The sequence below is a fragment of the Collinsella sp. TF09-1AT genome (assembly GCF_003436895.1).
Classification (GTDB): domain Bacteria; phylum Actinomycetota; class Coriobacteriia; order Coriobacteriales; family Coriobacteriaceae; genus Collinsella.
In genome coordinates this window covers 103,227-147,215 of sequence record NZ_QSRC01000007.1, presented here as the reverse complement: position 1 = coordinate 147,215, position 43,989 = coordinate 103,227, and the positions used below count along the sequence as shown (strand labels likewise).

Here is a 43,989-nt window from a genome sequence, read left to right as displayed (position 1 = left end):
CTATTTGCTCAATGTGTTCGGCTGAGATCGGAAATCAACCGGTACAAAGCAGGTAGCTGTGCAAACTGGCCGTGCACCCGCCTGCGGCGCTCGGCCTGCGAGATTAAGGATACGATATGGGAAAGAAACTCGATAAGAAGGCCAAGCCCGCAGCGGGCAAGACGCCTAAAGGCATGAAGGTCGACAAGGCCGTCAAAAAGTTCCGCAAACTCGAAGGCAAGCTGTGGACTCGCGAGTACCTGCTCAAGATTGCCGAGTTCGATGGAGCGACGATTGCTCCCGCCAACGGCGCTGCCGCCCGTGCCGACGCCATGGGTACGCTTGCCGGCGAGCATCACAAGCTGCTGACCAGCGAGAAATCCGTTGAGCTCGTACGCTCGTTAGCGCGCGAGACGGTTGCAGGCGGACATGTAGACGACCCGCAGCTGCTCGACGAGATCCGCGTGCTCGGCCGCGACCAGCGCGAAGCGAGCGTTGTCCCTACCGAGGAGGCCGAGGCCTGGACCAGGCTCACCTGCGAGGCCGACGCCGTGTGGCACAAGGCCAAGACGGCCAATGACTGGGCGAGCTTTGAGCCCTATGTGGACAAGATTGTGGGCCAGCTCAAGCATCAGGCCGAGCTTATGGACCCCAAGCGCGACCCATACGACGTTTGGCTCGACCAGTACGAGCGCGGCCTTTCCGCCAAGAGCTTCGATGCGTTTTGTGACGAGGTCAAGGCCACGGTCGTGCCGCTCGTGCACGCCATCGGCGAGCGCGGCCAGCAGCCGGCCGCCGACTTTTTGCACGCCCACGTGCCCGAGGCTGCCCAGCGTGCCATGAGCTTCGACCTGATGAAGCTTGTCGGCCTGAATCTGGACGACACCACGCTTGCCTTTACCGAGCACCCGTTTAGCGAGGGTTTTGCCGTGGGTGACGCGCGCATCGCGACGCACATCTACGAGGACGATTGTATCTCCAATGTCTACAGCATCATCCACGAGGCGGGACACGCCATGTACGAGCTGGGCATGAACCCCGCCTATGCGCGCACGTGCCTGGAGGGCGGCACCTCTATGGGCATCCACGAGAGCCAAAGCCGATTCTTCGAGAACACCGTGGGCCGCAGCCGCGCCTTTATGGGGCCGCTGCTCGAGGTACTGCGCCGCCACGCGCCCGAGGTCTATGGCAGCGTGGACGAAGACACGCTCTACCGCGCCGTGAACATCGCGCAGCCGTCGCTGGTCCGCACCGAGGCCGACGAGCTCACCTATCCGCTGCATATTATGGTGCGCTACGAGATCGAGCGCATGCTGTTTGCCGGCGAGGCCACGGCCAAGGACATCCCCGCGCTTTGGAACCGCTTCATGGATGAGTACTTGGGCATTCCCGTTCCCGACGACACGCGCGGCTGCCTACAGGATACGCACTGGAGCGGCGGCTCGTTTGGCTACTTCCCCACCTATGCGCTGGGCAGCGCCTACGACGCCATGTTTGTGCCGGCCATGTGCCGCGACGGCGTCGACCTTACCGGTGCCTGCGCGAGCGGCGATCTGGCGCCCGTCCGTGCCTGGCTGGGCGAGCACATTTGGCAGTGGGGCCGCGCCAAGGACGCGCCGGAGCTCATCAAGGGCGCCTGTGGCATGGACTTTGACGCCCGTTACTACTGCAGCTACCTCCAAGACAAGTTCACCACGCTGTACCAGCTGTAAGGCATAACCGACACGCCAACGCAAAGGGGAGCGCCGCGGAATCAATTCGCAGCGCCCCCCTTCACTTAGTCATTGGGGACGCTCTTTAATGACTAGTCGTTTGGGACACTCTTCGCCAGCCAACAACCCGGCACTTGGGGACGTTCCTAAACTGCCGGCAGATAAGGAACGTCCCCAAGTGCCGGCAGAAAGGGAACGTCCCCAAGTGCTGGGTGACTGCCCCGGAGAGGCTGTGGTCAAAAAAGGCAAAAATGAGTACTGTTGTCAAGTTGATAGCATTTATTTCGGGCTAAAACAGGGTCGCGGATGAGATTTAATCTCATCCGCGACCCTGTTTATTGGACATATGAGGAGCAATGTCTGTCGATATAACGCTCAGGCAATGCCGAAACGGCCTTTTGAGGCAAAATTTGCTGTTACTTATTTAGTGACAGTACTCATTTTTGCTTTTTTGGCCACATCATTTTATAACCCCCTGTCAGACAGCCCAAAAGGCGCCCTATAGAGCCTCGAGTGCGTTGGCGATGCGCTTCATGGCGGCATCGGCGGATGCCTGGTCGGGGGCTTCGGCCAATATGCGAATCACCGACTCGGTTCCGCTCTTGCGCACGAGCACGCGTCCCTCGCCCGCCAGCGATGCCTCGGCCTCGGCGATGGCGGCCTGCACACCCATGTTGCCCAGCGCGGCGTCCTTGTCCGCCACGTGCACGGCCACCTGCGCCTGCGGCAGCAGCTTGCACGGAGCCGTGAGCTGCGAGAGGGTCTCGCGCTCGGCACGAATCACTTCCATCACGCGCAGCGAGGTCATAATGCCGTCGCCCGTGCGCTCGATATCGCCAAAGATCGTATGGCCCGTCTGCTCGCCGCCCAGGCTGTAGCCGCCCTCGCGCATCTTGGCATACACGTGACGGTCGCCCACGCCGCTGGTCACGGCACTTAGGCCGGCAAGCTCCAGCGACTTGACCAGGCCAAAATTGCTGGCAATCGTCGGCACCACGGTACCGCCCGAAAGGCGACCGTGCTTGTTCAGATACACGCCACACACGTACAGGATCTGGTCGCCGTCTACCACGCGACCGCGCTCGTCCACGGCCAAGCAGCGATCGGCATCGCCGTCATAGGCAAAGCCCACGTCCAGGCCCTGCTCCACCACATGACGCTGCAGGCGCTCTATATGCGTGGAGCCGCAGTCGACGTTGATGTTAAAGCCATCGGGCGCGGCGTTGATCACGCGCACGTCGGCACCGAGCGCGTCAAACACCGGCTTGGCCACCGAGGAAGCCGAGCCGTTGGCGCAGTCGATACCGATCTTGACGCCCTGCAACGAAAAGTTCGCGCTGGCGATGAGCGAAGCAATGTAGCGGTTGCGGCCCTGCATGTAGTCCACCGTGGCGCCGATGTGGTTGCCCGTGGCCAGCGGTACCTCCCTCTTACCATCGATGTAGTCCTCGATGAGCTCCAGTACGTCCTCGTCCATCTTAAAACCGTCGCTATTGACGAGCTTAATGCCGTTATCGCAAAACGGGTTGTGGCTCGCGCTGATCATGATGCCGCAATCGAAGCAGCCTTCCACGGTCTGATGCGCTACGCCCGGCGTGGGGATCACGTGCAGCATATAGGCGTCCGCACCGCTCGCGACCAGGCCGCTCACCAGCGCCGCCTCGAACATATAGCTCGAGCGACGAGTGTCCTTGCCCACGATCACGCGCGCCTTGCGCTCGCGGTTGGCGCCGTAATACCAGCCCACAAAACGGCCAATCTTATAAGCGTGCTCTACCGTCAGCCCAACGTTGGCCTCACCGCGAAAGCCATCGGTGCCAAAGTACTTCATGCGCTCTCCTTACAAAATAGGGGCGGACAGATTGCCTGTCCGCCCCAAAATGGTACTCGATTATCTGCGCTACCAGAAAAACCCTACGCCGACGCGCTGTCGCGAGCCGCCTGGCATGTAGGAGTCTGACGCAGCGCAAGCGGCTTGTCCCCCGCCTCGGCCGACGTGGTCAGCGTATACGTGATCGTTGTCGTCTCGCCAGCATGCAGGTCGACGGTGCCCGAATAGAAGGGGATTCCATGCCACGTAGCGGCACCAAGACCAAACTGGGTGCCCTCGACGGTCAGATCAGTAATGTTGCCGCCCGTCGGGGCAAACAACGAGACATGCAGACGCTCGTCGTCGCGCGCGGCATCGGGCGCGCTCGCCGCAACGTAGTCGGGCAGCTTACCGGCCTCCTCCTGCGTCATGATGTTCGTCAGGGTAACGGTGATGCGATACGAGCATGTGCCGTCGCCGTTCTTGACGCCCTGGCCAATCTGCGTGTCGGCGTTCAGATACCAGTCGAGCTTGGAGAAGCTCAGGTTGTTAAAGTAAACGCCGGCAACGGGATCGGCACTCGGATCATCCGGATCGGGCAGTGAGGCGTCGATGTTCATCTCCTTGATAGCGTTCTGCTCGTCATCGTTTTTCATCCACGCGATCAGGCGGCCCTCTTCGGCACCGCGCTCGAATGCACCGACAAGCTTTGTAACGTCGACATCACCGATGCCACCGAGAATCTTGTCGAAGGCGGCGCTGGCAACAGCCGCAAAGATGCCATCCGATTCCTCGACCGGATAGTTCCAATACACATCGTGCATGAGAACCTTCGCCGCGTTGGTACCGTCGACGACCGTACCATCGGGCAGCGAGACATTACCGACAAGGCCCAGCAGGTACTGCAAGAACACCGGGTCAATACCCACGACACCGTCAACGTCCTGGCCATATTGAGATTTCCACAGGGCTGCGACACGTTGCGAGTTGCGGGGCCAATCAGGCGAATAGGTATTGCCCGAGTTGTACAGGTTACTGTGGTTGCCGAACAGCGCCTCATCCTCTTCGTCGACGCTCTCGACTGCCTCATCCTCGCTGAGTCCAATGCGGGGAACAAAGTCACCGATCGACATCTGGCCATCGGTAACTGAAATCAAACCTTGCGAACCGCCAAAGCCGCCGCAGGCACGAATCTCGACGTTGTTCATGGCGTACACAAGGTAGTTGCGCGTCTGGCCGTTGGCGCCGAGCATCTGGGGAAGGACGGGGGCGACCTTCTCCGCCGCGTCAACCGCGCCGTTGAGGGTGGCAAAGCCGTCCTTGGCCTTATCGACCAACTCGGTCACCTGGGAAATATGAGTATCGCCAATGCCCTGGATCTTCTCGTTGACGCTCTTGAACACCTTCGAGCTATCGGAGAGCGAATCGGCGACCGCCTGCAGTGCGGACACGTTGATGGTCCCATCCTGGAACAGCTTGCCGGGCGTGGCCTGCGAAAGGTTATCGGCCATGGGAACCAGCGCGTTGCTCGAGACATCGGACAGGGCGTCGATCATGGTGCGGGCCGCATTGATATCGCTGCCATACACCGGGATAAACGAAGCCGCCGTCCACAGCGGGCTCGAGGTCTCCGCCTTCATGCTGTCGCAGAGCTCATCGATCTTCTTCGCGTCGTCAGGCAGCGTCGAAAAATCGCCCGACGTGACCTTGTCCTTAAGGCCACCGACGATCTCGACAGCCTCCTTCGCTTCGCTCTTTACGGTCTTTGCCGAGTTAAGCAGCATAAAGCCGCTTGCGCCAAGCGCAACGAGAAGCACCGCGACTACAGAGGCAATAATGGCGCCAGTGTGACGCTTTTTGCGCTCGCCCTTGCGATGGCGATGACGGACCAGACCGTCAGAGGTCGAACTCGACGAAGCGTCGCCACCGTAGTTCAAGCCAAAATCGTAATAATCTTCCTTGGAACCCGAGCCCGCAAACTCGACACCGCTATCATCCAGGCGGGCGAACGTGCCAGTCTCGGAGGCGCCGGTGTAAATCGTGCCAAGGTTACCCGTAAGCCCCACGCCACCGGAAGAGGGAGTATTGTTGGCGGCCCTGCCGGCATTAACGTTGCCGTCGGTATTCGCGGCGTTGACAGCACCTGCGTTGTTCGCAGGTGCCGAAGGAGCCCCGCTCGGCTGCGACGTGGAGGTTGCACCGCCCGCAAAGACATTCCCTCTTGCACGGCCGGTCTTTTTTGCCTTTTGAGACTGCTCGTACAGAGCGGTAAACATCGCCGTCTCGCCCGGGGACACGCGCTTACCAGAACCGCCCTGTCCAGCGCCGCCCGGCGTGCCGGCCTTACCAGCCCCGTTCGGACGCGGCGGAACTGCAGGACGGCCGCTATCGCTGCCCTTAAAGTGATTACCAGCCATAAAGAAATCCTCGCAATTGAGTCGCAATGAAAAAGTCCATAACGTTGCTAGTTTATGGCATTTTGGGCATCGACAGCTAAACTCCAGACACGGACATCAATTGGCGAAAATGTGGCACAACACCTTTTCTGTCTTGGCGGCGGCGCCAGCTACACCGTGAGGAACATCATCACGATGATCATGGCAAAGCCGATAAGGTCGGTCGGCAAAAACACCGTGCCCAGCATAACGGCGCTGGTGATGGTCGCCGAAACCGGCTCCACAGTTCCGATGAGGCTCGCACGTACCGAGCCGATGTCCTTAACGCCCTGCATATAGAGCATGTAAGCAAAAAACGAGCCGATAACCACGAACACCGCGAGCGCCTCGACGCCGGCAGCGTCGAGCGCCGGCATATGCGCCCAAGGCTGCACGAAGACACACGAGACCACGCCCGCCGTGAGCATTGCCGAGCCCGTGACGATGGGGCTGCCGTATTCGGGCAGGATCTTGGCGGGAATCACCGCCATGCATGTAGCGCTGACCGCACACATGAGACCCGCGATCAGGCCGAGCGGCGAGATATTCAGGCTGGTGGGGTCGCCACCGGTGGCGATTAAAAAGGTGCCACCCAGAGCCAGACCGATGCCGATGACTTCGCGAGTACGCGGCATGCGGCGATCGGTCACGCAGGTGTAGCCCATGATGATAACGAGCTGCAGGCACTGGAGCACCGTCGCGGTTCCGGCGTTCGTCAGACGCACGGCCGAAAGATAGCAAAACTGATTGAACAGCAGGCCAAAGGCGGTAAAGAGCAGCAGCTGCTTGCGATCGGCGGCTGTGGTCCAGAGCTTAATCAGGCGCTCGCGGTCGCGCGTAACAACCACGGCCATAAAGAGTAGACCGGCGAGAATCTGACGCACGCTCATAAGCCACAAGGTATCGACGTGGTAGGTATCGAACAGAAAGCTCGCGCTGGTGCCCGAGAAGCCCCAAAACGAACCGCCCACCAGCGTAGCCAAGACGCCCATGATCAACTTGCGCGTCGAAGCGCTGTTCAGGCGGTCGCGCCATGCACGGCGGGTGTTGCGGCTGAGCTCGTCGGTGCCCTCGGGCACATCAATGTTCGATATATCGGTCATCGGCACCGAAGCTCCTGCGCCTTCGACCTGCTCGACGCACTCTTTGCTCATTCCACTCCCCCGAAACAGCCTGGAAACAATTCGGCTTACCTTACCACGGCGAAGGCACCAGCCGGAGGCTTGTCCGCTTATCGGTAGGACAATTCCGCAGGCGTCTTTCCATAGCTCGGTACCGCAATGGCCTTGCATTATGCGACAGTCAAATCGCGGCAGCAGGCTCTTTTGAAATGGATATGACAAAGCCCCCGAATTCCACAATGCAAGGGTTGATTTCCGATCTCAGCCGAACACATTGAGCAAATAGGCCGTTCCCGCACCTAGCCGAACGCCCCCGTGGCCCCTCCTGGGGCCCGGGGGCGCCGTTTTCCCAGTTGAAGGAACGGTGGAGATGTGTTTCGATGGGTCCGGTGGCCATGCTCCGCCCGCCGCCCGGCGCCTCTTCCCAGACTCAGCCGAACGGTCGGTCAGTCTATTCCGTTTTCCCTTAGGCTAGGACAGCGGGGCATCGCCCCTTTCCGCGCGCGCCCGCGCGATGAGCCCCGGCGTCAGGTCGAGCTCGCCGACGGGCACGTCCTCCACGCCGTACGCATCCAGCAGCGCCTCCGCGTCGGCGCCGAGCATCGCCCGGAAGGCGCGGGCGGGCGTCGCGAAGCCGAGCGCGCCGCGGGGCTCGGAGTTCACGTGCGACATCGCCAGCGACAGGTCCGCCGAGGCCAGCCGGTCGAACCTGAGGCCGCGGCCCTTGGGGGCTGCTCGAAGCAAAAACGAACGATCCCACGGACCTCGCGCGCGCCGTCGAGCTCATCGAGATCGGCGGGGGCATCGACGCGTGTCGTGATCTCGCACTCAAGCTCGCGCAAGAGGCGCAAGACACCAGCCGTGCGCTCGCCGAGAACGGCGTCATTTCGCACAACGCCGCTGACCTGCTCTGCTCCATGGCCGATTTCTTCATCAATCGGAGCGTATAGCGGAGTCGCAAGCGCGTAAACCCTCGAAACCTCCCCCAGCAGTGCATTTTGCTCGCGTTTCCGCAAGATTTCGATTTCAGAATGCACATGTTGGGGAGGTTTTGGATTGCTGTGGCGACCGGCGGTCCGATGTAGCCGCAAAAGGCCCATCAGCCGCCGTACATCCTCGCCGGCCGCCTCAGCTCGCCTTGGCACGCAGGCGACGATACAGCAAGCCGCCCAACGCCACGCACAGCAGTGACACGACAACGACGACACCAACCACCAGCCAGTTTCCGCTGCCCGCAGCGGATGCCGCGGCCGTCGAAGTCACAATGGAGGGAATGCGCCCAAACGTTGCGATGAGCACCACGAGGGCGAAGCGCATCTTGGTGAGGCCGGCGAAATACGTCAAGAAGTCCTTCGGGGTTCCCGGGATCAAGAAAATCACCAGCATGACCAGCTCGAGTCGCTTCGCATTATTGAGCCACGAAAACCGGTCGAGAAGGCTGCGGTCGAAGAAGAGGCCAACCAGGCTCCAGCCCCATCGACGCGTCGCCCAATAAATCGCCGACGTCGCCAGCCCCGAGGCGACGAGACACAGCGCCGTCCCCTCCCAGAAGCCAAACGCGTAACCACTCGCCAGCTCCACAGGCTCGCCGGGCAAAAAGGCCAAGAAGATCTGAGTGACGTTGATTCCAAGCATGACGAGACGACTTATCACGCTGTGGTCGGCGACGAACGACCGAACCGCCTGAGGGTCTGCAAGCCATGCCAAGATCCCCGGAAGGTATTCCCAGCATGCAGTCGCGAGGATCGCGACCGAGGCTGCAAGCGCCAAAAGCACGCGACGGCGCAGGATTCGACGGCGGGCATCGAGACCATCGTCCTCTGCGACGGCCTCGGCCGACATTGCCGCAGCGGTCGCGAATGAGGGGGCGTTTGCGGTCCGCGCGCCGGCAGAAGAGGCGTCGTCCAGCGCGTCATGAGCGCCCGCGACTCGATTGCGAAGCTCGCTCAAGGCGCTTACGTCAAGACGGCGAGCGGCGCCCCCGCAAGAAACCTGACCGGAATACCCTTCGGCTTCGGGCTGCATCCTCATCATCGCGTTACCTCCTTGTGTACCTGACAAGGACAGTTTCGCAACTTGGTGTCTATGTTTTGTCTACCAGCAATGACAATTCAGTAAGCCTTACGTTAAGGTAAGCCATTCTTAAGGTAATAGCAGGTAACTGGTTCGCCGACGGCTCGATGAGCCCAGCGACGCCCGCGCAGCGCGCGCCCTCGTCACAACTCCCCCGTTTCGTCCCCATCGCCGCCCGTGCTAAACGTCGCCGTCACACGTGCCCCGCCGGTCGAACCATTCCCTAACTCAAGCGCTCCCCCGTGTAAACCGCACAAAATGCTCGACACATTCAAGCCCAGCCCAAAATGCTCGGCAGATTTGTTCTCGCTAAAGAACGGATCGCACCCGCGCCGCAGGGCTTCGGGCGTAAAGCCCGGACCATCATCGGCAACGCTCAGAGCCAACCTGCCCTCGCGAACAGAAATCTCAACCTCGATGACGCCCTTCGCATGGCCGCACGCATTGCTCAAGAGGTTGTCGAGAACCTCTTCGACCAGGGGTAGATCGATGTGGGTCATGTCGGCGCGGGCGCCATCTTCACCCTCGTCGATTGCAACCCTCAACGCGAGCCCTTCCCCGCGCGCCGCAACAACCTCGTTCGCATGCGACTCGAGCTCATCCACAAGGGACCGCGGCGTCAGCGGCTTGCGGTCTACAGGTCGATCTTCGAGCTTGCTCAGCCCTCCCATCTCCGTTGCGTACCGCTCCAAACGCACCACCTGGGCCGACAGGGCATCCAACGAACCAACATCGAGCTCATCGCCGCGACGCAGGCGCATCTGCGCCATCTCGACCGTCCCCTTGAGCACCGTGATCGGCGTTCGGAGGTCGTGCGCAAACGCCGCATTGAGCTGACGCCGCCCTTCGGCGGTGCGCCACAGCTCGCGCTGGGCATCGAGCAGCGACGCCCTCATATTCTCCAGCGTCTCGGACAGGCGACCAAGTTCTTTGCCCCGCACGCGCTCGATCGAGAAATCCAAATCCTGACCGGCGATGCGCCCCGCGGCGCTCGCCAGCTCCCCCAAGGGCCCGGCGATGTGAACGCGGTAGAAGTGCTTGAACGTGAGCCAACCCAGGCCGCCGTACGCCAAAACGGGCACAAGCCCCGTCGCAAGCGTGAGGACCCAAGGCATCGGACCATCGGGAGGCGGTGAAGCCGCATAATAGGCAGTGTTCGAGACGAGCCCTTCGCCAAACGTCTCCTCAAGATCGGCTCCCGTCATGTTTTCAAACAGCTCCACGCTCTGCGCGCGGCCCGCGCGGCTCAACGCGTCATAGCGGGCGAGGTTCTCCGCTGGAATCGTGCTGTTCACCTCGAGAATCTCCTCCTGCGGATAGCCCTCGTTGTAATTGAGCCCCCAGTCGTAGAGCTGCACCTGGCCGCTACGAACCATGTCGACGGTCGCGTACAGCGTGCTGATGGTGCGCCCGCCCTCCGGCACGTAATCGCTACCGGTCCCCCAATCGCCCGTCGCAATGAAGACCGCGTACGGCCCATCGCCTGGCAAGTTGAGCTCGGATGCGGGAAGCAGCTGCTGAGAGGTGGGGTCGTAGATGTATGGGCCCGAATCGATCACGCCGTGCTCGGTCAAACCGTTGTCGAGCGTCACCTCGAGTTCGTAATATCCATTATTCCAAGCCGCGAGTACCTCAATGGCGCTCAGCGCAAGCACCGTGGCGACAACAAGATAGGCGACCAGATACGCCGTGAAGATCACGCCCAACGGCCGCAGGCTCCACCAGGTACGCAGGCGCTCTTTTCGCGGCAGACGTTTCAGCTGTTCGCGCTCAAGCTCGCGGGCCGCGCGTCGCTCGGCGCGGCGAGCTGCGCGGCGGTCGCGCCTGCGGACAGAACCGCCATTGTCCCGACAACCGTCCTCGCAAGCGACAACTCGGCCGTCTTCGTGAGGCGCATGGCGCCCACGTGGGCCCTTACCAAAACCTGTCACTTTGCCACCCACTTGTAGCCCACGCCCCATACCGTTGCGATCGGGTCGTCCGCGATCCCCGCCGACATAAACTTGTTGCGAATGCGGCGAATGTGCTCGCGCACCTGCGACGGGTCACCCGCGGCGTCCCATCCCCACACGCGCTCGTAAATCACATCGCGGTCAAACACCTGGCCAGGGCGCTTGCTCAACAGGGCGATGATGTCGAACTCGAGCTTGGTCAAGTCGACGGTCACCGCGTTCGAATCGCCCCCGGCGGACGAATCCCGATTACCACCCGCACCGTGAACCTCAACGATGCGTTGAGCGTAATCGATGGTCATCTCGCCAAAAAAGCGGACGGCGCCGTCGCTTTGCCGATCGCGAGTCCTTCCCTCGCGCGCCATGTGCGCCGCCACGCGACGACCCAGGACCTCGAGAGAAAAAGGCTTGAGCACGTAGTCGTCGGCACCCGCCGCAAAACCATCAAGCTGGTCCATATCCTCAACGCGCGCCGTTAGAAAGATGATCGGGCAGCTCACATGCTTCCGCACGCGGCGGCAGACCTCGAAGCCGTCCATCCCCGGCATGTTTACATCGAGCAGCATGATATCGGGGGTGGGGCCAGAAGAAGCCGCCGCCAGGGCCGACGGCCCGTCATGGGCAACCGAAACCTCGTAACCCTCCATGCGGAAAAACTCCGCGAGCATATTTGCGATATCAGCCTCATCATCTACGACCAGCATGTTCATTGTCGGCCCCCATACTACTCAAACAACGGCACACGCCTCGTGCAATCGTGCGCAAGACGGCGAAGCCAGCACATACTTCCCTGAAACCTTGCCACAAATCTGTCTACGCTTTGTCGATAATTTGACCGCAAACGGTCACCTGCAGGCGGCGAGCGGCTTTTTCTCACCAGACCACAATGCAAGCGATTTTTAAAAATGTTCTTGCCACCGAGTTCAGGCTCCGTTATATTATCCCTTGCGCACTTGCGCACCCTTGATAGGGCGTTTAGCTCAGGGGGAGAGCGCTTCCCTGACACGGAAGAGGTCAGAAGTTCAAATCTTCTAACGCCCACCAAATGTTCACAGCTCAGAGGCTATGTCTCTGGGCTGTTTTGTTTTATGTCGCCAAATCCGCTGGCAGCTCCAACCATCATCGCAACGTAGCATCAATTCACCTGACGAATGGCTGCCAAATAAATTCAATACCCCAACATCAACAATAGCCAGGCACAAAACTGCGCCGCAAACTGCTCCAACCGCTCAAACAACCACCCTGCCCATGCACAAAACCGCGTCAGCAACCCAAGTGCCTATCCCGGCTGACTCCGCAGTCAATCAAAACCGCCCCAATAGCCACCGAGGCCGAGACCAACGCGTCTCGAACCCATCCGAACCGCAACTTCTCAGCAAAACGCCGCGATGTCTGCGCTCTGCGGTATCCTTGAGCCACTTGCACCTGCAGCACCAAGGAGCCGCCATGCGCACCGAGCTCGATGTTCCCTTTTCGCACAAAGAAGAAGCCAAGGCGCTGGGCGCCAAATGGGACCGAACCAAGAAGATCTGGTATGTACCTAGCGGCGTCAACCCCGAACCCTTTGCCGAGTGGCTGCCCGGTGTTGACCGATCCGACCTCTCGGCGCCGTATATATATCTAGTACTGGGCAAGCGCGAGTGCTGGAAGTGTCACAAAGAGACCTCGGTCGCGGCCTTCGGCATTCCCTATCGAACCGATAACGACGAGAGCATCGCCATCGCGCACGCGCCCAACAAAGCCGGGCACATTGCCATCGACACGGCCAACGCCAACGCACTCGCCATCGTGCCCGCTCTTGGCTGCGCACCGGGCGAGATCCGCGACTACCTTCATAAGCGCTGCGGCTACAAGCCCGTGGGCGCGCGAGCCTCCAAAGCCCCGTCACTCGGCAACACGTGCACCAGTTGCGATGCGCTGCAAGGCAGCCGCTATCTGTTCGAGGAGCCCTCATCCCCGTTTGCCCTCACTGCCATCAACAAGCTGCCGGCACTGGAGTTTGTGCGCGTCGAAGTTGCCGGCGTCTTTGGCGTCCCGGCCGCGCGTACCGACTTTGACCAGGCGCTCTTTACCTGGGCACGCGACCATCACGCCGAGTTCCACAAGCAGCTCGGTGAGGGGATTTATTTGTAGGGACGGAGAGGCCTTCACAGCCAGCTCCTCCGCATCACCTATCCCTCGTCGCCGGCGTCGTACACGATATCGAGGCCACAAACAGGGCATTTCTCCGGGTACACCGGCATATGAACGCCTGTCCGTTTTCTCACTTCGTCGCTGAGTCTGTCGCGCGCATCGATGAACCGAATGTCGAGACACGGTATTTGCGAGCCGCAACAAGGACAGGCGACGACAAACGACCCGCAATCAACTTCTACGCTCGGAAACATATTGTTGTCGATAAGGGCACGCGGCAGTTTTCCGTACTTCCCCATCACGACATCGCCTCGCCAGCTCACGCTCGCTCCCTTCCCGTAATTGAAACCAGGAAGAGCATGCACCAGCAAGTGCGCGCGAAATTGCATCGCCACGCGATCCGATCAAACAACACGATCTTAAAAGACCACCAAAGCCAAATACGCTAATACGGCAGAATCCCCGCCTTTTCACGCTTCTTTTCCGAGCGATCGAACTCAATGCGATGGGCCTCAAGAAACGCCGTATTGGGTCGCCACTGACGCTCATTCGGCTGCCTTAGCGTCGCACCTGCAAAGGAAGCGTAGTCGGTCTTATCCAGCAGGTACGATCCGCACAGCCGATATTCACCGCAAACAGGCTCAAACGAAATCAGATGAGCATCAAATAGGGAATGTAAGTCGCGCCGAAGCAGAATGCCATTGCTGGCAACTTGCGATTTAGGGCCCGAGTAATTCTCGATATGTGCAGCCTCCAGAGCTTCGCTGACGCCGCAGTCCGACACCGCGCAACGGCCGTCATAGGCGGCAACGAGCTGCTTGCGGAACCATTGTTGCCCCAGTCGCTCGCGCCTTAACGCATAGCGAACTTTTTCGTCATCGGTCGCATCCCGTCCGGCAAACTCAATGTCGACTGGCATGTGCTTCAGATAGCTCATGTCGGACGCAAAACGAGGGTCAGGCCCGCCTTTATGAACGGGACCATGCAGAACAAACCAGCCGTTTTCGGGCTCGAACCGTTCAACAAACGCAAGGCCAAGCACCTTATAGCCCACCTCAGTTGCAAATATGACTCCAACTGGAACGCCACATTCCATGCAGTTGAGCATTTTCCGGTTATAGTCTTGGTCTCGAGAACCAACGGTGCCCGGCGCTTGAACCGAATACTTAATGACCCACGTGCCGTCATCCAAATAGAGCGGAGGAACATCGGTATAGAAGCTCTTTTTAGAGTTATGGACCGAAAGCGCAAAGATCTTATTGGGATCTTGCTTCACCCGATCCTGGCCCGGCCAGAAGATCCCTGAATCCCGCGTTACGGGAAAGAAGTCCGAGCCAATTCTCAAACGATACTGATACTGAGGGCTATCTTCCTTGGTGTGGTGCGGAAGGCTGGTCCAAACGCCGCCGCGCTGTTCCTCACCCAGAAACCACTCCCATGCCTCAACGTATTCGGAAGGCACGAGACTGCAGGCGCGGTCATAGCTTGGTCCATCCATCAACGGAACAGCAAGGTCAATGTCGTTCATCGCCAGCACCTACAACCATACGAACGCGAATCATGCCCCTCAATAATATGGCCGAGAGTCAATTATTACGAGGTCTCATTCCGCGATCGGCACGTCGTTGATGCTCTCGGTTTGCCGCTGGCGCGCTTGTACCCCGCTGTCCCACTTCCCTGTATACTGATGTAGCACGTGTTTCATCCGGGCTTGTTGGACCGGGTCGTTCATGGGAGGGCCTTATAGCTGCTTCGAATCCGCCTAAGGGGAGCGTTTCTTCTTCGTCCATCAAGCCGGTTACACGCAAGGCCGTGCGCTGCCAGCGCGAGGTCGCCTGGCTTGTCACGCAGGCAGCAGGCAGACTCGTGGCGAGCACGGAGGACGTCAATGCTCCCACACCGAGCTTTGTGCTGGCAGCGGCGCTGGATCGAGTACGCCAGCTGGAACTCGTCGCACAAGAAGACGGCAGCCATCTTGGCTACCAGGACGCTATGGCGCCCGACCTGTTGACCTTTTGTCGCATGACCAAATTGCCCGCCGCACCCAATGCGCTTTCGGACGCAGGCTACATGTTTACGCTTTCGGGCGCGGACCTTATCCGCGACATCTATGCATACTGCAGCGAGCTCGCCGAGCGCAGCGTCTTTGGCACGGCTGAAGTCAAACCGGGATATGTCATCAAGCTGGTTCTTAGGCTGTTCTTGATGGACGGGTTCGGGGCCATGCCGGCGTAAGCCGAGTCTTTAGCATCACCGTCGACTGGGCAACAACCGCTTTACCTTAATGGACGCCAATCGAGAGTCGATTATTGGGTCGCCTCGTCCACTAACGCATCTATCCCACGCGCTCCGACAGTCGATACTTGCGGTTGCGGCTCGTCGCCGGCGCCGTGGGCTCAAGCTCGCCTTGAGCAATGAGCGCGTTGACGCGCGACCTAACCTGGGAAATTGTGAGCCCTGTGTGCTCTGCCAGCTCGCGCGTCCCCAGCTCGCCGTAGTGTTTGAGTGCCGTCACAATTAAGCCCCCGCCATGATCGACCGGCTCGATCTTTGAACGGTAAAGTACGACCTTGAACCGATCGAATCCCGGGCAGAACAGGGGCTCGGCCAGACCATGCGCGCGCATGGCATCGATCATCATCGGGATGCCCGAGCCATTGCCCTCAGCCGGCGAACCTGCGCCATCCGGCAGCGGGACAATCGACATGAGCTTCACAAGCGTCGCGTTACGGCATCGGGAGCTGCCGTCAAACAAGTTCTCGCGAGTCTTTCCCCCGTAAAGGCCGCCAGGATTCGTCACCTCGACACGATCATCAAAGACGTCGACGGCAATCGATTGTCCACAGAACCGATCCCCGTATTCTCGATGGATTACGGCGTTGGCGATTGCCTCGCGCAGAACCTCCTCGGGAATCTCAAGCGAGTCGACACGCGAGACGCCTTGGACGGTCGAGGTTCGCCGCAAATTCTTGGCGACGGCTGCGACGGCATCCGAGATCATCTCGCCCAACGTTCCCTCACAGATTGTGCGGTCCATGAACCTCAGCGACCCCGCCATGCCCTTCTGAGTTCCCGCATGGACAGCCACATCAATGAAGAGCTTGGGATAGAACTGCTGAGGGTAAACGCCCGCGGCAAGGAGGCCGGCCTTGGTAACATTGCCCTGGAAGTCGAGGAGATTCAGGCGCTCCATCTTTGTCTTCTTGTCCGTCGCACCGCGCATCGCTCGAGGCGTCAACGAATAGGCACGCTCTATCGTGCGATCGACCAGCGACTCGTCGAGATCGCCCACACTCGTGCCGGGCACCGTATCGCGATCGCTAGGACTCGTCCGTTCGTATGACGACAGCGCCAAAACCTCGGTCGACGAAAGCGGCACGTCTTTGTCATCGACGCGCTTGTAGCTGCCGCCCTGGGCGCCCCGCTCTATGACATAGCAAGGCTTGCTCGACGGGTCGAGCTCCTCAATCGTGATGACCAGAACCACGGTGCCCTGGAGCTCCACGCGCTCAATGGTGTATTTGGGCGGATTGGCCAGCTTTCCGCGACCGCCGGCATCGCCCATGCCCGCCACGAATTGGTTGAGCACTTTCTCGGTCTCAAAGTTTGCAACTGGGACAAAACCCGCGCGCTCGCTCACTCCGAGTACGATGATGCCGCCGGCGGTGTTTGCGAAAGCGCTGACCGTTTCCCATACGTCGCGGGAAAGCGTCGTGGCGCTCTCCTTGACCTCGACGTTAAGATCGTCCGAGCCCATGCGCCTTAAAGACTCGAGCAGACCGACCAGCTCGTTTTCGTTCATCTGCACGTCCTTTCGCTCGATCCTGCGGGTGTACCCCAGACGGACACTTCTCATCTCTCGGTTATCTCTCATAAGTATCTCTCATCTTTCTGTTATCTCTCATATTAAAGATGAGTGAGAGATGAGAGATAGGATGTCTGCTAGTTGCTTCATTTAAACATGTTTTTGCTGGTAGAACAATCGATATTGAAACAATATCACGATTGATTTTTCTCTATTCTGTTCAGTTATCTCTCATAATTATCTCTCGTCTTTCTGTTATCTCTCGTATTAGAGATGAGTGAGAGACGAGAGATACGTGAGTGATACGTGAGCGTGGATTTTTGGACGGTCGGAAAATGAACGTGGATATTTGGACGGTTTTTGGGCTTTTGCGACATATTCCGTCCAAATATCCACTCTCGTTCGATAGGTGTCCGAAAATCCTCGCTCGTCCGTCCAAATATCCACTCTCGTTTGGCGAGTGTCCAATTTTCCACGCTCGCGCGTCCGGATTTCCTCGCTTCTGCGGCAGGCGAACCGCGGATGGTCGACGATCAGCCGGCATCGTCTCCAGTTCGCCGCAGAGCCGCGGCCCCATATGGGTATACTCTCGGGGATTCGACTCGATTCGCCCCCGCTGGGGCGTCAAAGGAGACTGCATATGCCCACCACCTCAACCGACCCTCGCGCCGCTGCCGCCGCGCTGCTGGTGCCCGGCACCACCTGCCACGGCTTTGCCGTCGAGCGCTGCGAGACCGTGCCCGAGCTCGACTCGGACGCTTACGTGCTGCGCCACACCGCCTCGGGCGCTCGCCTGCTGTACCTGGCGTGCGACGACGAAAACAAGGCCTTTGCCATCGGCTTTAAGACGCCGCCGGCCGATTCCACCGGCGTGTTCCATATTCTTGAGCACTCGGTGCTGTGCGGATCGGCCAAGTTCCCCGTCAAGGAGCCGTTTGTCGACCTGATCAAGAGCTCCATGCAGACGTTCCTCAACGCCATGACCTACCCCGACAAGACCATCTACCCCGTTGCCACCACCAACGAGCAGGACCTGTACAACCTGATGGACGTGTACCTGGACGCGGTGTTCAACCCGGCTATCTATACCAAGCCCACCATTTTTGAGCAGGAGGGCTGGCACTACGAGCTGGACCTGCCGGAGGGCGTCGAGGGCGAGGACGGCGACAGCTCCGCCAGCCTACGCGAGGGTACGCTGCGCTATAACGGCGTGGTGTTCAACGAGATGAAGGGCGCACTGTCCGACCCCATGAGCGTGCTGGACGACGCCGTCAACGCCGCGCTCTACCCCGACACCGCCTATGCGCACGAGAGCGGCGGCGACCCGCGCGCGATTCCGGCGCTCACCTACGAGCAGTTCCTGGACACGCACGCACGCCACTACAACCCTTCCAACTCCTACATCACGCTCTATGGCGACCTGGACGTGGACCGCGCGCTGGCCTTTTTGGACGAGCGCTACTTGTCGCAGTCGAGCGCCGCGAGCCGTCGCATGGACGCAGCCGTCGCCGCCGGCGAAGACCCGTCCACGCTGGCGCCCAATCCGCTGGGCGTGCAGGCACCCGTGGCCTGCGAGTACAAGCGCGTCGAGATGGCCACCACGCCCGAGAACGCCCTGGTGGGCTTGGGCTTTGTGCTGGGCAGCGCGCTCGATCGCAAGCGCACGATCGCTGCGGATATCTTGTTCGAGGCGCTGCTGGGCTCCAACGAGGCGCCGGTTAAGAAGGCCATCCTGGCCGCCGGCCTGGGCGGCAACGTGGTGAGCTACACCGCGGCCGAGAGTCTGCAGCCCTACGAGCTCATCATGCTGCAAAACGCGCAGCCCGGTGTGGCGCGCGAGCTGCGCCGCGTGTTCCAAGACGCCTGCCGCGACCTGTGCGAGCATGGCGTTCCGCGCGAGCGCCTGGAAGCCATCATCAGCAGCAACGAGTACGACCTGCGCCAGCGTGATTACGGCATCGCCGACGGCGTGGCCATTGCATGCGACGCGCTGAGCACCTGGCTCTACGATGACAACGCCGCGACGCTGGCGCTCAAGTACGGTCCGGTGTACGAGGAGCTGCGCGGCGAGCTGGACGGTAGCTACTTTGAGGACCTGCTGCGCGAGCTGGTGCTGGAAAACGACCACATGGCGCTCGTCGAGCTGGTGCCGGTGGACGCCGGCTCCGGTTCGGAGGGCGCCGAGGGCGCTGAGCTGGCAGCCAAGCGCGATGCCATGACCGATACCGAGCTGGCCGACGTGGTCGAGCGCACGGCCGCGCTGCGTGCCGCGCAGGAGGCCGAGGACACGCCCGAAGCCAAGGCCACGCTGCCGCGCCTGCGCGTGTCCGACATTGGCGAGGCACGCCCCGAGCCGCCGCTGGTCGTGGACACAACCGCGCCCATCCCCTGCCTGCGCCACGACATCCCCACCAACCGCCTGGCCTACGCCATGCAATATTTCGATCTGGGTTGCGTCGCGTTTGAGGACCTGCCCTACGTGACCCTGCTCTGCCGCCTGCTCAAGCAGCTGCCCACGAGCGAGCACTCGGCCGAGGAGCTCGATAATCTCATCGCCGGCAAGCTGGGCTTTTTGAGCTTTACGACCGAGGTCATGACGCAGCCCGACGTGGACGGCGTGCGCCCCTACCTGCTGGTAAGCGCCGGCGCCCTGTCCGAGAAGATCGATGCGCTGGCAAACCTGCCGCGCGAGGTGTGGTCGAGCACGCTGCTGCTCGATGCCGACGCCGATCGCGTGCGCGACGTGCTCACGCAGATTCGCATTGGGCTTGAGCAGGGCTTTATCAACAACGGCCACTCGGCAGCACTCGGTCGCGCGATGAGTTACAGCTCGCCTTCGGCCGTGGTGCGCGAACAGCTCTCGGGCGTGGACTTCTACCTGTTCTTGCGTGATCTGCTCGAACACTTTGACGAGCGCTTGGATAGCCTGCGCGCCAAGTTTGCCGAGCTGGCGGGCCGCATCTTTGTGGCCGATGGCTGCCTGGCGAGCTTTACCGGCAGCGATGAAGACTTTAACGCGTACTGGGCCGCCGCGGGCGACCTGGGGTTGAGCGCGGACGCTGGCGGCGGCGCTGCCGGCCGCGACGCGCTCGTGGTGCCGGTGCCGCGCGACCGCCACGAGGCCTTTGTCATCCCCAGCGACATCTGCTTTGCGGCAAGCGCATGCGACCCGCGCCGTCTGGGCATCGACGTGACGGGCGCCTGGGCGGTTGCCGCCAACGCGCTCTCCTACGATTACCTGTGGAACGAGATCCGCGTAAAGGGCGGCGCGTACGGCTGCGGATTCCGCGCGGCCGGCGAGCGCCAGGCGGCGTTCTACACCTACCGCGACCCGGCAATCGATCCCTCGATTGAGCGCGTGGCGCGCGCGGGCGAATGGCTCGGCAGCTTTGAACCCGACGAAGCCGCCTTTGAGGGCTTTATCGTGAGCTGCGTGAGCGGCATGGACGCGCCGGTGAAGCCCTACGCGCTCACCAAGCGCCGCAACACGACTTACCTGGCCGGCCTCGATCCCAACGCGCGCGAGAAGCGCCGCGCCCAGATGCTCGCCGCCACGCCCGGTGAACTGCGCTCGCTCGGCGCCGATGTGACGCGCATCGCAGCCGAGTCGCCGACCTGCGTCTTTGGCGGCCGAGACGTCATCGCCAAGAGCAACGCCGACTTTAACGTCGTCGACCTGATGGGCTAACGCACGGCAAAGGTAGATTTTTGGGACATGTCTAAAAATCTACCTTTTTTCTGCGGTTTGAGCGGGGCGGCGCAGCCCACCGCGGCGGTTTGTCTCAATCTGTAACATCTAGGTCCAATTTTGCCGAGTTACTGTTACAGATTGAGACGAACCGCCGCAGACGCCCACTCCACAGCACAGACCACCACAAAGGTGCCTGTCTCCTTCCTCAGTTGTGATTCGAACACTTGTTCTATACGCACACATGTTCTATAGTAGAGGTGCTTGCATCAAACTGAAATTGCAACTAGAATATAGTTGCAGAATGTGAGGCGGGATGACTCGATCCGATAAACTCATCGCCCAGCTGCTTAGCTGTCCTTCAACGTATAGATTCGCTGACTTTCTTAAAGTTATGGCTTCATATGGCTTTGAAATGGACAGCAAAGGCAAGACATCCGGATCGCGCGTTCGCTTCTACAGGCCATCAGATGGCAGGATGTTCGTAATGCACACGCCTCATCCATCTGACGAATTGACAGCGGGGACCATTCGAAACATCGTTCGCTTTCTGCAAGATGTCGGAGGTAGTCATGAGTAACGTTTTGGCATACAAGGGTTATTTCGCCCCGGTCGAGTTCGATGCCGAACAGCATGTGCTAACAGGTATGGTCGCCGGCATTAGGGACGCAATCGTATTTGAAGGCTCCACGGCTGAAGAAGTGGAGCAATGCTTCCACGACGCCGTCGACGATTACCTTGAGTTTTGCGCCGAGAAGGGCAAGGAACCCGAGCGGGCTTTTAAGGGCTCGTTCAACGTAAGAACGGGCTCTGAGCTCCACAAGCAAGCAGCGCTGGCGGCGGCAAAGAAGGGTGAGTCACTCAATAAGTTTGTGACTGAAGCGATCGCTGCGGCGTTATAGCATTAACGCATAGGCCCAAACAACCACAAAGGGCGCAGTTCGCAGGCTTATTTGCGGTGACTTTACTGCCCATATCGCGTTTGCCCAGATAAAACCTGTCAAAATTAACCTTTCCCTTTTTTGGTAGGTTTGGGAGATGAGGCTGGAATGGATAAGGCTGAGTTGCGGCGGGCGGTGATTGCTCGGCGCGATGCTCTTGATCTGGATGTTCGGGCAGCGAAGTCTGCTGTTGTATGCGCGCGGCTTGTTGAGCTGCTGGATCGCTTGGGTGCCGCGGCACCGCGCACCGTTGCCGTCTATGCCGCCATGGGTTCCGAGGTCGACCCAGCCGCGTTTGCCGCCGCGGCCGCCAAACGCGGCTGGCGCGCGGCCTATCCGTGCATGCTCTCGGCAACAGACGCCATGGCTTATGGCCAGCGCATGTGCATGCGGGCAGTCTCTGCTTGCAATGCGTCCGAGACCCCGTTTATCGCCCACCCTACGCGGGCCTTCGCAGCCACGGACGTCGACAACATCCGCTTCCCCATCGTGCCTGCCGAAGCTCTCGACATGGTCGTCGTGCCGCTCGTAGCCTTCGACCGCACCGGTGCGCGCCTGGGATACGGCGGCGGCTGCTACGACCGCTACCTACCCACGGTCTCGCCCGCATGCCAAATCATCGGCATCGCCTTTGACGAGCAGCGCGTCGACCACGTTCCCACCGACGCCCACGACCTGCCACTGCCCAACATCGTCAACGCCTAAATGCCAGCGTACTTCCCGACAGCCTAGTGCTCCTCGCCGGCGCGGGCCAGGTCGTAGGGCGTGGTCTGGTAGACGTAGTAGTTGAGCCAGTTGGTGTAAAACAGCTGAGCCTGGCTGCGCCAGACGTTGCGCGGCTCGGCGGTGGGGTCGTCGCCCGGGAAGTAATGTGCCGGCACCTCGGGATCAAGCCCGCGCTTCACGTCGCGCTCGTACTCCAGGCGCAGCGTGTCGGTATCGTACTCGGGGTGGCCAAATACAAAGAAGCGGCGACTGTCGGTCGACTTGACGATGTACAGGCCCACCTCGTCGGACACGGCAACGACCTCGAGCTGCGGCTCGGCTTCCACGTCCTCGCGGCGCACATCGGTATTGCGCGAATGCACGGCATAGAAACGGTCGTCAAAGCCGCGGACCAGCGGACTCTGCGGCTTCACCAGATAATGCTCAAAGACGCCGCTCGCCTTTGCCGGCAGATCGTGCTTCTGGATACCGTAATGATGGTAGAGCCCCGCCTGTGCGCCCCAGCAAATGTGCAGCGTAGAGTGCACGTGCGTGGTAGACCAATCCATGATCTGGCAGAGCTCGGGCCAGTAGTCGACCTCTTCGAACGGCATCTGCTCCACCGGCGCGCCCGTGATGATCAGGCCGTCGTAGTGGATATCGCGGATGTCGTCGAACGTGCGGTAGAACATCTCCAGGTGGCCGGCGCTCACGTGCGTGGCCTCGTGCGTCTTGGTGCGCAACAGGTCCACCTCCACCTGCAGCGGCGTGTTGGAGAGCTTGCGCATGATCTGCGTCTCGGTGGCGATCTTGGTGGGCATGAGGTTAAGGATGAGCACGCGCAGCGGACGGATGTCCTGGTGCAGCGCGCGGTACTCGGTCATGACAAAGATGTTCTCACTCTCGAGCTGCGCGGCGGCAGGGAGGGCGTCGGGAATGCGAATGGGCATGGAAGCTCCTAACGAGTCAGTTGCAGCTATGGTACAACGAGCGACCCCATCCGCGCGAGCACATCGCCCAGCGGTAGATTTTCGGGTAGGTCCCAAAAATCTACCCTCCAACGCCGCAAAAGTAGAAATTAAGGCATGTCCCAAAAATCTACGGCACTTTAGTCTAGCAAAGTGACGCCAGGACGCTACAATGGTTCGACGCGAAAAACTCGGCCGGAAGGATACGTATATGTACCAGACGCGTAAGATCGGTGTGGTCGGCCAGGGCCACGTAGGAGCACACGTTGCCAACAGCCTGCTTATGCAGGGCATTGCCGACGAGCTGTACCTGTGCGATATCAACGAGGCCAAGGTGACGTCCGAGGTCCAGGACCTGCGCGACTCCCTTTCGTTTGTCCCGTACAACACCAAGATCGTCAACTGCTACGACCACTACGAGGAGCTGGCCTGCTGCGACGTCATCGTCAATGCCGCCGGCAAGGTCGCGCTGGCCGCTGGCAGCCGCGACGGCGAGCTGTTCTTTACCACCGACGCCGCGCGCACCTTTGCCAAGCGCATCGTCGACGCCGGCTTTGACGGCATCTTCGTGAGCATCTCCAACCCCTGCGACGTCGTGTGCACCGAGCTGTGGCACCTGACCGGCTACGATCCCAAGAAGATCATCGGCTCGGGCTGCGGTCTGGACTCCGCCCGCCTGCGCACCGAGATCTCCAAGAAGATCGGCGTGAGCCCCAAGTCCATCGACGCCTACATGATCGGCGAGCACGGCTTTAGCCAGCTTGCCGCCTTTAAAGCCGCGACCATCGCCGGCAAGAGCCTCAACGAACTTCAGGCCGAGAACCCCGACAAGTACGCCTTCGACCACATGGAGGTCGAGGAGCTCGCGCGCAAGGGCGGCTATGTGACCTACGCCGGCAAACAGTGCACCGAGTACGCCGTCGCCAACTCCGCCGCGCGCGTCTGCGCCGCCGTGCTGCACAACGAGCACGCCGTGCTTTCGGCCTCTACGCTCATGACCGGCCAGTATGGCGAGGAGGGCATCTTTACCTCCCTGCCGTGCGTAATCGGTGCCGAGGGCGTCGAGGAGGTCTACACGCTCGACCTTTCCGAGCACGAGCTCGAAGGCTTCCACAAGAGCTGCCAGCACATCCGTGACAACATTGCCCAGCTCGACTGGTGGGATGCCGAGGCCTACGACGCCAAGTAGGTCGTCGATTGACGCAATACTTTGCACACACAGATGCAATGCAGAGCGGGCCGCGCCGGAAACCCACCGACGCGGCCCGCTTTTTACGCACGCTGTTCGCTTGCGAATCGAAGGTGAATACTTTTCCCGGTACCTAGTACTGCTCGACACCCATATAGCGACGAACCTCGGGGCTGTGGTCGAACACCTTGCCGCGGGCGGCGCGCAGCTCGCAGCTCATCGCGTAGAAGAAGATCGGCTCCAGGAACGAACGCACGCTGGCCGGCACCTCGCCCACGCCGTACTCGAGCGCATCGAGCACCATGACCGTATCGGTATGCGTGTTGAGGAATGCGAGCGCGCGCTCCTCCATGGGACGGCACTCGCCCGATCCGAGCTGCACAAAGTAGAACACGCCGGGCTCGGTGGCCTCGAAGGGGCCGTGGAAGTACTCGCCGGAGTGGATGTAGCAGCAGTGCTGCCACTGCATCTCCATGAGCGAGCAGATGGCCATAGCGTAGGTCTGGCTAAAGTTGGGGCCGGAGCCCAGGATGTAGAAGAACTTGTGCTGCTGGCAGAGCTCGGCAAAGCGGTCGCCCAGCTCCGCGTTGACCTTCTCGCGGGCGGCGGGCAGCAGCGCGTCCATCTGCTTAAGGCCGGCATACATGTCGGCGAGCGCCTCGTAGCCTTCCTGCTGGTCGAGCAGCTCGGCAGCCATCAGAACGCCGATGCCCTGCGGGACCTCGGCCTGCGACTCGCCCTTGCCCCACGGATAGACCCAGGTGGTCCACTTGCCGTTGTCGATCTTGGAGCCCGCATAGTCGGTCATAGCCACGACCTCGGCACCGGCAGCCAGCGCCATCTCGCAACCGTCGACGACCTCCTGCGTGTTGCCGCTGTGGCTGCAGGCGACGACGAGCGACTTCGGCCCCAGGCTCTTGGGGGCCATCAGGCAAAACTCGCGCGCGGTGTAGACCGTCGAGGCAAACGTGGTGGCCTCGCGCTTGAGCAGCTCGTTGGCCGGCATCAGGTCGATCATCGAACCGCCACAGGCGATCCAAAAGACGTTCTCGATCTTACCCTTGCGCTCGATAATTTCCTGAATCAGATCGTGTGCGTTCACCGTGACGCTCCTCCTTGTGTGGCGGCTTTGAACGACGACAGCTCGTACCTGCGATCGTTCTATGTTGTCCTATTTATAACATGCGAACTGTCACAGGTGAAGTCGTTTCAGCAAATTTGTTCTATGTTGTTCTGTCTATGGGCGTTAGATGTCAAACAAGTAGCGCGAGCCCACGATCTTTTGGCGCCCGAGCAGCAGGGGCCGCCCGTCCGCATCGGTAAAGTACGCCTCCATATAGAAGAGCGGCTCGCCAACCGGCACCTCCAGCAGCGGGGCCGCCTGAGCATCGGCAAGCGCAATCTCCACGGTGCAGGGGTCGGACTTGAGCGGTGCGCGGCCCGAATGCTCGGCAACGAACGCAAAGATCGAGTTATCGGCGAGGTCCTTATCGGCCAACGTCTGCAGGTAGGGATGATCGGCCAGCACAAAGGCGTTGTTCTCGAGCATGACGGGCACGCCATCTGCCGTGCGCACGCGCTCGACCACGATAAGCTCGCAGCCGGGCTCCACGCCAAAAAAAGCCGCGTCCTCGCGCGTCGCCGCGACCACCGTGCGCGACACCAAGCGTGCTCCGGCCACCATGTCGTTGGCGGCGCAGCCCTCGGTAAAGCTCTGGACATCGCCTTTCTGGCGAATCTTGCGTTTGAGCTTGGGGGCGCACACAAAGGTGCCCCTCCCCTGTTGGCGGTTGAGATACCCCGCACGCGACAGCTCCTCAATGGCGCGGCGCACGGTAATGCGCCCCACGCCGTAGGACTTCGCAAGCTCCATCTCGGAAGGAATGCGCGAGCCGGGCGCGTACACGCCGCGCGCGATCTCGCCCTTTAGGTCGTCCATGACCTGCTGGTACAGCGGCACGGCGGACACGTCGGCACGCTCGGTTTTATCGTCAGTTGCCATCGTTACGCTCCATCTCGCGCATGCTCGGACTCAAACTCTTCAATCGCCGCCATAAACTGCTCGCCAAAGGCATCGGCCTTTTTCTCGCCGATGCCGTTGACCTGAATCAGCTCGTCGCGCGTCTGCGGACGCAGGCGGCACAGGCCGCGCAGGGCCTTGTCGGAAAAGACCATGTACGGCGCCATCTCGAGCTCGGTCGAGATTTCCTTGCGCAGGGCACGCAGGCGCTCGAACAGCTCGGCATCGTCGCCCACGCGCGGGCGCTGATCCAGCTCGGCCTCCTCGCGCAGCAGATCCACCGCACGGCGAGCGCGGGCCGAGGCCTTGCGCTTGGACGCGCGACGCTTAACGGTAAAGGCAAACGCCTCCTCTTCGACCTCGCCGGCACGCGGACCCAGGCCCACGACCGGGTACTGCCCCTGCGAGGTTGCCAAATAACCGCGGCCGCACAGCTGGCCGATGATGTCCTTGATGCGCCCGACCGATTCGCTCGACAGTTCACCGTAGCCGCGGCCCTCGTCCAGATGCATCTGGCGAATGCGCTCGGTGTTGCCGCCGTGAAGCACATCGGCGATGAGCGACTTGCCAAAGCGCATGGGCCGCGTGGCCACATAGCGCACGGTGGCGCGGGCCATATCGGTGACGTCCTCGACCTCGAACTGCGTGAGGCAGTTGCTGCAGTTGTCGCAGCCCTCGGCGTCGTCCGTGACAGCGCCGCCTACGGCCGCATGCTCGGCCGCGGCCTCGTCGCCAAAGTAGCGCAGCATGTATTCGCGCAGGCAGCCGGTGGTATTGCAGTAGCCTTCCATCTGGCTGAGCAGGCGGTATCGATTCTGGAGCGCCCACGCGCGCTGCTCATCGTCGAGCGCCTCGTCGGCCGCATCGCCGCGGTCGATCAAAAATCGCCGCATGCGAAAATCGTTGCCATTCCACAGCAGGTGACAGCTGGCAGGATCGCCATCGCGGCCGGCGCGACCTGCCTCCTGATAGTAGGCCTCGATGCTCTCGGGCACGTTGTTATGGATGACGTAGCGCACGTTGGGCTTGTCAATGCCCATGCCAAAGGCGTTGGTGGCGACCATCACCTGAATATCGTCGTCGATAAAAGCGCGCTGGCTTTGGCGACGGGCGTCGTTGCCCATGCCGGCATGGTAGCGACCAACGCGAATGCCGCTGGGGCCCAGCGCCTCGGCAAGCTCGCTCGCGAGCGCATCGACGGTCTTGCGGGTCGAGCAATACACGATACCGCTCTCGCTCGAATGCGCGATCACATAGTCGCGCACCCAGGCGGCCTTAGCCTTGTCGCCCATCTCCTCGCAGCCAAAGTAGAGGTTCTTGCGATCGAAGCCCGTCACCACGCACGCGGGGTTTTGCAGGCCGAGCATCTGCTGAATGTCAGCACGCACGCGCTCGGTCGCCGTAGCGGTAAAGGCCGCCACGATGGGGCGCTGCGGCAGGGAATCGATGAACTCGCGAATCTGCAGGTAGGCGGGGCGGAAATCCTGGCCCCATTGGCTTACGCAGTGGGCCTCGTCAATGGCCACGAGCGGCACGCCGATGCCGCCGTCCGCCGCGGCCTCCTGCGCAAAGGCTAAAAAGCGCGGCTCGAGCAGGCGCTCGGGCGCCACGTACATAAGCTGGTAGCGACCCTCGCGCGCCCGCTTGAGCACGGTGTTTTGCTGGGCCGGAGTAAGGCTGGAGTTGAGATAGCTGGGGCGTGCACCCGCCGCGAGCAGCGCGCGGGTCTGGTCCTCCATAAGCGACAGCAGCGGGCTCACCACAAAGGTGATGCCAGGCAGCATGAGCGCGGGCACCTGGTAGCAAATGGACTTGCCGGCGCCCGTGGGCATAACGCCCAGCGCGTCGCGGCCGCCAAGGATCGCATCGACCATGCGGTCCTGCCCCGGGCGAAACGAGGTGTAGCCAAAATAGGCGCCGAGCGTGTCGAGCGCCATCTGCTGCATGCTATCGGTCATGGTTTCCTAACGTCAGAATCCTCTGCCGCCGATTATACGCCGCCACGCGGACCAGCGCCGAGCTGCCGCTAGCCACGAGCAACGCGTTCCGAAAGGACGAGAGTGGATTTTTGGACACCCGACGAACGAGAGTGGATAATCTCCCACTTTAAGGCCGCCACCGGACCTAAAACGGGAGATTATCCACTCTCGTTTTCTATCCCGAACTACATCACCATAACGTAGCGCGATCCCACGTAGTACTGCTTACCCATCAGGACCGGCTCGCCGTTGGGACCGGTAAAGCCGGCACGCAGGTTGAGCAGCGGATCGTGCGGAGCAATGCCCAGCTCGGCCGCCTGCTCGACGTTAGCTCGAACGGCCTCGACCGTGCGGTAGCCAACCGAGACAATCGGCGTTCCACCAACACGCTCGACCTCGGCAAAAATCGACTTGTCCTCAAGATCGGCCGTCAACAGCTCACGGTAGGCGTCAAACGGCACAAAGATGTTCTCCTCAAATATGGGCTCGCCATCGGCCGTACGCACGCGCTTGATATGCAGCAGCAGCGCGTCCTTCTGCAGGCCAAAGAACTCCATCTCGTTTTGACGCGCCGGCACAATCTGGCGATCAACCACGTGCGCGCCGGCCTTCATGCCGTTGTCGGCACATAGCGCGGAAAAAGTCTGCAGCGTCGAGGCATGGAACTGGCGGTTGATGTGCGGCGTGGAAACAAAGGTGCCGCGACCCTGTTGCTTAACCAGGTAGCCATCGGAGCACAGCTCCTCGACGGCGCGGCGCACCGTAATGCGGCTCACCTCGTACTGCTCGGCAAGCTCAAGCTCGGACGGGATGCGCTCCTTAGGTGCATAAACACCTTTCTCGATCGCTTCCTTGATCTCGTCGTAAATCTGCTGGTAAAGCGGTGCATTTTTGGGCGCTGGCATATCTGATCACTCTTATCAAAATATCGAAATAACTAATACGTATATAACGTCTTTTTATATGTTACCTCAGCTTGATAAAACGATACACCGCATACAGCAAATCTTTACTTGCCGTCGTCCTGCTGCAAGCTTTCCTGATCGTGCAGACGGGCCTGCCTGCTGGCCATGCGCGCGGGCTTGTCGGGATCGGGTACGGCCGTAGGCATGGGCTCGTCGACATGACCGCCCCACCAGCCGCCCACAAAGTTAAGCGTGTGGAACACATTGATCACGGCGCCGGGGTCGACGTCGCACACCAGCTTGACGATATCCTGGCTCTCGTAGGTCGAGACAACGGTGTGCAGCAGGTACATCTTTTCGCGGCTGTATCCGCCAATGACCTCGGCGCAGCTAATGCCGTGCTGAAAGTGATTGACATAGGCGGTCATGACCTCATCTGCCTCGCGCGTCGTGATCTGCAGCGTCACGCGGTCGTAGCGGCGATAGAAGCTGTCGATGGTCTTGGTCGAAATAAATTGAAACACAATGGAGTACGCCGCGTTGTCCCAGCCAAACATAAAGCCAAAGATCGCCAGGATAAAGCAGTTAAAACCAAAGATGACGCCCCAGATGGTCTTGCCCGTGTGGTTGGAGACCCACAGAGCGATAAAGTCGGTACCGCCGGTGGATGCGCCGGACTTAAGCGCGATGGCAGCGCCCAGGCCCGAGACCACGCCGCCAAAAATGATGAGCATGATCTTGTCGCCCAAAAACGGGGCGAAGTGAAAGATATTGAGGAACAACGACGAGAGCACAACTTGCATCATCGAGAAGATTACGAAGCGCTTGCTAATGCCGCTCCAGCATAGGAGCGCCACGGGGATGTTGAGCGCCAGCATGCCGAGCGAGATGTCGATGTGAATGCCGCCAAGCGAGGTAACGCGATCGAGCAGGACCGCGACGCCGGTGAGACCGCTCGGAAGCAGGTCGGCAGGCTGAATGAACGCCTGAATCAGAAATGTCTGAAGAATGGCGGAAATCGTGACCGCCACGGCAGTAATGGCGCGGCGGACGATGGTGAGGCGGCCGAGCACGAGCACGCGGTCCGTGAGCTGATCGATGGCGTTCGCCACGTAGGCTCCTTTCGAAGGCAGATGTAATTGTGGGGCATGCCGGCGATTGTAGCATGGAGCGCGAGTGGGCGCTTCAATTCACCCTCTCTCGACAACCAAAACGAGCCAGCAGCTCCCCAACCAAAGAGCCAAATTCTAAGTGAGTAGACTTTTTACGATCTGCCGAGCACACCAAAAACTGCCACCTCTGTGACCTGCGGTTTTACTAAGGCAGATGCGCTTTGTACTTGGCCTGAACCAAAAAGTCTACTCACTTAGTCCGAGTCGAAGCCAAACGGATCAAATCGAAGCCAAAATGAGCCAATCCACCGCAAAAGACGCGTGAATCGGTACTTCTCGCGGCGAACTGACGCTACAAAGCGGTCAAAATGTCGGCAAGGCTATCGATGATGGTGTCAGCGGCGGACTGATCCAGGTTGACGCCCTCGTGCGGACGCAGCGCCAGGACGCGGGCGCCGGAGCGCTTGCCGGCCTCAATGCCCATAGGCGAGTCCTCGATAACCAGGCACTCGGCCGGCTCAACACCCAACGCCTCCATGGCGCGCAAATAGATCTCGGGGTCGGGCTTAAACGCACTGCACTCATGGCCGCTGATGGTGTAGTCCAGCACGTCGGCGATACCGGCAATCTCCACCAGCTCGTCGATGAGCTCACGGTAGGACGAGCTCGCGATGGCACACTTCACGCCGCGCTCGTGCAGCTCACGCATCACCGGCTCCGTCTGCTCGTTGAGCAGCTCGGCATACGGAACGGGATGGACCGGGCTGTAGACCTGCTTGTACTCCACGCGCAGGCGCTCGCGCAGCTCAACATCGTCGGGCACCAGCGACTTCCAAATGGCGGGCTCGTTAGACCCCGAAAGATCGGGGATCTCGTCAAAGTGGAACCCTTTCTCTTCCATAAACGCCACGCGGCGACGATTGTAGAACCACTCGGTATCGACCAGCACGCCGTCCATATCAAACAGCACTGCCTTGATCATACGCATCTCCTCCCACTTGCCAAAAAGGGACGGGTTTATTTTGGTAGGTTTTATCTGGGGTTTTGCGGCGCGTGCGCACACGCCCTCCCCAGAGCAAAAAAGGGGACGGGGCAAAACCCCATCCCCTCTCAATCAACCCGTAAGGTTAACTTACTTGTGATTAGTAGGAAAGCTTCCACATGTAGCGACGCATGGTCAGCGGGTGCTGACGGGCCTCGGCGATCTGGTTGCCGTACTCGCGCATAACGGCGAGGTGCAGCAGCGGGTTGAAGTAGGTGACGACGCTTGCCGGCACGGCGTCGGCCAGACCGTAGTCCTTGGAGTCGATCAGAGCGACCTTGGCGCCCATGCGCTGCAGGAAGGTGAGGGCGCGAGCGTCCATCGGACGGGTAGCGCCGTCGGACATGAAGAAGACGTAGGGCTTACCCTCGGTGGAAACCTCGAACGGGCCGTGGAAGTACTCGCCGGTGTTGTAGGCGGCGGCGTCGATCCACTGCATCTCGGTGAACAGGAAGGCGGCGTGAGAATAAGCCATCTTCTCGGAGGCACCGGAGGCCATGAAGTAGATCATCTCGTCGTCCTTGAAGTCCTGGGCGAACTGCTTGGCGAGGCCCTTGGCGGACTGAGCGGCGTTCTCGCAGAGCTCAAAGACGTTGGTGAGGCCGGTGATCATGTCCTCGTAGTGGTCATAGCCCTCGGTCTGCTGAAGGATCTCGAGAGCAAGGGCGATGGCATAGCCGGGCTTCTCGCACTTGGCAGCATAGTTGGCGTGGAAGCCGTGAACGATGACGTGGTCGGCGTCGACGGTCAGAGCGGAGCCAGCCTTGTTGGTGAGGGAGACGACCGGGCAGTTGTGCTTCTTAGCGGTCTTGTTGGCCTCGACGGTCTCGGGCGTGGAGCCACCGAGGGAGCAGGTGATCACGAAGGTGTGCTCGTTGACCCAGGAAGGCGTGTCGTAGTTGAACTCGTTAGCGGTGAAGATCTGAACGTTCAGCTTGTCCGTGTTGTTGGCCAGGAAGTACTTGGCGGGGTAAAGATCGGACATAGAAGCACCGCAGCCGACGAAGGCGACGCTGTGGATCTCGTGGTTGGACAGGACGTCAGCGACGATCTGCTTAGGGAGGTTAAGGTCGATCTCGTACATCTGACACATTCCTTTCGAATTTTTGCGGCGTCACATTGCCGGACGCTCGCAGGGTTACCGTGGCTAGGACCGAGTCGCCGGCCCGTTGAGGATGCGACAAAGGGACAGTCCCTTTGACACATTTAGGGATGGAAGCCTGCCTGGGGTATGGGATGCCAGGCAGGCCCCCGGGGGAAAGCGGTTAGACGCTGGGTCGCGACTAGGCCAGGATGCCGGCCGCGGAGAGGGCGATGCCACCCACGATGGCGATCACGAGAAGCCAACCGGTGTTGACGTTCTTCTTGATGAGCCAGTACATAAGGCCGGTGAGGCCAAGGGAGATCATCTGGGGCATCATGCCGTCCAGGATGTCCTGGATAACGACGGTACCCTCAGCGAACTGCAGCGGGGTGGTGGCGCCGATCAGCGTAGCGATCATGCCGCCCACGGACATAAGACCCACGATGCCGCAGACATACATGAGCTTCTCCATGAGGTCGCCGCCCTGGAGCTTGCTCAGGTACTCATGGCCGCCCTGGTAGCCGATCTTGGCAGCGAACCACGTGATCAGCACGGAGGGCACGATGGAGATGAGCATGGCCAGGATCGGGCCCATGATGGAGCCCTGCTGAGCCAGCTGGACGCCCAGACCAAAGGCGATGACGCGGATGGTGCCCTGGAAGAAGGAGTCACCGATACCGGAAAGCGGGCCCATGAGGGAGGTCTTGACCGCGTTGATCGAATCGGGGTCGAAGTTCTCGGGATCCTTGGCGTACTCCTCCTCCATGGAGGCGGCGAGGCCCAGGACGAAAGCGCTCGTCTGCGGGGTGCAGTTGTAGAACGCCATGTGACGATGGTAGGCCTCTTTCTTAGCAGCGAGCTGCTTGGGGTCAGACTCGTCGGGGTAGAGGCGATCGAGCGTGGGAACCATGCCGTAGAGGAAGCCCATGTTCATCTGGCGCTCGTAGTTCCAAGAGGCCTGGATGGCCCAGGAGCGCCAGAAGAACTGGCTGACCTTCTTGTTCAGGGACACGTCCTTGGTTGTGGTTGCCATAGTGTGTTCCTCCTTAGTCTTCGTCGTCTTCGAGCGGATCGTAGTCGGAATCGACACCGGCGGCTGCATGGGAACCGTTGAACTTGAAGCCCATGAAGACGACAGCCAGGCACACACCGATCAGAGCGACCGCGATGACGGACAGGTTGAGGTAAGCGGCGAGCAGGAAACCGATGAACAGGAACGGGGTCATACCCTTCTTGATCATCATGGTGAGCAGCAGGGCCAGACCGTAGGCGGTCATGATCTTGGTCGAGACGTTCAGACCAGTAGACAGCCACTCGGGAACCATGTTGACGATGGCCTGGACCAGGTCGGTACCGACAAAGACGGCCAGGAAGATCGGCAGGAAGTACATGATGGCGTACAGACCGGAGCCGGCGCAGATGTGCATGCGGTAGGCGGTCTTGAACTTGCCGTTATCGATCGCGCTATCGGCCACATGGGTGAGGGCGGCGATGATGGAACGGAACACGATGCCGAGGAGCTGACCCAGGACGGCGACCGGGATGGCGATCGTCATGGCGGTCTCGGCGGAAGCATCGGTCAGGCACGCGAAGGCAGCTGCCACGATGCCGCCCAGGACCATATCGGGCGGAACGGCGGCGCCGACCTGCACCAGGCCCATGGACACGAGCTCGACGGCGGCACCGACGGCAAGGCCGGTGGGCACATCGCCCAGCAGCAGACCGACGAGCGTGGCGCCAACGAGGGGCTGCTCGAAGTTAAGACGACCGAGCAGGCGGGAGTCCCACATGCAGAACACGCCGACGAGGCCGACGAGCACCGCACTGATGAACGTATTCATACCCTTCTCCTTTCAGTCAGGCAAAAGCCTGGTTGATTACAGCTTGGCGTCGATGTCGACGCTCTGATACGTGGGGGTCTGCTGGACGTAGAGCTTGATGCCCATGTCGAGCAGCTGGTTGACGTCGGCCTTCTGGGTGGCGTCGAAGAAGACGGAGCTGTCCTTGCCGCCGACCTGATCGGCACCGTCGTGGTTGGCGGTGGCGCCCAGGTTGATGGCGTCGAGCTTGTAACCCTGGCAGAACTGCAGCATCTCGGCCGTGTTGCCAAAGACGAACATGACGCGCTCGCCGAGGGTGTTGAGCTTGTCCATCTTGGCGAGGGCACGCTCGACGGTGAAGACGTTCAGGCGCACGCCCTGGGGCTTGGCCAGCTTAAGAGCACCCTTCTTGATGTCATCGTTGGCGGCAGCGTTGTCGACGACGATGATGCGCTCGGCCTGAACCTTGGTGGTCCAGGTAAAGACGACCTGGCCGTGCAGCAGACGGTAGTCAAGACGTGCGAGGACGATCTTGGCGGGACCGGAGCTGTGACGGGGCGCCTTGGCCTTCTTAGTGGGGGCCACGGCAGCCTCGATCGGCGCGTTGGGGTTGGTCAGACCGGTGCGGGCCTCGTTGATGAGGGCCGCGAGCTCGGCGCCCGTGACGGGGACGGGGCTCATAGCGAGCGTCAGTGCCAGCGGAATGTTGAAACCGCTGATCACCGTGAATGCCGCACCGTTGCGGGAAAGCTCGACCATGCTGTTGTTGACCGAGCTGCCGAGCATATCGGTCAGCACATAGACGGTGTCGTCCGCGTTGAACGTGGCGATGAGGGCGTCCACCTTGTTGGTGATGGGCTCCTTGTCGTCACGAGCAAGCGACACGACGTGGACGTTCGACACGTCGCCGAGAACCATCTCGAGCGTGTCTTTGGCGCCTGCGGCCAGGCCGCCATGAGATGCGAGAATGATCTGATTCATCTTGCCTCCTCCTTTTCGTTATGGTCATTATAACGTCTTATACGTTGCGGATATTGATGATTAGTATATAAACCGTTCACGGATGAAAAACGACCGTTTACGGGTTTAACGTACCTGAAACGTTGGGGCTGGGCAGGCCGGCGCTGGCTGGATAACCCCAGGTCGGACGCCGCGCGCAATCCCCTATCGCACGAAGTACCAGGGGCTTTCCTGCACGGTGGGCTCCAGCGCGATGCCGGTGCGCTCGCGGAACAGATCCATGTCCTGCGATTTCTCCGTCCACCACGCGTTGGGCTTAAAGGTCATGCTCTCGACAATACGTTTGGCAATGACGCTGTTGCGCAGCTTGGAGAAGTCGGTGTTCATGATCAGGATGGACATGAGCACCAGCGCAATGCCCAGGACCTTGATCGCGCCGGCGGACTCGGCATAGATACCAATGCCGACCAGAACGGTCGCCACGGTTTCGAACGAAGCCACGACCGGCACCTTCGACGTCTCAAGATCCATCGAAAGGCCCTGCATATAGAAGATGTACGCAAGAGCCGTCGGAATAAAGCCAAAGCCCGCGAACAGCAGAATGAGCTGCGGGGACATTGCCGCGGCTACATCGGACCACGGAGCCGAAAGCACCGCCATAAAGCATCCGCCAAAGACAAAGCCCCAAAACGTCACCGCCAGTGGATGCAGCGTCTTGGTGGCCATGCGGCTAAACACCGCCAGCAACGCGCCGCAAAGTCCGGCAATCACACCCGACGCGACGCCCCAGGCCGAGAAATGGAAACCGGACAGGTCGCCGCTCGTCACCGCGAGCACACAACCCACTATGTTAAAGACGATGGCGACGAGCTTGTTGGGGGTCACGTCCTCGCGATAAAGCACGCGGCCGAGCGCGACGCCAAACACCGGCGAGGTATAGAGCAGCACCGAGGCCGTGGACATGCCCACCTCGCCCATGCACTCGTAATAGCAGGTGTTGGCGGCGGCTAAACCGACGATACCGACAAGTGCGCAGGAAACAAGCTCTTTAGGGCTTGCCTTGAACAGGGCCAGCGGACCCGAGGCTTTTCCCTCACGAGCACCTCCCTGGCAACTCATAAATGCCAAGACCGGAGCCATCAAGACGGCACCCGACAACAGGCGAAAGGCCGCCATGCTCTGAGACGAAACGCCCAGGGCCGATATTCCGTTAACAAAGATTCCGATGGTGCCCCACATTAGCGCGGCGATCAGCACCAGCACATAGCCCAGATTGCTCCTCTTCAACGCAGCCTCCTCGGTATTGTTTCCAATATGTTTCATGCTACGTTATAGTCGTTATATACATTTATCAAGACTGAAATCGGCGAACGGGAAACTTTTGAAACAAGGAGTGCCCCCAACTGCCGGCAGAAAGGGAACGTCCCCAAGTGCCGCTCTAGCAGTTGCGGTGAAATAGTTCTCAGACAGAGGTTTCACGCCCCCAAACAGGAACTATTCCACCGCAACTTATGAGGGGTATTGGGCTGTTAGGCCGCTCTATCCCTTAGTAATCCAGCTTCCACATGTAACGGCGCGTCATGTAGTCCTTGTGGGTGACGGCGGAGAGCGCACGCATGTAGACGTTGTTGAGGATCGGGGCAAAGATCAGGTGGTTGAAGTACTCGCTCACGCTGTCCTTGATGTCGTTGAGGCCGAGCTCCTTGGCGTCGAGCTGGTAGACGCGCTCGCCACCGTACTGGTTGACGAAACGGATGCCGCGCTCGTCGTTGCAGCGGCTGCGGCCGACGCTGATGAGCTGGAACAGCGAGGTGCGCTTGTCCAGGATCTCGAAGGGGCCGTGGAAGAAGTCGCAGGTGTTGATGGTGCAGGAGTCGATCTGCAGCATCTCCTGCACGTTGCAGATGCTAAAGACGTAGGCGGCACCAAAGAGCGGGCCCTGAGCCATGACGTTGATGCAGGGCTTGTCGGCGTTCTGCTCGGCCCACTTGGCAGCAAGCGGACGGGTGTACTCGACGGCCTTGCGATAGATGGGGTCGACCAAGTCGAAAGCGGCCATAGCGGTCTCGTACTCGGCATAGCCCTCGGTCTGCTGCGTAAGCTCCATGGCGATCATGGTCACGACGGCGGAGTTGGTGCGGCCCATGCAGGACTCGTCGACGGCCAGGCTGTCGTACTGGATCTTGTAGTCGCAGACCTCGGTGAGGGCGGACTCGTCGACATAGATGGCGATGGTGCTGGCACCGTGGTCCTTGGCGACCTGGGCGGCGACGATGGTCTCCTTGGTGCCGCGCATGGACACGACGACGGCCAGGGTGTTCTCGTTGACGTAGGCCGGGGTGGCATGCACGAACTCGTTGCTGGTGTAACTGGAGCTCACGACCTGCGTGGCCTCGTGCTCCATAAAGTACTGGGCAGGATAGTTGCCGCCGTTGGATCCGCCGGCGCCAATCCACACGACGCGCTTGATGCCGCCCTTGTCTGCCTTGTCAGCCAAAACCTGGGAGACGACGTCCTTAACCTGTTCCTGAGTAGTCATCGTGCATCAGCCTTTCTTCTCGTTTGATGCTCTCGATGGCATACAAGTTACATACACGTTTTGGTTATGTCGACTAGTTGTATGCTATATTTGTCTTAGATATTTTGCTGATACGGTATATAAATACTCGTTACCAGCGGTTTTGTTGTTGAATTGGATACATGCTTGATTAGGCAAGCATACAGGTTAGATACAGGTTAATCACATGAGCGCTTCATCTAAAAAGAAACTGGCCCAATACGAGCGCTTGGCGGGCATGCTGCGCGACCGCATCGCTGCCGGCATCTACGCCTGCGGAGACAAGCTGCCGTCCGAAATGGAGCTCATGGACGAATCGGGGCTGTCGCGCAGCACTGTGCGCCATGCCCTTAAGGTGCTTGTTGACGAGGGCCTGGTTCGCACCGAGCGCGGGCGCGGCGCCTTTGTGGCTGACACGCCGGCGCTCCACGAGAACAACCTGGTGTTTTCGAGCTACACGGCGCAGATCCAGGGCCAGGGCATGAAGCCCACCACGCGCACGGTGGACTCGGGCTTTGCCAAGGCTGCCGGCGACGTGGCCAAGTTTTTCGATGCCGCCGTGGGCAGCAAGCTCGTCAAGCTCGTCCGTCTGCGCTATCTAGACGATGCGCCGCTGTGCTTGGAGACCACCTATCTGCCGCCAAGTTTTGAGGCGCTCATCGATCGCGATATCAACGGATCGCTCTACACCGCACTGCGCCAGGAGTTCCATCGCGCGCCGGCGCAGGGGCACAAGACCTTTGAGGTGTGTTATGCCTCGCAAAACGAGGCGTTTTTGCTCAATGTGAAGCGCGGGCAGGCGCTGATTCTGATCACCGACTACGTCTACGACACCGACGGCCGCCCGCTGCACATCTCCAAGCGTATCCAGCGCACCGACCGCGCCAAATACACCGAGCCCATCGGCTAACCACCACCAAAACCACCACAATGGGGACAGGCACCTTTGTGGTGGTTTTTAAGGTTAACGCGCCAAAAACGGCCGATTTTCGAGAGAAACCACCACAAAGGTGCCTGTCCCCATTGTGGTGGTTTTAGGCGAGGAGGTCGGGGAACCAGGTTGGTTTGGGTTGGTTGGGGACGCGCTCGGCTAGGACCAGCTCCATCCAGCACATGTCGTACCAGCGGCCGAACTTTTGGGCGCAACGGTCGAAGGCGCCCACCAGGCGATACCCCATATGGGCATGGAAGTCCTGGCTGTTGTGCGTCAGATACTCGTCGTCTTTGTCGTGCGGTACGGCGATGAGCGCGCACATGTTGGTGATGCCCATCGCGACCAGGCATTGCTTGAGCGCATCGTGCAGCTTGCGACCCAGCCCACCATGGCGCACATCGCGCGCCAGGTAGATTGACGTCTCGACCGACCAGTCGTATGCCTCGCGGCTGTTGAGCGGGCTCACGTAGGCATAACCCACCGGACGCCCGTCCAGCTCCATCACCAGATACGGATAGCGCTTGAGTGTACGCTCGATGCGCCCGGCGAACTCCTCAACGCTCGGCACCTCGTATTCGCAGGTAATCGCCGTCTGGCGCACATACGGCTCATAGATGGCAAGCAACGCCGGCGCGTCTTCGGGCGTCGCCAGGCGAATCGTCGGCTCGGACATCTCGGCCATACAACCCTTCCCTCTCAAAAGCAAAGGCCGCCCCGCGCCAAACCCAGGTGCAAGGCGGCCCCTCGTCATTACATCAACCTACAGGACAGCCGCCAGCGCGTCGATGTCCTCCTGCGTCGTGGCCCAGCTGGTGCAAAAACGTACCACGGTGTGGGCCTCGTCGTACTTTTCCCAGTACTCGATCGAGGCATGTTCGCGAATGCGGGCCATGTCCTCGTTGGGCAGAATCACGAACTGCTGGTTGGTCGGCGTCTCCAAGAAGAACTGGTAGCCGCGCTCGTGCAGCACGCGACGAAGCGCCTGCGCGGCCTCGATTGCCTGGCGACCAACCTCAAAATACAGGCCATCGGTAAAGAGTGCCTCAAACTGCACGCCCGTCAGGCGGCCCTTGGCAAGCAGCGCTCCGTGCTGCTTAATGCGCGGAATGGGATGTGCCGGAGCGTGCATGCCGCAAAACACCACGGCTTCGCCGCAAAGCGCGCCGCACTTGGTGCCGCCAATGTAGAACACGTCGCACAGCTGTGCCAGCTCGGGCAGGGTAATGTCGCACTCATCGGCTGCCAGCGCATAGGCCAGGCGGGCGCCATCCACAAACAGCGGAATCTGGCGCTTCTGGCACACCGCATGAATCGCCGCGAGCTCGGCCTTGGAGTACAGCGTGCCGTACTCGGTCGACAGGCTCACATACACGGCGCCCGGGAATACCGTGTGCTCGTAGCTCTCGTTTTCGTAGAACACCTGGATATAGTTTTCGAGATCCTCGGCGTGCATCTTGCCCTCGTAGCCGGGGATGGTGAGCACCTTGTGGCCGCCAAACTCGATGGCGCCCGCCTCGTGGCAGGCAACGTGGCCAGTCTCGGCAGCAACGACGCCCTCGTACGGCGCAAGCAGCATGTCGATCACCGTCGCGTTAGCCTGCGTGCCGCCCACCAGGAAAAACACGTCGGCGTCAGGCGCCTGGCAGGCCTCGCGAATAAGTTGCTTGGCACGCTCGGTATGTGCATCGGTACCGTAGCCGGGTTGCGGCTCCATATTGGTGTCGACGAGCGCCTGCAGCACCGCCGGATGTGCGCCGTGGGAATAGTCGTTGTTGAACGCGAGCATGATAATCCTCTCTAGCCGGGCACGAGCCCGATGATTCAGATGGGGCTATTGTACGCCGCCCGGATAAGCAATGCGCGCGGCAAGGCACTCGAGCGCCAGCACCAGGGCAAAGCCGCAGCTCACGTCACTCAAAAAGTGCGCGCCAATCACGATGCGACCAAAGGCGACGAGCGCCGCAACCACAGCGGCGACCCAAAAGACCACGCGGCGGCGCGACGGCTTTTCCTTAAAGGTCGCCGCGGGAAGCCCGGCGAGCATAAGGCCGATCGCCGCGTGTGCCGTGTGTCCGCTCGCAAACGACTTAAAGCCGTCCTTGATCACGCCGGCGGCGATATAGGCCCACTTGTCGGGGTTACCGATCACCCACCACGGCTGAAAATCGAGTCCCTGCGTCACCGCGATCACGCGCATGCGCGGGCGCGACCACAGCGGCTTGACGATCACGTTGAGGATGACGGCCTGGGCGACCCACACGGCAAGCACCATCAACGCCCAGCGCGTGAGCTCTTTGGGATCGGTATCGCGCGTGAGGCGGCAGACGATAAGGTTGGCGGCGATGACCAGCACAAACGTCAGCACCAACTGTGCTGCGACAAGTTTGCCGCCAACCCGCAGGGACGAAACGACCTCGTAGCCAGTCAGACCGACGTTGACAAGGATGCCGAGCACGGCGAGCCATTTGCTCCCCCTGGAGTCGGGACGCACCGCGCGCACGAGCATAACGCCCGCGATGCTCGCCGTCAGCTCGAACGGCAGCTCGCCGGCGGCCTCGATAAAGCGGCCGTACATGCTAGCGATGTTAAACAGCGCGCTCGAGATCTGATAATCGAAAAAGCTGCCCACGCACAGACAAAGGCACAGGACAACCGCGATAGCAGCGGCATCTTTCTTGTAAATGTACCCGAACATGCTTTCCTTTCGATGGGGCGAAGGGTCGACCCGCAACGTGGTGGGACAAAGTTATCAGTAGTTTTTGTCCCAGGGTTGCTTGCGTTGACAGGCTCGATGCGACTGTCGCACCTGGGACAAAACTACTGATAACTTTGTCCCTCCGACTTACTTGTTAGTCGTCGTCGCTCGCACCCAGCTGCTGCAGCAGCATGAGTGCGGCCGCCACGGGGCCGATGCCGTCGTTGGCGTCGAGACCGCGGCCCAGGCCGCTGCCTGCGCCGGCGCCCGCCTTGTAGGGCACCGATAGCTTGCGGCTCTTGGGGAAGTTCACCGCGCCATAGCGAGTCTTGAACTCAAAGGCCACCTTCTTGGGCACGTCGACGCCCAGGAAGGTAATGCGCCCGCCGCTGAGCGTGACACTCTCGAGCCCCAGGCGCTCGCCGCGAATACGAATGCGCGCGCGGTTGAACAGGTTGAGTCCCGCCAACGGCAGCTCGCCATGCGCGGCCTCAGTCTCTTCCTGCACCTCGTCGATGCTCTCCAGGTCCTCGGCCGCCGCGAGCTTACGGTACACGAGCACGCGCTGATCCACCGCCGGCAGGTACTCCTCGGACAAGAAGTAGTCGGCCGGCAGGTTAATGCCCACGTTCGCCGCCTCCACGCCGGCATCGTCGTCGCCGCGCGCCTCGGCCACGGCCTGGCCCAGCATCTGCGTAAACAGGTCAAAGCCCACGCTCGACAGGTTGCCGTGCTGCTCGGCGCCCATAAGCGAGCCGGCGCCACGAATCTCCAGGTCGCGCATGGCGATGCGCATGCCGCTGCCCAGGTCCTGGAACTCGGACAGTGCGGTCAGGCGCGCCGTTGCCTCCTCGGTAAGCGGCAGCTCGCCCGGGAACATAAAGTATGCGTAGGCCTGCGTAGCCGAGCGGCCCACACGGCCCTTGAGCTGGTAGAGCTGTGCCAGGCCCAGGCGCTGCGAATCCTCGATGATAAGCGTGTTGGCGCACGCGTTGTCGATACCGCTCTCCACGATGGTCGTGGCAATGAGCACGTCGATCTTTTTGGTCGCGAACTCGATCATCACGTCCTCGACCTCGCGCGGGCTCATCTTGCCGTGCGCCACGCCCACGCGCGCCTCGGGCGCGGCCTCGTGCACGCGCGCCACGGCGTCGTCAATGGTCTTGACGCGATTGGACACGTAGTACACCTGTCCGCCGCGACTCACCTCCAGGCGAATCGCTGCACTCACCACGTCGGGGTCGTACTCCCCCACGTGCACAATCACGGGACGACGCCCAGTCGGCGGTGTCGTGATCAGGCTCATGTCGCGCACGCCGCTCGTGGCCATCTGCATGGTTCGCGGAATAGGCGTTGCCGAAAGCGTGAGCACGTCAATCTGCTCGCGCAGGTTCTTGAGCTGCTCCTTGTGCTGCACGCCAAAGCGCTGTTCCTCGTCGATGATCACCAGGCCCAGGTTCTTGGGGTTCACATCGGCCGAAAGCAAGCGGTGCGTGCCGATGAGCACGTCGATCGTGCCCTCGGCAAACGCCTTGAGCGCGCGCTTTTGCTGCGCCGGCGTGCGGAAGCGGCTGAGCACCTCGACCTCAAGGCCAAACGGGGCAAAGCGCTCAAAGAAGGTCTCGTAGTGCTGCTGGGCCAGAATGGTCGTGGGGCAGAGCACCATGACCTGACGGCCGGAGTCCACACACTTAAACGCCGCGCGCAGGGCGACCTCGGTCTTGCCAAAGCCCACGTCGCCGCACAGCAGGCGGTCCATGGGCTTGGGCGCCTCCATGTCGGCCTTAATGTCGGCGATAGCCTCCAGCTGGTCGCGCGTCTCGTCGTAGGGGAAGCTCTCCTCCATCTCGATCTGCTCGGGCGTATCGGGCGGACAGGCGATACCGGTAATCGACGAGCGGCGCGTATACAGGTCGACCAGATCAAACGCCAGCTTTTTGGCGTTCTTGCGCGCCTTGTTGGTGGCACGCGTCCAGTCGGCGGTATTGAGCCTAGTCAGGCGCGGCTTGTCGCCGTCGGGGCCAACATAGCGCGTGATGCGGTCGACCTGCTCGAGCGGCACGTAGAGCTTGTCGCCATCGGCATATTCCAGCAAAAAGTAGTCGCGCTCCTTGCCGCCCACTTCCTGGCGCGCAATCTCGCTAAAGAGCGCGATGCCATGCGTTGCGTGCACCACGTAGTCGCCCGGCTTAAAGGGGAAGGTGATCTGCGTAATGTCGACCTTGCGGCGGCTGCGGGCACGGTTGGCATCCATGCGGGCGTTGAGGTCGGCGATCGAGAACACGGCTAGATTGGCATCGGGCACCACCACGCCCTGCGGCAGAGCGGCATCCACAAAGGTCACGCGCCCGCGCGAGATGGTGGGCACAG

General features: G+C 60.8%; 35 protein-coding genes and 1 tRNA gene. 10 read left to right on the top strand and 26 right to left on the bottom strand.

The genetic code is table 11. The features are described 5' to 3' along the window. Positions 1-116: 116 nt before the first annotated feature. Entirely contained in the window at positions 117-1,691 is a 1,575-nt protein-coding gene (locus DXC90_RS07690) for a carboxypeptidase M32 (RefSeq protein ID WP_117735459.1), read from the top strand. 499 nt (positions 1,692-2,190) lie between these two features. On the opposite strand, the gene glmM is transcribed toward DXC90_RS07690, so the two are convergent. The 7 genes from glmM to DXC90_RS07655 all read right to left on the bottom strand — a co-directional run bounded on the left by glmM (position 2,191) and on the right by DXC90_RS07655 (position 11,792). Beyond that, positions 2,191-3,522 carry a phosphoglucosamine mutase gene (glmM, locus tag DXC90_RS07685; protein ID WP_117735458.1) on the bottom strand — a complete coding sequence of 444 codons (1,332 nt, stop codon included), beginning with the start codon at positions 3,520-3,522 and terminating at the stop codon, positions 2,191-2,193. Between the two features lie 83 nt (positions 3,523-3,605). Continuing rightward, positions 3,606-5,918, bottom strand: coding sequence for a DUF4012 domain-containing protein (locus DXC90_RS07680; RefSeq protein WP_117735457.1), 2,313 nt, complete (start codon positions 5,916-5,918; stop codon positions 3,606-3,608). 149 nt (positions 5,919-6,067) lie between these two features. Next, a complete protein-coding gene (locus DXC90_RS07675) occupies positions 6,068-7,090 on the bottom strand; it encodes a DMT family transporter (protein WP_195404620.1) in 1,023 nt (340 codons plus the stop codon). Positions 7,091-7,528: 438 nt separating this feature from the next. Then, the gene (locus DXC90_RS07670; protein WP_199406651.1) at positions 7,529-7,801 is read right to left on the bottom strand and encodes a hypothetical protein; all 273 of its coding nucleotides are present in this window, start codon (positions 7,799-7,801) and stop codon (positions 7,529-7,531) included. A 384-nt stretch (positions 7,802-8,185) separates the two neighbouring features. Continuing rightward, positions 8,186-9,091, bottom strand: a complete 906-nt coding sequence (locus DXC90_RS07665; protein WP_233502249.1) for a TVP38/TMEM64 family protein — start codon at positions 9,089-9,091, stop codon at positions 8,186-8,188. A 182-nt stretch (positions 9,092-9,273) separates the two neighbouring features. Further along, on the bottom strand, positions 9,274-11,061 hold the full coding sequence (locus DXC90_RS07660; RefSeq protein WP_233502248.1) for a HAMP domain-containing sensor histidine kinase: 1,788 nt from the start codon (positions 11,059-11,061) through the stop codon (positions 9,274-9,276). Continuing rightward, positions 11,058-11,792, bottom strand: a complete 735-nt coding sequence (locus DXC90_RS07655) for a response regulator transcription factor (RefSeq protein ID WP_117735456.1) — start codon at positions 11,790-11,792, stop codon at positions 11,058-11,060. Before DXC90_RS07655 ends, DXC90_RS07660 begins: the two co-directional genes overlap by 4 nt. Positions 11,793-12,051: 259 nt before the next feature. Between DXC90_RS07655 and DXC90_RS07650 the strand changes: the two genes are divergently transcribed. Both DXC90_RS07650 and DXC90_RS07645 read left to right on the top strand, forming a co-directional pair. Continuing rightward, positions 12,052-12,126, top strand: a tRNA-Val gene (locus tag DXC90_RS07650). Positions 12,127-12,528: 402 nt separating this feature from the next. Then, positions 12,529-13,215, top strand: a complete 687-nt coding sequence (locus DXC90_RS07645) for a DUF5710 domain-containing protein (RefSeq protein WP_117735455.1) — start codon at positions 12,529-12,531, stop codon at positions 13,213-13,215. Between the two features lie 445 nt (positions 13,216-13,660). Here DXC90_RS07645 and DXC90_RS07635 read toward each other — a convergent pair whose 3' ends face one another. Next, complete coding sequence (locus DXC90_RS07635; protein WP_117735453.1) at positions 13,661-14,743, bottom strand: HNH endonuclease; 1,083 nt, start codon at positions 14,741-14,743, stop codon at positions 13,661-13,663. A 338-nt stretch (positions 14,744-15,081) separates the two neighbouring features. On the opposite strand from DXC90_RS07635, the gene DXC90_RS07630 reads away from it, so the two are divergent. Next, a complete protein-coding gene (locus DXC90_RS07630; protein ID WP_117799310.1) occupies positions 15,082-15,450 on the top strand; it encodes a hypothetical protein in 369 nt (122 codons plus the stop codon). Positions 15,451-15,550: 100 nt separating this feature from the next. On the opposite strand, the gene DXC90_RS07625 is transcribed toward DXC90_RS07630, so the two are convergent. Next, complete coding sequence (locus DXC90_RS07625) at positions 15,551-17,017, bottom strand: ATP-binding protein (RefSeq protein ID WP_117735451.1); 1,467 nt, start codon at positions 17,015-17,017, stop codon at positions 15,551-15,553. Positions 17,018-17,660: 643 nt separating this feature from the next. Here DXC90_RS07625 and DXC90_RS07620 point away from each other — a divergent pair. The 4 genes from DXC90_RS07620 (at position 17,661) to DXC90_RS07605 (ending at position 22,354) form a co-directional block, all read left to right on the top strand. Then, complete coding sequence (locus DXC90_RS07620) at positions 17,661-20,708, top strand: insulinase family protein (protein ID WP_117735450.1); 3,048 nt, start codon at positions 17,661-17,663, stop codon at positions 20,706-20,708. 316 nt (positions 20,709-21,024) lie between these two features. Beyond that, a complete protein-coding gene (locus tag DXC90_RS09875; RefSeq protein WP_117735449.1) occupies positions 21,025-21,288 on the top strand; it encodes a type II toxin-antitoxin system HicA family toxin in 264 nt (87 codons plus the stop codon). Then, positions 21,281-21,610, top strand: a complete 330-nt coding sequence (locus tag DXC90_RS07610) for a type II toxin-antitoxin system HicB family antitoxin (RefSeq protein WP_022094981.1) — start codon at positions 21,281-21,283, stop codon at positions 21,608-21,610. The genes DXC90_RS09875 and DXC90_RS07610 overlap by 8 nt, the downstream gene beginning before the upstream one ends. 147 nt (positions 21,611-21,757) lie before the next feature. Continuing rightward, a complete protein-coding gene (locus DXC90_RS07605; protein ID WP_117735448.1) occupies positions 21,758-22,354 on the top strand; it encodes a 5-formyltetrahydrofolate cyclo-ligase in 597 nt (198 codons plus the stop codon). 23 nt (positions 22,355-22,377) lie between these two features. On the opposite strand, the gene metA is transcribed toward DXC90_RS07605, so the two are convergent. Continuing rightward, a complete protein-coding gene (metA, locus tag DXC90_RS07600) occupies positions 22,378-23,304 on the bottom strand; it encodes a homoserine O-succinyltransferase (protein ID WP_117735447.1) in 927 nt (308 codons plus the stop codon). A gap of 229 nt (positions 23,305-23,533) precedes the next feature. Here metA and DXC90_RS07595 point away from each other — a divergent pair, with 229 nt between their 5' ends. Next, entirely contained in the window at positions 23,534-24,511 is a 978-nt protein-coding gene (locus DXC90_RS07595; RefSeq protein ID WP_117735446.1) for an L-lactate dehydrogenase, read from the top strand. A gap of 133 nt (positions 24,512-24,644) precedes the next feature. Here DXC90_RS07595 and DXC90_RS07590 read toward each other — a convergent pair whose 3' ends face one another. The 12 genes from DXC90_RS07590 to DXC90_RS07535 form a co-directional block, all read right to left on the bottom strand. Next, positions 24,645-25,613 (bottom strand): SIS domain-containing protein, encoded by a 969-nt coding sequence (locus DXC90_RS07590; RefSeq protein WP_117735445.1) that lies wholly within the window; start codon positions 25,611-25,613, stop codon positions 24,645-24,647. A 144-nt stretch (positions 25,614-25,757) separates the two neighbouring features. Then, a complete protein-coding gene (locus DXC90_RS07585; RefSeq protein WP_117735444.1) occupies positions 25,758-26,513 on the bottom strand; it encodes a GntR family transcriptional regulator in 756 nt (251 codons plus the stop codon). Between the two features lie 2 nt (positions 26,514-26,515). Then, positions 26,516-28,489, bottom strand: coding sequence for an ATP-dependent DNA helicase RecQ (locus DXC90_RS07580; protein WP_117735443.1), 1,974 nt, complete (start codon positions 28,487-28,489; stop codon positions 26,516-26,518). 206 nt (positions 28,490-28,695) lie between these two features. Then, entirely contained in the window at positions 28,696-29,415 is a 720-nt protein-coding gene (locus DXC90_RS07575) for a GntR family transcriptional regulator (protein WP_117735442.1), read from the bottom strand. 104 nt (positions 29,416-29,519) lie between these two features. Continuing rightward, entirely contained in the window at positions 29,520-30,527 is a 1,008-nt protein-coding gene (locus DXC90_RS07570) for a YitT family protein (protein WP_117735441.1), read from the bottom strand. 352 nt (positions 30,528-30,879) lie between these two features. After that, positions 30,880-31,509 carry an HAD family phosphatase gene (locus tag DXC90_RS07565; protein ID WP_158550245.1) on the bottom strand — a complete coding sequence of 210 codons (630 nt, stop codon included), beginning with the start codon at positions 31,507-31,509 and terminating at the stop codon, positions 30,880-30,882. A gap of 160 nt (positions 31,510-31,669) precedes the next feature. Further along, positions 31,670-32,653, bottom strand: a complete 984-nt coding sequence (locus DXC90_RS07560) for an SIS domain-containing protein (RefSeq protein ID WP_233502247.1) — start codon at positions 32,651-32,653, stop codon at positions 31,670-31,672. A 199-nt stretch (positions 32,654-32,852) separates the two neighbouring features. Next, positions 32,853-33,686 carry a PTS system mannose/fructose/sorbose family transporter subunit IID gene (locus DXC90_RS07555; protein ID WP_117735438.1) on the bottom strand — a complete coding sequence of 278 codons (834 nt, stop codon included), beginning with the start codon at positions 33,684-33,686 and terminating at the stop codon, positions 32,853-32,855. Between the two features lie 13 nt (positions 33,687-33,699). Continuing rightward, positions 33,700-34,494, bottom strand: a complete 795-nt coding sequence (locus tag DXC90_RS07550) for a PTS sugar transporter subunit IIC (protein ID WP_022095161.1) — start codon at positions 34,492-34,494, stop codon at positions 33,700-33,702. Positions 34,495-34,530: 36 nt separating this feature from the next. After that, a complete protein-coding gene (locus tag DXC90_RS07545) occupies positions 34,531-35,454 on the bottom strand; it encodes a PTS mannose/fructose/sorbose transporter subunit IIAB (protein ID WP_117735437.1) in 924 nt (307 codons plus the stop codon). Between the two features lie 183 nt (positions 35,455-35,637). Then, the gene (locus DXC90_RS07540; RefSeq protein ID WP_158550244.1) at positions 35,638-36,720 is read right to left on the bottom strand and encodes a DMT family transporter; all 1,083 of its coding nucleotides are present in this window, start codon (positions 36,718-36,720) and stop codon (positions 35,638-35,640) included. A 259-nt stretch (positions 36,721-36,979) separates the two neighbouring features. Beyond that, on the bottom strand, positions 36,980-37,972 hold the full coding sequence (locus tag DXC90_RS07535; RefSeq protein WP_117648180.1) for an SIS domain-containing protein: 993 nt from the start codon (positions 37,970-37,972) through the stop codon (positions 36,980-36,982). Positions 37,973-38,177: 205 nt separating this feature from the next. On the opposite strand from DXC90_RS07535, the gene DXC90_RS07530 reads away from it, so the two are divergent. Then, a complete protein-coding gene (locus DXC90_RS07530; RefSeq protein WP_117735435.1) occupies positions 38,178-38,900 on the top strand; it encodes a GntR family transcriptional regulator in 723 nt (240 codons plus the stop codon). A 124-nt stretch (positions 38,901-39,024) separates the two neighbouring features. Here the strand turns inward: DXC90_RS07530 and DXC90_RS07525 are convergent, their stop codons facing one another. The 4 genes from DXC90_RS07525 to mfd form a co-directional block, all read right to left on the bottom strand. Next, the gene (locus DXC90_RS07525) at positions 39,025-39,606 is read right to left on the bottom strand and encodes a GNAT family N-acetyltransferase (protein WP_117735434.1); all 582 of its coding nucleotides are present in this window, start codon (positions 39,604-39,606) and stop codon (positions 39,025-39,027) included. A 78-nt stretch (positions 39,607-39,684) separates the two neighbouring features. Then, complete coding sequence (locus DXC90_RS07520) at positions 39,685-40,710, bottom strand: low specificity L-threonine aldolase (RefSeq protein ID WP_117735433.1); 1,026 nt, start codon at positions 40,708-40,710, stop codon at positions 39,685-39,687. A gap of 45 nt (positions 40,711-40,755) precedes the next feature. Continuing rightward, positions 40,756-41,619, bottom strand: coding sequence for a phosphatase PAP2 family protein (locus DXC90_RS07515; RefSeq protein ID WP_117735432.1), 864 nt, complete (start codon positions 41,617-41,619; stop codon positions 40,756-40,758). Positions 41,620-41,773: 154 nt separating this feature from the next. Beyond that, on the bottom strand, positions 41,774-43,989 hold a 2,216-nt coding region (mfd, locus tag DXC90_RS09615; RefSeq protein ID WP_199406650.1), incomplete at its 5' end, for a transcription-repair coupling factor.

Bases quoted from the DNA above. Each gene is read 5' to 3' on its own strand.
- DXC90_RS07690 (WP_117735459.1), top strand. From the start codon at position 117: ATGGGAAAGAAACTCGATAAGAAGGCCAAGCCCGCAGCGGGCAAGACG.
- glmM (WP_117735458.1), bottom strand. From the start codon at position 3,522: ATGAAGTACTTTGGCACCGATGGCTTTCGCGGTGAGGCCAACGTTGGG.
- DXC90_RS07680 (WP_117735457.1), bottom strand. From the start codon at position 5,918: ATGGCTGGTAATCACTTTAAGGGCAGCGATAGCGGCCGTCCTGCAGTT.
- DXC90_RS07675 (WP_195404620.1), bottom strand. From the start codon at position 7,090: ATGAGCAAAGAGTGCGTCGAGCAGGTCGAAGGCGCAGGAGCTTCGGTG.
- DXC90_RS07665 (WP_233502249.1), bottom strand. From the start codon at position 9,091: ATGATGAGGATGCAGCCCGAAGCCGAAGGGTATTCCGGTCAGGTTTCT.
- DXC90_RS07655 (WP_117735456.1), bottom strand. From the start codon at position 11,792: ATGAACATGCTGGTCGTAGATGATGAGGCTGATATCGCAAATATGCTC.
- DXC90_RS07645 (WP_117735455.1), top strand. From the start codon at position 12,529: ATGCGCACCGAGCTCGATGTTCCCTTTTCGCACAAAGAAGAAGCCAAG.
- DXC90_RS07635 (WP_117735453.1), bottom strand. From the start codon at position 14,743: ATGAACGACATTGACCTTGCTGTTCCGTTGATGGATGGACCAAGCTAT.
- DXC90_RS07625 (WP_117735451.1), bottom strand. From the start codon at position 17,017: ATGAACGAAAACGAGCTGGTCGGTCTGCTCGAGTCTTTAAGGCGCATG.
- DXC90_RS07620 (WP_117735450.1), top strand. From the start codon at position 17,661: ATGCCCACCACCTCAACCGACCCTCGCGCCGCTGCCGCCGCGCTGCTG.
- DXC90_RS09875 (WP_117735449.1), top strand. From the start codon at position 21,025: ATGACTCGATCCGATAAACTCATCGCCCAGCTGCTTAGCTGTCCTTCA.
- DXC90_RS07610 (WP_022094981.1), top strand. From the start codon at position 21,281: ATGAGTAACGTTTTGGCATACAAGGGTTATTTCGCCCCGGTCGAGTTC.
- DXC90_RS07605 (WP_117735448.1), top strand. From the start codon at position 21,758: ATGGATAAGGCTGAGTTGCGGCGGGCGGTGATTGCTCGGCGCGATGCT.
- metA (WP_117735447.1), bottom strand. From the start codon at position 23,304: ATGCCCATTCGCATTCCCGACGCCCTCCCTGCCGCCGCGCAGCTCGAG.
- DXC90_RS07595 (WP_117735446.1), top strand. From the start codon at position 23,534: ATGTACCAGACGCGTAAGATCGGTGTGGTCGGCCAGGGCCACGTAGGA.
- DXC90_RS07585 (WP_117735444.1), bottom strand. From the start codon at position 26,513: ATGGCAACTGACGATAAAACCGAGCGTGCCGACGTGTCCGCCGTGCCG.
- DXC90_RS07580 (WP_117735443.1), bottom strand. From the start codon at position 28,489: ATGACCGATAGCATGCAGCAGATGGCGCTCGACACGCTCGGCGCCTAT.
- DXC90_RS07575 (WP_117735442.1), bottom strand. From the start codon at position 29,415: ATGCCAGCGCCCAAAAATGCACCGCTTTACCAGCAGATTTACGACGAG.
- DXC90_RS07565 (WP_158550245.1), bottom strand. From the start codon at position 31,509: ATGATCAAGGCAGTGCTGTTTGATATGGACGGCGTGCTGGTCGATACC.
- DXC90_RS07560 (WP_233502247.1), bottom strand. From the start codon at position 32,653: ATGTACGAGATCGACCTTAACCTCCCTAAGCAGATCGTCGCTGACGTC.
- DXC90_RS07555 (WP_117735438.1), bottom strand. From the start codon at position 33,686: ATGGCAACCACAACCAAGGACGTGTCCCTGAACAAGAAGGTCAGCCAG.
- DXC90_RS07550 (WP_022095161.1), bottom strand. From the start codon at position 34,494: ATGAATACGTTCATCAGTGCGGTGCTCGTCGGCCTCGTCGGCGTGTTC.
- DXC90_RS07545 (WP_117735437.1), bottom strand. From the start codon at position 35,454: ATGAATCAGATCATTCTCGCATCTCATGGCGGCCTGGCCGCAGGCGCC.
- DXC90_RS07535 (WP_117648180.1), bottom strand. From the start codon at position 37,972: ATGACTACTCAGGAACAGGTTAAGGACGTCGTCTCCCAGGTTTTGGCT.
- DXC90_RS07530 (WP_117735435.1), top strand. From the start codon at position 38,178: ATGAGCGCTTCATCTAAAAAGAAACTGGCCCAATACGAGCGCTTGGCG.
- DXC90_RS07525 (WP_117735434.1), bottom strand. From the start codon at position 39,606: ATGGCCGAGATGTCCGAGCCGACGATTCGCCTGGCGACGCCCGAAGAC.
- DXC90_RS07520 (WP_117735433.1), bottom strand. From the start codon at position 40,710: ATGCTCGCGTTCAACAACGACTATTCCCACGGCGCACATCCGGCGGTG.
- DXC90_RS07515 (WP_117735432.1), bottom strand. From the start codon at position 41,619: ATGTTCGGGTACATTTACAAGAAAGATGCCGCTGCTATCGCGGTTGTC.